This is a genomic window from Bacillus sp. JJ864 (assembly GCF_036963045.1).
In the GTDB taxonomy this organism is placed as follows: Bacteria; Bacillota; Bacilli; order Bacillales; family Bacillaceae_G; genus Bacillus_A; species Bacillus_A pseudomycoides_C.
The window spans coordinates 1-57,671 of the sequence record NZ_JBALLY010000032.1; the positions used below are offsets into that span (position 1 = coordinate 1).

55 protein-coding genes, 4 pseudogenes and 1 riboswitch (1 of these 60 running past the window's edge) are annotated in these 57,671 nt (G+C 35.4%); of the genes and pseudogenes, 13 read left to right on the forward strand and 46 right to left on the reverse strand.

Annotation, left to right across the window (positions count from 1 at the left end; translation table 11 throughout):
* From V7024_RS06265 to V7024_RS06275, 3 genes are all read right to left on the reverse strand, one after another.
* Positions 1–225 (reverse strand): MerR family DNA-binding transcriptional regulator (locus tag V7024_RS06265; protein ID WP_335517134.1); only part of this gene is annotated, 225 nt, incomplete at its 3' end.
* A 339-nt stretch (positions 226–564) separates the two neighbouring features.
* The gene (locus V7024_RS06270) at positions 565–1,416 is read right to left on the reverse strand and encodes an NAD-dependent epimerase/dehydratase family protein (protein ID WP_335517137.1); all 852 of its coding nucleotides are present in this window, start codon (positions 1,414–1,416) and stop codon (positions 565–567) included.
* 153 nt (positions 1,417–1,569) lie between these two features.
* Entirely contained in the window at positions 1,570–2,097 is a 528-nt protein-coding gene (locus V7024_RS06275; RefSeq protein ID WP_335517140.1) for a uridine kinase, read from the reverse strand.
* 585 nt (positions 2,098–2,682) lie between these two features.
* On the opposite strand from V7024_RS06275, the gene V7024_RS06280 reads away from it, so the two are divergent.
* Positions 2,683–2,859, forward strand: a complete 177-nt coding sequence (locus V7024_RS06280) for a DUF3934 family protein (RefSeq protein WP_020060606.1) — start codon at positions 2,683–2,685, stop codon at positions 2,857–2,859.
* A 257-nt stretch (positions 2,860–3,116) separates the two neighbouring features.
* Here V7024_RS06280 and V7024_RS06285 read toward each other — a convergent pair whose 3' ends face one another.
* From V7024_RS06285 to V7024_RS06315, 7 genes are all read right to left on the reverse strand, one after another.
* On the reverse strand, positions 3,117–4,049 hold the full coding sequence (locus V7024_RS06285; protein WP_335517143.1) for a response regulator: 933 nt from the start codon (positions 4,047–4,049) through the stop codon (positions 3,117–3,119).
* 4 nt (positions 4,050–4,053) lie between these two features.
* Positions 4,054–5,358 carry an ATP-binding protein gene (locus V7024_RS06290; protein ID WP_335517146.1) on the reverse strand — a complete coding sequence of 435 codons (1,305 nt, stop codon included), beginning with the start codon at positions 5,356–5,358 and terminating at the stop codon, positions 4,054–4,056.
* 74 nt (positions 5,359–5,432) lie between these two features.
* Positions 5,433–7,166 (reverse strand): oxaloacetate-decarboxylating malate dehydrogenase, encoded by a 1,734-nt coding sequence (gene malS, locus V7024_RS06295; protein WP_335517327.1) that lies wholly within the window; start codon positions 7,164–7,166, stop codon positions 5,433–5,435.
* A gap of 49 nt (positions 7,167–7,215) precedes the next feature.
* Positions 7,216–8,655: an aspartate ammonia-lyase gene (aspA, locus tag V7024_RS06300; RefSeq protein ID WP_335517149.1), complete on the reverse strand. Its 1,440-nt coding sequence runs from the start codon at positions 8,653–8,655 to the stop codon at positions 7,216–7,218.
* A gap of 173 nt (positions 8,656–8,828) precedes the next feature.
* Complete coding sequence (locus V7024_RS06305) at positions 8,829–10,100, reverse strand: cation:dicarboxylate symporter family transporter (RefSeq protein ID WP_335517152.1); 1,272 nt, start codon at positions 10,098–10,100, stop codon at positions 8,829–8,831.
* 206 nt (positions 10,101–10,306) lie between these two features.
* Complete coding sequence (locus V7024_RS06310; RefSeq protein WP_335517154.1) at positions 10,307–10,981, reverse strand: hypothetical protein; 675 nt, start codon at positions 10,979–10,981, stop codon at positions 10,307–10,309.
* A gap of 180 nt (positions 10,982–11,161) precedes the next feature.
* Complete coding sequence (locus V7024_RS06315) at positions 11,162–12,373, reverse strand: phospholipase D-like domain-containing protein (protein ID WP_335517157.1); 1,212 nt, start codon at positions 12,371–12,373, stop codon at positions 11,162–11,164.
* Positions 12,374–12,499: 126 nt separating this feature from the next.
* Here V7024_RS06315 and V7024_RS06320 point away from each other — a divergent pair.
* A pseudogene (locus V7024_RS06320) lies at positions 12,500–12,676 on the forward strand (acetyltransferase); the annotation flags it as partial.
* Between the two features lie 57 nt (positions 12,677–12,733).
* Here the strand turns inward: V7024_RS06320 and V7024_RS06325 are convergent.
* The 10 genes and pseudogenes from V7024_RS06325 to V7024_RS06370 all read right to left on the reverse strand — a co-directional run bounded on the left by V7024_RS06325 (position 12,734) and on the right by V7024_RS06370 (position 22,186).
* Positions 12,734–13,879 (reverse strand): ABC transporter permease, encoded by a 1,146-nt coding sequence (locus tag V7024_RS06325; RefSeq protein ID WP_335517160.1) that lies wholly within the window; start codon positions 13,877–13,879, stop codon positions 12,734–12,736.
* Position 13,880: 1 nt separating this feature from the next.
* Positions 13,881–14,990 (reverse strand): ABC transporter permease, encoded by a 1,110-nt coding sequence (locus tag V7024_RS06330; protein ID WP_335517163.1) that lies wholly within the window; start codon positions 14,988–14,990, stop codon positions 13,881–13,883.
* Between the two features lie 25 nt (positions 14,991–15,015).
* Complete coding sequence (locus V7024_RS06335; RefSeq protein ID WP_335517166.1) at positions 15,016–15,954, reverse strand: ABC transporter ATP-binding protein; 939 nt, start codon at positions 15,952–15,954, stop codon at positions 15,016–15,018.
* 110 nt (positions 15,955–16,064) lie between these two features.
* A pseudogene (locus V7024_RS06340) lies at positions 16,065–16,181 on the reverse strand (sensor histidine kinase); the annotation flags it as partial.
* Positions 16,176–16,337 (reverse strand): annotated as a pseudogene (locus tag V7024_RS06345) (sensor histidine kinase); the annotation flags it as partial. The pseudogenes V7024_RS06340 and V7024_RS06345, both read right to left, overlap by 6 nt.
* 4 nt (positions 16,338–16,341) lie before the next feature.
* Complete coding sequence (locus V7024_RS06350) at positions 16,342–16,977, reverse strand: response regulator transcription factor (RefSeq protein ID WP_335517169.1); 636 nt, start codon at positions 16,975–16,977, stop codon at positions 16,342–16,344.
* Between the two features lie 67 nt (positions 16,978–17,044).
* The gene (locus tag V7024_RS06355; protein WP_335517172.1) at positions 17,045–18,292 is read right to left on the reverse strand and encodes a DUF445 domain-containing protein; all 1,248 of its coding nucleotides are present in this window, start codon (positions 18,290–18,292) and stop codon (positions 17,045–17,047) included.
* A gap of 162 nt (positions 18,293–18,454) precedes the next feature.
* Complete coding sequence (kdpA, locus tag V7024_RS06360; protein ID WP_438824440.1) at positions 18,455–20,161, reverse strand: potassium-transporting ATPase subunit KdpA; 1,707 nt, start codon at positions 20,159–20,161, stop codon at positions 18,455–18,457.
* A gap of 89 nt (positions 20,162–20,250) precedes the next feature.
* Positions 20,251–20,390: riboswitch (cyclic di-AMP (ydaO/yuaA leader) on the reverse strand.
* Positions 20,391–20,502: 112 nt separating this feature from the next.
* Positions 20,503–20,925 carry a DUF3995 domain-containing protein gene (locus V7024_RS06365; RefSeq protein WP_335517178.1) on the reverse strand — a complete coding sequence of 141 codons (423 nt, stop codon included), beginning with the start codon at positions 20,923–20,925 and terminating at the stop codon, positions 20,503–20,505.
* A 91-nt stretch (positions 20,926–21,016) separates the two neighbouring features.
* Positions 21,017–22,186: pseudogene (locus V7024_RS06370) on the reverse strand (MFS transporter).
* 378 nt (positions 22,187–22,564) lie between these two features.
* Between V7024_RS06370 and V7024_RS06375 the strand changes: the two are divergent.
* Positions 22,565–23,107 carry a DUF1697 domain-containing protein gene (locus V7024_RS06375; RefSeq protein WP_335517181.1) on the forward strand — a complete coding sequence of 181 codons (543 nt, stop codon included), beginning with the start codon at positions 22,565–22,567 and terminating at the stop codon, positions 23,105–23,107.
* Between the two features lie 265 nt (positions 23,108–23,372).
* Here the strand turns inward: V7024_RS06375 and V7024_RS06380 are convergent, their stop codons facing one another.
* The 12 genes from V7024_RS06380 to V7024_RS06435 all read right to left on the reverse strand — a co-directional run bounded on the left by V7024_RS06380 (position 23,373) and on the right by V7024_RS06435 (position 36,249).
* On the reverse strand, positions 23,373–24,230 hold the full coding sequence (locus tag V7024_RS06380) for an SMP-30/gluconolactonase/LRE family protein (RefSeq protein ID WP_335517183.1): 858 nt from the start codon (positions 24,228–24,230) through the stop codon (positions 23,373–23,375).
* Between the two features lie 148 nt (positions 24,231–24,378).
* The gene (locus V7024_RS06385) at positions 24,379–25,755 is read right to left on the reverse strand and encodes an MATE family efflux transporter (protein ID WP_335517186.1); all 1,377 of its coding nucleotides are present in this window, start codon (positions 25,753–25,755) and stop codon (positions 24,379–24,381) included.
* Between the two features lie 15 nt (positions 25,756–25,770).
* Positions 25,771–26,127, reverse strand: coding sequence for a GIY-YIG nuclease family protein (locus tag V7024_RS06390; RefSeq protein WP_335517189.1), 357 nt, complete (start codon positions 26,125–26,127; stop codon positions 25,771–25,773).
* Between the two features lie 234 nt (positions 26,128–26,361).
* The gene (locus V7024_RS06395; RefSeq protein ID WP_335517191.1) at positions 26,362–27,126 is read right to left on the reverse strand and encodes a DUF2087 domain-containing protein; all 765 of its coding nucleotides are present in this window, start codon (positions 27,124–27,126) and stop codon (positions 26,362–26,364) included.
* Positions 27,127–27,620: 494 nt separating this feature from the next.
* A complete protein-coding gene (locus tag V7024_RS06400) occupies positions 27,621–28,319 on the reverse strand; it encodes an ABC transporter ATP-binding protein (RefSeq protein ID WP_335517196.1) in 699 nt (232 codons plus the stop codon).
* Positions 28,316–29,128 carry an ABC transporter permease gene (locus V7024_RS06405; RefSeq protein WP_335517199.1) on the reverse strand — a complete coding sequence of 271 codons (813 nt, stop codon included), beginning with the start codon at positions 29,126–29,128 and terminating at the stop codon, positions 28,316–28,318. Before V7024_RS06405 ends, V7024_RS06400 begins: the two co-directional genes overlap by 4 nt.
* A 51-nt stretch (positions 29,129–29,179) precedes the next feature.
* Entirely contained in the window at positions 29,180–29,698 is a 519-nt protein-coding gene (locus V7024_RS06410) for a nitrous oxide reductase accessory protein NosL (RefSeq protein ID WP_335517202.1), read from the reverse strand.
* Positions 29,695–30,972, reverse strand: a complete 1,278-nt coding sequence (locus tag V7024_RS06415; protein WP_335517206.1) for a right-handed parallel beta-helix repeat-containing protein — start codon at positions 30,970–30,972, stop codon at positions 29,695–29,697. Before V7024_RS06415 ends, V7024_RS06410 begins: the two co-directional genes overlap by 4 nt.
* Before the next feature lie 370 nt (positions 30,973–31,342).
* Positions 31,343–32,731, reverse strand: a complete 1,389-nt coding sequence (gene fumC / locus V7024_RS06420; protein WP_335517209.1) for a class II fumarate hydratase — start codon at positions 32,729–32,731, stop codon at positions 31,343–31,345.
* 224 nt (positions 32,732–32,955) lie between these two features.
* A complete protein-coding gene (locus V7024_RS06425) occupies positions 32,956–33,225 on the reverse strand; it encodes a hypothetical protein (protein WP_335517212.1) in 270 nt (89 codons plus the stop codon).
* A 401-nt stretch (positions 33,226–33,626) separates the two neighbouring features.
* Entirely contained in the window at positions 33,627–35,030 is a 1,404-nt protein-coding gene (nhaC, locus tag V7024_RS06430; RefSeq protein WP_335517215.1) for a Na+/H+ antiporter NhaC, read from the reverse strand.
* Between the two features lie 343 nt (positions 35,031–35,373).
* Positions 35,374–36,249, reverse strand: a complete 876-nt coding sequence (locus V7024_RS06435; protein ID WP_335517218.1) for a LysR family transcriptional regulator — start codon at positions 36,247–36,249, stop codon at positions 35,374–35,376.
* A 109-nt stretch (positions 36,250–36,358) separates the two neighbouring features.
* Between V7024_RS06435 and V7024_RS06440 the strand changes: the two genes are divergently transcribed.
* Positions 36,359–36,772, forward strand: coding sequence for a tautomerase family protein (locus V7024_RS06440; RefSeq protein WP_335517221.1), 414 nt, complete (start codon positions 36,359–36,361; stop codon positions 36,770–36,772).
* The gene (locus tag V7024_RS06445) at positions 36,772–37,080 is read left to right on the forward strand and encodes a carboxymuconolactone decarboxylase family protein (RefSeq protein ID WP_335517224.1); all 309 of its coding nucleotides are present in this window, start codon (positions 36,772–36,774) and stop codon (positions 37,078–37,080) included. The genes V7024_RS06440 and V7024_RS06445 overlap by 1 nt, the downstream gene beginning before the upstream one ends.
* Positions 37,081–37,478: 398 nt before the next feature.
* Here the strand turns inward: V7024_RS06445 and V7024_RS06450 are convergent, their stop codons facing one another.
* The 8 genes from V7024_RS06450 to V7024_RS06485 all read right to left on the reverse strand — a co-directional run bounded on the left by V7024_RS06450 (position 37,479) and on the right by V7024_RS06485 (position 46,497).
* Complete coding sequence (locus V7024_RS06450) at positions 37,479–37,982, reverse strand: DinB family protein (RefSeq protein WP_335517227.1); 504 nt, start codon at positions 37,980–37,982, stop codon at positions 37,479–37,481.
* A 248-nt stretch (positions 37,983–38,230) separates the two neighbouring features.
* Positions 38,231–39,052, reverse strand: a complete 822-nt coding sequence (locus V7024_RS06455) for an ABC transporter ATP-binding protein (protein ID WP_335517230.1) — start codon at positions 39,050–39,052, stop codon at positions 38,231–38,233.
* A 33-nt stretch (positions 39,053–39,085) separates the two neighbouring features.
* On the reverse strand, positions 39,086–40,063 hold the full coding sequence (locus V7024_RS06460) for a FecCD family ABC transporter permease (RefSeq protein ID WP_335517233.1): 978 nt from the start codon (positions 40,061–40,063) through the stop codon (positions 39,086–39,088).
* Positions 40,060–41,091 carry a FecCD family ABC transporter permease gene (locus tag V7024_RS06465; RefSeq protein WP_335517236.1) on the reverse strand — a complete coding sequence of 344 codons (1,032 nt, stop codon included), beginning with the start codon at positions 41,089–41,091 and terminating at the stop codon, positions 40,060–40,062. The genes V7024_RS06460 and V7024_RS06465 overlap by 4 nt, the downstream gene beginning before the upstream one ends.
* A gap of 13 nt (positions 41,092–41,104) precedes the next feature.
* On the reverse strand, positions 41,105–42,067 hold the full coding sequence (locus tag V7024_RS06470) for an ABC transporter substrate-binding protein (protein WP_335517239.1): 963 nt from the start codon (positions 42,065–42,067) through the stop codon (positions 41,105–41,107).
* Between the two features lie 150 nt (positions 42,068–42,217).
* Positions 42,218–43,312, reverse strand: coding sequence for an alanine/ornithine racemase family PLP-dependent enzyme (locus V7024_RS06475; RefSeq protein ID WP_335517242.1), 1,095 nt, complete (start codon positions 43,310–43,312; stop codon positions 42,218–42,220).
* Positions 43,313–43,514: 202 nt separating this feature from the next.
* Complete coding sequence (locus V7024_RS06480; protein ID WP_335517245.1) at positions 43,515–45,320, reverse strand: IucA/IucC family protein; 1,806 nt, start codon at positions 45,318–45,320, stop codon at positions 43,515–43,517.
* Positions 45,304–46,497 carry an MFS transporter gene (locus V7024_RS06485; RefSeq protein WP_335517248.1) on the reverse strand — a complete coding sequence of 398 codons (1,194 nt, stop codon included), beginning with the start codon at positions 46,495–46,497 and terminating at the stop codon, positions 45,304–45,306. Before V7024_RS06485 ends, V7024_RS06480 begins: the two co-directional genes overlap by 17 nt.
* A 129-nt stretch (positions 46,498–46,626) precedes the next feature.
* Here V7024_RS06485 and V7024_RS06490 point away from each other — a divergent pair, with 129 nt between their 5' ends.
* Complete coding sequence (locus tag V7024_RS06490) at positions 46,627–48,606, forward strand: IucA/IucC family protein (protein ID WP_335517251.1); 1,980 nt, start codon at positions 46,627–46,629, stop codon at positions 48,604–48,606.
* A 97-nt stretch (positions 48,607–48,703) separates the two neighbouring features.
* The gene (locus V7024_RS06495) at positions 48,704–49,852 is read left to right on the forward strand and encodes a GTP-binding protein (RefSeq protein ID WP_335517254.1); all 1,149 of its coding nucleotides are present in this window, start codon (positions 48,704–48,706) and stop codon (positions 49,850–49,852) included.
* Positions 49,853–50,187: 335 nt separating this feature from the next.
* Here the strand turns inward: V7024_RS06495 and V7024_RS06500 are convergent, their stop codons facing one another.
* Both V7024_RS06500 and V7024_RS06505 read right to left on the reverse strand, forming a co-directional pair.
* Positions 50,188–50,373 carry a Fur-regulated basic protein FbpA gene (locus tag V7024_RS06500; RefSeq protein ID WP_335517257.1) on the reverse strand — a complete coding sequence of 62 codons (186 nt, stop codon included), beginning with the start codon at positions 50,371–50,373 and terminating at the stop codon, positions 50,188–50,190.
* A 265-nt stretch (positions 50,374–50,638) separates the two neighbouring features.
* Positions 50,639–51,400: a hypothetical protein gene (locus V7024_RS06505; RefSeq protein ID WP_335517259.1), complete on the reverse strand. Its 762-nt coding sequence runs from the start codon at positions 51,398–51,400 to the stop codon at positions 50,639–50,641.
* A 151-nt stretch (positions 51,401–51,551) separates the two neighbouring features.
* Between V7024_RS06505 and V7024_RS06510 the strand changes: the two genes are divergently transcribed.
* The 3 genes from V7024_RS06510 to V7024_RS06520 all read left to right on the forward strand — a co-directional run bounded on the left by V7024_RS06510 (position 51,552) and on the right by V7024_RS06520 (position 52,638).
* Positions 51,552–51,959, forward strand: a complete 408-nt coding sequence (locus V7024_RS06510) for a MarR family winged helix-turn-helix transcriptional regulator (RefSeq protein ID WP_438824441.1) — start codon at positions 51,552–51,554, stop codon at positions 51,957–51,959.
* Positions 51,943–52,272 (forward strand): DUF3147 family protein, encoded by a 330-nt coding sequence (locus V7024_RS06515; protein WP_335517262.1) that lies wholly within the window; start codon positions 51,943–51,945, stop codon positions 52,270–52,272. The genes V7024_RS06510 and V7024_RS06515 overlap by 17 nt, the downstream gene beginning before the upstream one ends.
* 102 nt (positions 52,273–52,374) lie before the next feature.
* Positions 52,375–52,638 carry a hypothetical protein gene (locus tag V7024_RS06520; RefSeq protein WP_335517264.1) on the forward strand — a complete coding sequence of 88 codons (264 nt, stop codon included), beginning with the start codon at positions 52,375–52,377 and terminating at the stop codon, positions 52,636–52,638.
* A 41-nt stretch (positions 52,639–52,679) separates the two neighbouring features.
* Here V7024_RS06520 and V7024_RS06525 read toward each other — a convergent pair whose 3' ends face one another.
* The 4 genes from V7024_RS06525 to V7024_RS06540 form a co-directional block, all read right to left on the reverse strand.
* Positions 52,680–53,069 carry a hypothetical protein gene (locus V7024_RS06525; RefSeq protein ID WP_335517266.1) on the reverse strand — a complete coding sequence of 130 codons (390 nt, stop codon included), beginning with the start codon at positions 53,067–53,069 and terminating at the stop codon, positions 52,680–52,682.
* An 89-nt stretch (positions 53,070–53,158) separates the two neighbouring features.
* A complete protein-coding gene (locus V7024_RS06530) occupies positions 53,159–53,731 on the reverse strand; it encodes a histidine phosphatase family protein (RefSeq protein ID WP_335517269.1) in 573 nt (190 codons plus the stop codon).
* Between the two features lie 160 nt (positions 53,732–53,891).
* On the reverse strand, positions 53,892–54,053 hold the full coding sequence (locus tag V7024_RS06535) for a peptidase (RefSeq protein ID WP_090912294.1): 162 nt from the start codon (positions 54,051–54,053) through the stop codon (positions 53,892–53,894).
* A 262-nt stretch (positions 54,054–54,315) separates the two neighbouring features.
* Positions 54,316–55,587, reverse strand: a complete 1,272-nt coding sequence (locus V7024_RS06540; protein WP_335517276.1) for an MFS transporter — start codon at positions 55,585–55,587, stop codon at positions 54,316–54,318.
* A 117-nt stretch (positions 55,588–55,704) separates the two neighbouring features.
* On the opposite strand from V7024_RS06540, the gene V7024_RS06545 reads away from it, so the two are divergent.
* The 3 genes from V7024_RS06545 to V7024_RS06555 all read left to right on the forward strand — a co-directional run.
* The gene (locus V7024_RS06545) at positions 55,705–56,919 is read left to right on the forward strand and encodes a helix-turn-helix domain-containing protein (RefSeq protein WP_335517278.1); all 1,215 of its coding nucleotides are present in this window, start codon (positions 55,705–55,707) and stop codon (positions 56,917–56,919) included.
* 106 nt (positions 56,920–57,025) lie between these two features.
* Positions 57,026–57,205, forward strand: a complete 180-nt coding sequence (locus tag V7024_RS06550; RefSeq protein WP_090912300.1) for an H-type small acid-soluble spore protein — start codon at positions 57,026–57,028, stop codon at positions 57,203–57,205.
* A 169-nt stretch (positions 57,206–57,374) separates the two neighbouring features.
* On the forward strand, positions 57,375–57,671 hold the 5' portion of the coding sequence (locus V7024_RS06555; protein ID WP_335517282.1) for an antibiotic biosynthesis monooxygenase family protein. The gene runs 27 nt beyond the window's last position; 297 of the gene's 324 nt are visible here — the first part of the coding sequence; the start codon lies at positions 57,375–57,377; its stop codon lies off the right edge, out of view.

Consider the following 57,671-nt stretch of genomic DNA (forward strand, 5'->3'; position numbering starts at 1 on the left):
TTTTTTTGTGGAAACACGAGCATAGATAAAAACTTGTTTGTTTACTAATTTTTCTTTATTTGTTTGAATGCCTAAAAAGGCGTCAATTGCATCTATATCATATAATCGATGTCCACTGGGAGTGATGATTGTTTCTAATGATCCTTTGTTAGACCAAGAACGTACCGTTTGTTTGTCTACACCTAACAATTCCGCCGCTTCTTTAATTTTTATCATTCTTCCCATAAAAAACAACTCCCTTTTTGTTATAGAGTATAACAAAAAGAGGGGGGTGTATGTGATAGTTTTTATTATCTTTTATAACTTTTTATAAATTTTTTTGAAACTGTCGGAACCTCCTCGAAGTTAGCTCACCCAAATTTTAACATGATATACAATCACAAATACCCTAGAAAAAATTTTCTAGGGTATACCTATGTAAATTTCTCAAAAAACACTTTTTAAAAATAATCTTTATAAAAAATTACGAACTAAATAAATTTATTTTGATTTTCTAGATAGAAGTCACTGCTATGCATAACTAGACGCTCTCGCCCACCTAACAATTTGTATTTATAATTGATTCTACAAATGATTTTGAAACCCTTTAGACCAAGAAGAATGAATGGGCTCCCACCCATATTCTTTCCGGGCTTTTGTATTGGAAGCGCCGCGCTCACCACGATTACTACCAGCTTGAATAGAAGGCTGAGGTGCACCGATTGCAGAAGCATAAACAGGCAACCAATCACTTCCTGGTGCAGGATGATTATCGACAATGTTGATCAGACCAGTTGACCAATCTAGTGCCATTAGTGCTGCTCTAGCTGCATCTTCTACATGTAGAAAAGAAACTATACCATCCGTTGCTGCTGTTTCTTGTCGCCTTACTTGATTTGCAATCATTCCATCTTTTGCATACCAAGTTCCTGGTCCATAAAGTGTTCCGTAACGAAGAATCACAAATTCCGGCATTTGAGACACCTTTTCTTCTAACGCTATAATACCTTCTATCGTCGTTTTTCGCGGAAACGGAGCAGTAACGTCAAACATGTCCTCTTCTGTAGCAGGCTCCTCTCCAGGCTCATATGCCCACGAAATACTTTGTGCAATCATTCGGCGAACTCCCGCTGATTTTGCAGCATCTACAAGATTTTCTGTTCCCTCAATTCGCATTTTTGCATTATCTACCGAATTCCCTCCGCTTAACGCTGTAAGCTGATGAATCACTACATCCGGCTGACTCTTTTCTAATGCAGAGAATACAGCATTTCGATCAAACGCATCGGCCACCACTGGCTTTGCACCCAGTTTTGTAATTGTGCTTAACTGTGATTCATCACGAATCATTCCGAATACTTCATGACCCTCTTGTACTAACAAAGGAATTAAAAAACGTCCGATTACACCAGTTGCCCCAGCAAGAAAAACTTTCATTTCTATTCCTCCCATATACGTTTCAACTTATTCGTCTAGTTTTTCAGACTGCTATTTTGCTGTTCATATATAAGACAAATTGAGTTTATAAATCGTGACATAGATAGAAAAAAATTTACTGCAATAAAGAATCCTTTATGAATACACTAGATTTTACAACTTATTTACGATTGCTTCTACGATATTTTCAACCGTCATCTCCCCATCAATTACGTAGTCAGCATTAGGTTTCACACTTTTCTCCATCTCTAAGTATGCCTCTCTCCCAGCTTGCAAGTATACCTCACATTCGAAAAGAACCTCATCAATAGTATGTAAAGGATTACGAATAAATCTTCTCGCCATTGCTATATCTAATGGCGTATCAATATAAAATGAAATGTCTATCACATCTTTCATCTCATTATTAAGGTACGAAAATGGATAGTCCAAAATAATGTAATCTACAACTGAATCATTTAATACTGATAGAATATCTGTCATTATGGGACTAACATTCCACTCATTATAATCTGCACCTTTTTCCATCCATGCACAAATGTCACTTGGCCCCTCTAAATTATAATCATCAAAATGAAAAGTCTTGGCATTATTCAGTCTATTAGCTAACTCCTTCGTAACGGTTGTCTTACCGCCGCCAGATACAGCTGAAATAGATATTACTGTTGTTTTTCCCCCCATATTACTCCTCCATGAAATAATAGAATTTTAATCTCTTTCCTATCCCTTTACTCTAAAATAATCTTTTGCTGGAGTCTATAGTTACAAATGGGCGTATATTAAACAGTAAAAAAAAGTAACTACTCAGCCATACACCACTTATTACCTTTCAGCACATAGATTGCTGCCATGACGATACAAATGACAATGCACCTCGCTGCCTTTCTTTGTTACCATACTTTGCACGTGGCAGAAATAGGCACTGACCGCTTCTATGCATGGCCAGTCCCTCCCAGGCCATTTTAAAAAAATGCTTTTCTACCTTTTTTTACAGAGTGACTGAGTAGTTACAATGTATTCAAGATTTAACACCTTTTACATAACACATTACTATCAGCAAAAATTAAAAGATTTCTATTAACGGGATAAACCTGAGAATTTTGCGCATTACTGTCCATGTTATGATATACTATTATATCCTGCTGTTCATTTTTATGAGCAACTGTCGGAAAGGAAAAAGTCATAAACCCAAATTTTATTTTAAAGATTTATTGACTACTGTGGAAACAGATTTGCTATACAATAATAACGGAGTGATTATATTATATGAGTAAAGCTAAAGGTAAAGGCGGAACAGGTAGAGGAACAGGCAGTAAGGGCTGGAACCGATGGAAAGCCAGTGCCAACAAAAAAAAGAGTGCCAAACCTTATACAAGCAAAGGTGTTAAAAAAGCAGGTGGCGCAAAGACAAACAGTAATACAGGTGACAAATCCGAAAGATAGGGACTGCTATTTCCGTTTGATATCTTTCGTGTAAGTGTAAGATAGATGTTGTGTGGGTTTATTTTGCGGAGAAAAGCAAAGATTTAAAACAACAAAACAAGTGGTTACTCATTGTAAAAAGACAACTTTTAAAATTCATTAATACGATAATCTATATTATGAAAAAATGGGCGTTTATCAAACAGTAAAAGTGATATACAAAAAGATGTTTGCCACAAACAAGCAAACATCTTTTTCTTTTACCGTTCTTTCTCCACTTAATCGTCTTCAGTCAAACGCTTTGCTTCAAAATACAACACTTGAATAAATTTCTTCGTATTAATTCGTGTATGACCAGTTGTTGCTAATGATTCGTTTGTTAATTCTGTCATTCGTTTACGCACAATTGTAAAATCAAAAAATTTCGGAGCATAGCTTTCAAATTTCGGATTCGAAAAATCCGTTAAACCAAGAGAAGCTAAGTGATTGAGCGATTGATAAATTGCTCGGCGCACCCTTTGCTCTGATGCTTTTCTCTCTTTATCAATCTCACCTTCCGAAGCCATTTCACCTAACTTTTTGACCGTAATATGTTGAAAAATATCTTTTAATACTGGAAATCCATGTTCAAAGGTTGCCTTCTTTTCATATTGATATAAGTATTCCAGCATACTTAGTAAATCCTTACTTCCGTTCTCCCCAGCAATCCCTAGTTCTGCTAATAAAAAACGGCCAGAATCAGCAAATTTTTTCTCTTCTAGTCCTGATTCTATTCGCCCCTTTGGTTGCTCCCATTGAAATACATTGTTTAATGACTTTTGAATATCTTGAATAGATCGTTCCAAACGAATACGCTCTATCACTTTTCGTACAACGGATACAACTTCAATTTTATTAAGAGGTTTTGTAATATAATATTCAACACCAAGAGAGTAAGCTTCACCTATTAATTGTTTTGATTCTACTTGAGAAATCATAACCACTTTCCCCGAAAATGACGGGAGAATGTGCCGAACCGTTTCAATCCCATCACGAATTGGCATTAATAAGTCAATAAATAATATATCTACTTTTTTAAAATTTAACTGATTTCCTTCTACGAAAGCCCCATCTTCTTCTTCTCCAATTAATTCTCCAAGGTCTTCATCTTCAATAATTTGCGCTAACATAGAACGAAATACTTCATCATCATCTACGATGTAATAAAACATAGACTCATCCTTCCTTAATAAGGCTAGATTCCGGCAGCCGTACAATAAACTTGCAGCCTCTTTCAGCGTCTCTGTCTTGTAGTATAACCTCTCCCTCAAGTCCCGTCACCATCTCTTTTATATAAGATAGGCCGATTCCTGTTGACGGCGTTCCTGATTGATCATATTTTGAAGTAAAACCAGGCTTAAATACTAACTCCTTATATTTCCCTGAAATGCCCGGTCCATCGTCTATTACTTCAAACGTAACAACCGCCCCTTGCTTCTTAACATAAATTGCAATTGTACCAACACGTTCAATCGCTTCTACAGCATTCGCAACTAAATTATTTAAAATCGACAGTACGGTATATACATGGTACTGCGTATGTTCCCCTTCTACTTGTTTAGAAAATACAATTTCTTTCTGTAATAACTGCGCATATTTCTCGTTAATTCTTATAATCATTTCTGCTAGTTCATTTCCATTTACATATTCTGAAAGATTTTTATCTAAAAGAAGTTTAGATAACCCGGCAAAAATTCTTTGATTATCTTTTTTTATTTCGTGTACTTCTCCTGCAATTTTCAGCACATTCTTACTATACACCTCTATATCATTTTCAACGCTTCCTGTCCGTTGTAAATTCCGATATAATTGGTACGCTTCTTGTGTAATCCTTTCTGCATCTTGCAGCGTTTTCTTCAAATGAACAGATTCTACATACAAATTAGAAAGATGCATAAACATTTTTTCATTTTCTTTCCGGACCTGCGCTTCTTTTAATTTTGTCTCATATAAACTCATCATATTTAAAAAACCAAGCGCAAAAAAACTGCGAAAAATAGCAATAATAATAATTTTATTGACTTCTGAAACTGTAATCATCGTGCTTAGCACAAAAATATGATAAAAAGTAAGTTCTGCCATGCTTGAAATAATTTCAATCGTAATGCCAAAACACCCGATTATAAATGGCTTTTGATGAAATCGGTTTACTCTGCACACTGAAAAAAGACTTCCATATACGAAATAATAAAAGAAAACTGGATAACGCATACAAAAGGAGTCTGAGAAATGAAAAGAACTTTGTAACATCCAATCAAGGCCAATTCGAAATGTTACGACAGATACCCCGACAAGTACTCCGGCTATAGCAGCTGGAATTTTTCTTAACAATAATAGTAAAAAGAAGAAAATGGGGGTTCCAAAGCTAACACGAAATGTATCATTAAATGGATGAAAGTTCAGTTCTCCAGCTATCGGAACAATCAAAATTAACATAATTAAAAGTGAAATATCTTTCTTCCACAATTGATGCCAGTTCAAACACGTCACTTCCCATTATTTAATATTAAAACATAATAAGGAAAGCCCGCTTATTATATAAACGGGCTCTATACCTATACTGTTACTTTTTCAACTGCTTTGATTGGACGATAAACAGGTTGCCACATTGCGTCCTTAACAGCCTTCTTGATATCGTTATCACTTAATACCTCACGAGCAACACCTTCAGCAACGGCTGCTTTTGCTACTTCAACAGCAACAATCTCTGAAATATTACGCAGTTCTTCTACTTCTGGCAGAATTGGTGCACCTAGTTGACTTGTATCTACCATACTTGCTACCGCTTCTGCAGATGCTGCAAACATACCATCTGTCATTACACGAGCACGAACAACATTTGTACCAAGACCCAGGCCTGGGAAGATAAGTGCATTGTTAGATTGTCCAATTACATAAGTAACTCCATTATATGTAACTGGTTCGAATGGACTACCAGTTGCAACAAGCGCTCGCCCTTCTGTCCAAGAAATTAAGTCGACTGGCTTCGCTTCTGCAAGAGGTGTTGGATTAGACATTGGTAAAATAATTGGTCGTTCCGCATGTGCTGCCATCTCTTTTACAATTTCTTCTGTAAATGCACCAGCAACTGTTGATGTCCCAATTAAAATAGTTGGTTGTACATGTTTTACAACCTCAGCAAGTCCAATCGTTTCTGTTTGCTTCCATCGTTTGACTTCAGACCTCTCACGTGCATAAGGACGTTGGAAATCAAGAAGATCATCCATATTGTCAGTAAGTAAACCATTACGGTCAATACACCAGAAACGGCGGTTTGCTTCATCCTGTGATAAACCTAAGCGCACCATCGCATCACGTACTTGATCTGCAATTCCAATTCCTGCAGTACCCGCACCAAAAACAACAACGCGATGTTCACATAACGGAACACCAGAAGCTTTCACAGCTGATAACACAGCTGCAAGTGAAACAGCGCCCGTTCCTTGAATATCATCGTTAAATGTACATACGTTATCACGATATTTATCTAAAATTTTGCGTGCATTGCGTGTACTAAAATCTTCCCAGTGCAGCAATGCATTCGGAAACTTGTTACATACAGCTTTTACAAACAAATCAATAAATGTATCATACGCTTCTCCCGTTACACGTGGATGACGATTTCCGATATAAAACGGATTATTTAATAAATCTTCATTGTTTGTACCAACATCTAAAATAACAGGTAATACACGACTTGGATCAATACCAACTGCCGCTGTGTAAACAGCTAGTTTTCCGATAGCAATATTAATACCACCTACGCCCCAGTCTCCAATTCCTAAAATACCTTCACCATCTGTTACAACAACTAAATCAATATTTTCGGCAGTTGCACCAATGTTAGAAAATGCTTCCTCAATACCATTTGGATCATTAACTGATAAATACACACCACGTGGTTTACGATACTCATGACTATATCTTTGAATCGCCACACCAACAGTTGGCGTGTATACAATCGGAAGCATTTCTCGCAAATGATCTGTAAGTATACGATAAAATAATACTTCATTACGATCATGCAGTGCTGTTAAGTATACGTTTTTTAATAAGTCATCTGGTTGTGAACAAAATTGTTCATATGCACGACGTGCTTGTTCATCCAATGTCAATACAGCTGGTGGTAATAATCCTTTCAGCCCTAGTTCTTCTCTTTCTTCTGTTGTGAAAGCGACGCCCTTATTTAAAAGTGGTGTTGCTAATACTTCTCTTCCTCGTAATGTCGTTTCTAAAGTTCCGTCCGAGGAAACTGTAAATTTACTCATAAAATCCCTACCTTTATAGATATATAACATTTCTATATTGTAAACAAAAAAAGGGGAAAGTCCCCTTTTTTTAATTTTTCTTTAAAAGTGATGCTCCAGCAATTCCAGGATGCGTCATTTCAAACGGATCTAATATCAAGTCTAATTCTTCTTGTGATAATACACCATTTTTCAAACAAAGCTCTCTGACAGATTGACCAGTTGCAATTGCTTCTTTTGCAACGCGAGCTGCTGCTTCGTATCCGATATGTGGATTCACAGCTGTAATAATCCCAACGCTTTGCTCAACATACTCTTTCAAGTGCTCTTCATTTGCTTCAATTCCTTTTAAGCAATTATCTGTAAAGGCACGGAAGCCGTTATTCATAATACTGATTGATTGAAGTAAATTAAATACAAGTACTGGTTCCATTACATTCAGCTCTAATTGGCCTGCTTCTGAAGCAAGACAAATTGTATGGTCGTTTCCAATTACTTGGAACGCAATTTGGTTAATCACTTCCGGCATAACAGGGTTTACTTTCCCTGGCATAATAGAAGAACCAGGTTGACGAGCTGGAAGCATAATTTCACCTAACCCAACGCGTGGACCAGATGCCATTAAGCGTAAGTCATTTGCAATTTTTGACATATTCATCATACATACTTTCAATGCAGCTGAAACTTCTGTATATGCATCTGTATTTTGCGTTGCATCTACTAAATCTTCTGCTCCAACAAGAGGCAATTTGCTAATAGCCGCCAAATGTTTTACTACTGCCTCAATGTACTGCGGATCTGCATTTAATCCTGTACCAACAGCTGTCGCTCCCATGTTTACTTCATATAAGTGTTGACGAGATTTCTCAATGCGTTTCATATCGCGTCCAAGCACGCGAGCATATGCTTTAAACTCTTGTCCAAGACGAATTGGTACTGCATCTTGTAAATGCGTACGTCCCATTTTAATGACATGATCAAATTGTTCTGCTTTTAATTCAAAGATATCACGCATATATCCCATTGTTTGTAATAAATCTTCTAACAAGTTTAATGTTGCAATATGAATTGCAGTTGGGAATGCATCATTTGTTGATTGTGCCATATTCACATGGCTATTTGGACTAATATATTGATAGTCGCCTTTTTCCATTCCTAATAATTCAAGAGCACGATTGGCCATCACTTCATTTGCATTCATATTCATTGAAGTTCCAGCTCCGCCTTGAATCGGATCAACGATAAAATGCTCGTGCCATTTCCCCTCAAGAATCTCTTCTGCTGCCTCTGCAATTGCTGTACCTTTTTTTAGTTCTAATCGTCCAACATCTGTATTCGCAAGCGCCGCCGCTTTTTTTACAATCGCAAATGCTTTAATTAATCCTTCATGGATTTTATAACCTGTAATCGGAAAGTTTTCGACCGCACGCATCGTTTGAACACCATAATACGCATGCATTGGTACTTCTTTCTCGCCTAAAAAATCTCTTTCAATTCGCACATCTTTTGTAGCTTCAGTTACTGTTGCCATATGTGTTCACTCCTCACCTTATTTTGCCCCGTATTCACATGTACCCATTCTCCCACCTCAAATTTTACAAGAAATAAAAAATGAAGCGGGAGATATACTATTTGTAATACATTAATTCGTTTCACGAATAATCAGTGAGAGATACATAATCTCTCACTGATTAAACCTTTTATTTATGCTGCTTTTGTTTGATTTACAGTTTCTACATACTGTTTTGCTTTTTCTTGATCAAATTCGCCTTCCCATTTCGACATGACAATCGCTGCTAATGCGTTCCCTAATACATTGACAGACGAGCGAATCATATCTAGAATGCGGTCAATACCAGCAATTAAAGCAATTCCTTCTAATGGAAGTCCCATCGAACCTAATGTTGCCAATACAACAACAAAGGAAGCACCAGGAACACCAGCCATTCCTTTAGACGTTAACATTAAAACAAATAACAATGTAACTTGCTCTGTTAATGACATGTGTATACCGTACATTTGCGCCACAAATAGCGATGCTAACGCTTGATAAATAGCTGATCCAGTTAAGTTAAATGTGTAACCAGTAGGTATTACGAAAGAAGCTACGGCCTTCGGACAACCGAACTCTTCCATTTTTCTCATAATATTTGGTAAAACAGCTTCTGAACTTGCTGTTGTAAAAGAAAGAATCAATTCTTCTTTTAAAACTTTCATTAAAGTGAAAATGTTTACTCCCACCATTTTTGCATTTATACCTAATACCACAATAACAAATAATACAACCGTTACATAAACTGCAACCACTAATTTCCCTAACGGAAGCAGTGTACCCACTCCAAATTTTGCAACCGTAACAGCAATTAGTGCAAATACACCAACCGGAGCAAATTTCATGACTTGATTTGTCACCCAAAACATTGCTTCTAATACACCTTCAAAGAAATTAAAGACTGGCTTTCCTTTTTCTCCGATTGCAGCAACTCCTAAACCGAATAACACTGAGAAGAAAATAATTGGCAATAAGTCCCCTTGTGTAATAGATTCAAACACGTTTTTTGGTACAATATGAACAATTGTTTCTGCAAAACCTTTTTTCTGCGTTGCATCAGCTGTTGCTTTATATGCTGAAATATCACCTTGCTGTAAATGGCTCATATCAACACCCGTTCCTGGATGGAACACATTTGCTGCTACTAAGCCCATTAAAATGGCAATCGTCGTGATAATTTCAAAATAGAGTATAGTTTTTCCGCCTAATTTACCGAGCTTCTTCATGTCGCCCACACCAGCTACCGCTACAATAAGTGCAGATATAACAATTGGAACGACGATCATTTTAATTAAATGAATAAAAATGTCTCCAAGCGGTGAAATATAGGAAATAGCTGTTTTATTCCCAGAAAAGATTGCCCCTACTACAATCCCTAAAATGAGCGCTACAAAAATTTGTGTAGCTAATCCGAATTTTTTCATGTATTTTCATCCCCTTCATGCGAACGCTTTCAATTTGTATGTATAAAAGCTTAATCACATGATAAAGGTGAACCTACAAAATCAGACAAAAACCTACAAGTTTGTCACAAAACTTTCGGATTTTTTTCTTAAAATGTTCATTAATGCTCTTCTTTATTATACAATCGAAATATAAATTGATAAAACATCAGATTATTTCGTATAATCTAAAAAGAAAATTCATTAAATACAACGACTGGCTCTTCTAGATTATTATTCATTACAACTACATTCGCACACCCCTTTGGCGCATGCTCTTCTATGTACATACAACAAGCTGCATGATATCGCTGAATAAACATATCCTCAGCTTTCTCTTTACTTCCAAAAGCTTGAGCTTCTCTTTTGGAACCACGTTCTCTAGTAATCTGAAAATCTGTTTCTACAAATACTTTATAGTCAAATAAATGTTTTAGTTCCTCCTTAAATAAAAAGGTTCCATCTACTATAAATATTGTATCTTCTGAAGCTAATACAGGTTCAGAATGAATATACATATCGGTCTCTAAATCGTGTGATTGTATTTCATAACGCATCGTACCATCAGGTCCTAATGGGATTAATAATCGTTCTGAAATAGCTTTATAATCATGAGCATCTTCATAATATCCCTTCGCTGATTCCTTCCCTTGTGAATATCGAATTGCTCTTGGATTGTGGAAATAATCGATACTCGTTCGAATTACTTTTCTTCCTTGACTTTGAATTTCTTTCGCCAATTCATTTGCAAATGTTGTTTTCCCTGGAGCTGTAATCCCACTAACACCCACTCTTGCAGGATGATTTAATTTAAGCGCACATATATGCTCCGCGATTTCACGAATAACTGTTTGACGTTTCACTTCAATTCCCCCTTATGGAATCTAACCACATACTCCCTTATGTTAATGGAAAATAATTCTTCCTGCCATTTTAGTTTATCATTCAATGCGTATGTTGTAAAAATATGTATTCGTTTCTTTAATGGTATTATAAATAAGAAAAAATGCAGCACCACGCCGCATTTTCTCTCTTTCATCTTTCTATAAATAATAATTAAACATGCCTACGATCTTTTCTTTGCACTTCACCCAAAAGGATAAATTGTTTAAAAATGATATCGTCATTTCTTTTGAATCTTGAATATCTTGCGCTAATGCTTGATTTACTTGTTGCAGAAGAGGACCACCCTTTATATAGAAATTCATCTCATCATTAATATAAAAGCTGCGTGGAGTAAAATTTGCGGTTCCGATCACAATTGTTTCATTGTCAAACACCATAGCTTTTCCATGAAACATCCCTTTCTTATATCCATATACAGAAATACCATTCTCGACCGCTTGGCGAATATAAGGATATGCAGCCTCTTTTATAAAAGGAACATCCGGTTTGTAAGACCACAGTATTTTAATGGAAATACCGCGTTTCCTTGCTTGAATTAAAGCATTCATAAGTTTTTCATCTTTTGGTATAAAATATGGAGTGGCAATCACAATAGATTGTTTTGCCTGCTTTATTAATTCGATATACTTTTGGATCATATCATGACCATTATAACTAGATAGTGTATATAACGTTTTCCCTGGGACACTCTGCTTAGAAGTACTTATTATTGCTTCAGAAGTATCTCGTCTCCAGTCTAATGCAAACTGTTCTTCTAAATCTTGCACCCCTTCTCCTGTTATTCGTATATGATAATCTCGCCAATATCCAAATTTCTTGTCTTTTCCTAAATATTCATCTCCTATGTTAAAACCACCACTGTATCCTATTTTTCCATCAATTGTTGTAATTCGGCGGTGATTCCGATGGTGTAGCGAATAAAATGAGAATGGCAATTCAGGTTTTCTACTATATGTAAAATGAACACCACTTGCTTGTAATTCATTTTTCATTTTTCTTTTGAAAGACAAATCATTAATCCGATCGACTGAAAGATATACTTGTACACCTTCTTTCGCTTTTTCTTTCAACAGCTGCACAAAAGTATGGCTGCTTTTATCATCTGAAAGGATGAAGAAATAACTAAAAATTGAATGTTTCGCCTCTTTTATATCAGAAAATAGCTGCTGATACAAAGATTGCCCATCAACATATAATTGCAAATCACTATAGTGAGGTTCATATTCTTTCGTTTGATTCTTTTTCGCTTCTATTTTTCTTCCTAGTGTTACATCAACATGCATCGAAACAAGCAGAAAAACTAATATAGCAATAATAATAGAAATAATCCGAAGTATTTTTTTCACCATTTCGTTTTCCTTCCGTACAAAATAATTTGTCTCTACATAGTATTTCAACAGAAGTTGCTTTTAATGCTCGTTTACAGAACGTTTCATTTTCTTTTTACCATTATTTCTTCATACAAGGAGGAACATATGAAGAATCTTAAAGTGAAAATACCCATCGTCTTTATTCCCGGTCTTTTTGGTTCGATGAGTAATAGTATTATTCCTGGTACAGGTGATTGGAGTTTTGGAATCTCAGCATTTGTATACGAGCCTTTCATAATGCGGTTTTATATAAAAGCATATCAATACTACAAAAGATACTTTAATGAACCCATACACAAAAGGGGTACAGCATTCAACTGTACCCCTTTTATATCCTTATTAAATAAAATTTCGAGCATCGTTATTACGACCAAATTTATAAATAGCAATTAAGAAGAAGGAAATTGCAAAGGCGAATAAGATTAAAATGTTTAAATATAAATCTGCGAACTGCGTTCCTTGTTGTAATTTCGTGATTGTATCTAACAACCAACGCTGTGGAAGAAATTCAGCTATTTTTTGCACTGTTGCTGGCATAATTTCAAACGGAAAGAAGCATCCCGCAAGCAAACATGTAGGTGTAATAATGATGTTTTGCATTGCGTTTGCAGAAGTTGAATTTTTCGCAAAAGATACAATTGCTAACGATAAACCAATTGCGATTAAGCCAAATAACATCAATACTCCAATCATAACAATTAACGGCATATTTGGGTCAATATGAAATACTTTCGTCATAAATAATACTGTTACAACTATTTGTACGATTGAAATTAGCATATTAACAGCTACATTAGATAAGATATACTTCCTTCCATCTATTGGTGTTGATAATAATCTAAAATACGTTCTGTTCTCTTTTTCTTTCAAAATGAGTTCTGAAAAGTTCATCGCTGAAAATAGCATAAACATCATGAGATAACCAACTGTTTGATTCGTCATATCTTTATTTTTCGAAGTATCCTTAAGCGTATGAGCTGTTAACTTGAATGAATTTTTTTGATAGCTTGCATACATCTTGTCAAACTTACTTTGATCATCTTGTGCTACTTTACTCATTGCCGTTATATTATCAATATAATTATACAAATAAGATTTGATAAAACCTGTGATTTGCGCACCTTTAATGGAGGAGATTTCAATGTGACTCGGCTTGCCATCTCGAACACTTTGCGAAAAACCTGAATCTAACGTAATTACTGCATCAAGTTTTTTCGAGGCAAGGTTCTCTTCTATTTCTGATGATTGAATTTTACTTACTTTTACATGGTCTAATCCCTCTATAAATTTCACCGTATCACTTGCTATATAATGATTTTCATGATTTACAATCCCAATACGTAATGTCCCCTGTCCTACATTTCCATAAATCATAAATGAAATTAATGCTCCTGCTATTGGCAATCCAATAATAATAAGTAGCCCTTTTTTATTTTTCAAAAGTACAGATAATGTTTTTTGTATGAGCCATAAAATATCTTTCATATTATAGCCCCTCCCGTCTGCGTAATGCGATAATCGCAATCAATAAAAACAATGCTGAAATTCCAAGATTTAAAGAAATTACCAGAAATGCTGCCCCTAAATCATTTGCATAAATTATTTTCATAATCGCTGTATTTGCCCATGTTAATGGCGACATATTTGTAACCATATTTTCTTCGACTACAAAATATGCTCCGCCAAAAAAAGAAGCTAACTGTACAACAACCATAATAACTGCTCTAGCTGCCTCACCTGTTTTCATAATATATCCCATTCCTAACCCAAAGCTAATCGCAAGTAATACTTCTGTCAGTAGAATAAGAAACACTACGCCAAGATGTTCACCCCAATTTGCCTGATACACAAACATACTAAAGAAAATAACAAGCAGTAGACAAAGTCCATTTGTGACAAGACTACCAAATACTTTTCCAATGAAAATTTCCGCTTTACTAACAGGCGCGGCGATTAAACGATCTCCTGTTTTTCGCAATCGCTCTCCGCGAATCAGAAAACTCGCCCCCATCGCTCCGTACAGGGCAATCATTGTCGTCATTACAACCGCATAATAATCCATAGAACTTGGTTTTTTAGCAGCTTGTAAAGATGTCTCTTTTATATAATCATCATGATTTCCGCTTGAAATAACTGTACTCACTTTCCCTGGATCTACTTTCGCGACTTCTACTGCTACGTTGTACTTATCGATAAATGTAGTAAGCATCCCCTCAACAATACTTCCTTCAATGCTATTTCGATCACTCTCATATAATTTCACGCCATCTTGATTCATTTCTACATAGCCAGCATATTTATTTTGTTTCACTTCTTCTTTTCCATCTACATCCGTAGAAACTTTTTTAAAATGAATTCCCGATTTACTTGTTTCTTTTATAAATGCTTCAAATGACTGCGAGAACTTACTATCCGCTTCATCTTTATATAATACTTGTATATTTTTAATAGAAAGATTGTCACTATTAAATGCATTTGTTAAAGCTGTTCCTAAAATGAGCATAAGCACAACTGGGAATGCTAACATAAAAACTAATGTTCTTATATCTCGAAACTCTCTTTTAATTTGCGTGATAGCAATATTGAAGATGTTCAAGCGGTGAACCTCCTTTTTCTATTTACTATTGATCTTGTAATTTTCTTCCCGTCAATGTCAAAAACACTGTTTCAAGGTTTGGTGCCTGTTCTTCTAATGATCGTATTTCTACATCGTGACTAATAAAATATTGAATGATTTTATTTAAATTGTTCACTCCTGTATCGGAATTCACTTTAATTATGTTTTCTTCTATTTGAACCGCCTTAACCCCGCTAATTTCTTTAAGTTGGTTCACATTCATATTTTCAAGCGATTTCACTTCAATCCAAATATCTTTCGTATCAGTAATGATCGCTGTTAACTGTTCTTTCGTTCCTTCTGCAATAATCTTTCCATGATCAACAATCGCAATTTTCGTGCAGATTTCCTCCACTTCTTCCATATAGTGACTTGTATAAATGATTGTGCTCCCCATTTCATTTAACTTTCGAACAGACTGGAGAATGTAGTTTCTTGACTGCGGATCAATCCCTACTGTCGGCTCATCCATAATAATTAACTTCGGCTGATGCGCAATCGCACAAGCGATGTTAAGTCTTCGCTTCATTCCACCAGAGAAATTTTTTGGGTAGCTTTTATGTTTATCACTAAGTCCTACAAATTGAAGAGCTTCTTCTACTCTCGCTTTCAATTCCGCCCCTCGTAAACCATATAATCCTGCAAAAAACTTTACATTTTCATAGGCTGTTAACTCTTCGTAAATTGCTATATCTTGCGGGACAATACCGATATTCATTTTTGCAAAACGATTATGCTTTTTTATATTTTTCCCTAGTATACAAATCTCGCCTTCGTTACTTCGTAATAACCCAGCAACCATATTAATTGTTGTACTTTTACCAGCACCATTTGAGCCTAAAAAACCAAATATTTCTCCTTGTTTAATAGCTAAAGACATATTATCTACTGCGATGAAATCACCAAATTTTTTCGTTAAGTTTTTTATTTCTAATGCGTTCATCATTTCACCCCTGTTTCAGTTTCTCTGCTCTTATTATAAGAAAAAAGAATGAACCTGCTCAGTGCATAAGTTCATTCTTTTCATATGAGATCATTCATCTCACTTATTCTTTATTGCATCGGTAATAACATTGTCACGGAAAAACCATTTGTACCATCAACAATAATCGTCCCGTTAATAGAAGCTGTCCGTTCTTCCATACCGCTAATGCCGAGCCCTTTTTTCACTGCATCTTTTTTGAAAATATAAATCGCAACATTTACACAAAAATATAGAAGCAAAGCAAATACAATCCATGGTAAATTCGTCACACTAGAATGGACATAACTGAACACGATGTATAAGAAAACGATCAGCTTACTAATAATCATCCAAAATTCCATGTTTTTAATCCACGGTTCCCTTTAAATAGTAAATTGCAATTTGCGTACGATGCTCGAGTCCCGTTTTATTAAGAATTGACGTAATATAGTTCGCAATCGTTCCTTCTGATATAAAAAGCTGTTTTGAAATCTCTTTATTCGAAAAGCCTTTCGCAATAAGAGCGATAATACTAAGCTCTCTTTCTGTGAAAAGACTCGTATCTATTTTCGACTCTTCTTTATTTTCTTGTAAGTTTAATTTAATTTTATCAAGGACTACATCTTGCATCACAGTTTGTCCGTAATAGACACTTTTTAGCGCATCTCGAATACGCTCTGGATCATTATTTTTTAATAAATAACCTTTTGCCCCATTTTTCACTGCATCTAAAATGTATTCGTCATCATCAAATGTCGTTAAAATGAGCGGCTTTGTTTTTGTTTGTTCACAAATTAACTTCGTTGCTTCCACGCCGTTCATATTCGGCATACGCACATCTAAAAGCGCAATATCTACATCATATTTTTTGCAATACTCTAGAGCCTCTTGTCCGTCATTTACTGTTTCTAACACTTCAAATTCTTCGTATGTACTTAAAATAATCTTCATGCCTTCTCTAATAAATGAGTTATCATCAGCGATTATCACTTTTATTTTCATGGTTGTTAGCAAGTACTCCCTTACTAACATTCACATCCTTCCCCCATATAACTTTTCTTCTCACTCATTATATAATTGCTTTTAAACCTTCCAAAACTAACCCAATCATAAAGCCACAAACAGCACCATTTACACGAATCCACTGCAAATCTTTCCCTACATTATTTTCAATCATTTCAATTAGTGTCTGATCATCTAGCTTATCAAGATTTTCTTGTACAAGCTTTCCTATTTTAGAATGATTGTTTTCGACAAAGGTTACAATTTGCTTTTGCAACCAATCTTCCATTTTTTGAATCGTTACGGGATCTTCTTTTACTTTATTCATTTGCGTTATTAAAAATGAAAGAAGATATTTATCTGTAAACTCTTCTTTTTTAATAAAAGCAACTGCTCTTTCCTGTACTTGTTCCAACAATTCTGTTATTTTTTCACTAGCTTCCCAATTTGCAATCAAACTTTCCTTCCAATTCTCTAATTCCTGTAATACTGCTTCATTTTCCTTTACATGAATAAGTTCTTGCCGAATCTTCTTTAATATAAGTTGTCTTGTGCTATTATCGTGATTTTGTAAACTACTAATATTACTAATCACAAACTTCTGCAAAATGTTTCCGATCTTTTCTTCATCGACAATATTCATAAAGGATTTAAGCGTAAACTGTAAAAATCCATCTACTTTTATATTTTCCATCGCTTTCATGCCTAAACTTCCAAGCTGATAACGTGCTTCGTCTTGAGCTGTCCACTCTTTTGCTTTCACTAACATATAATCAAGTGTTTTTTCATCATATTCTTGTACAACTAATTGATCAATAAGGACTTGCAGTATATTTTCTGTGTTAATCGTATGCAAATACGTTTTTAATTCTTTTTCAATTACAGTAGCTAATTTTTCAGTATTAATTTGAAGGATTGCTTTTTCAGCAATTGTAACAATCCCTTTTTTCACGCTATCCGATTGTAACTCTCTTTCTGCAATTTGTAATACTACTTGTGCTAACTGCATCTCTTTTACTTTATTTGTTATACTTTCTTTCGTCAGCCAATCATTTTCCAGTGTGGAAACAAGTCCTTTCGTAATTCGTTTCCGATTTTTTGGTAGCAACGCTGTATGCGGAATTGGGATTCCCATCGGATGACGAAACAGTGCCGTAACTGCAAACCAATCGGCAAGCCCGCCTACTAAACCAGCTTCAAATCCACCTTGTATAATTCCACCTGCTACTGTTCCTTGAAACGGGAGTGTTGCGGCAAACCCCACTCCCATTACTCCAAGTGAAATTCCCGCTATATATTTTGATTGTAATGACATTCCATTTGCACATCCTTCTTTATGTAGAGTAAACTTTTCAATCTATAAAGCAATTACATTCTTCAACAAAAGCATATATCTATACTATAATGAATGCCATTAGAAACAACAAAGAATTCATTATAAAAACGAGAGGCTGACGCGCCCCTCGTCTTTATAATTTTATGATATTGTTAAAAATTCGGCAATTGGTCCAAGCACAAGCACCGGTAAAAATGTTAAAGCACCTACGATGAATATCGTACCAAGTAAAATCCCGCCAAACAAACGACTGTCGGTATGGAACGTACCAATCGTTTCAGGTACAATTTTTTTCTTTTTGAGTCCAACTGCAGCAGCAAGCATCGTAATGATACTAAAATAACGGCCAATATACATAACGAGACCTGTTGAAATATTCCAAAACGGTGTATTATCATTTAATCCTTCAAATCCGGAGCCATTATTCACAGCAGACGATGTATATTCGTATATAACTTGTGTTAAACCGTGAAAACCAGGATTCGAAATGCTATCTGTTCCGAAATGTGTTGAAAAGGCAATTGCTGCAGCGCCAAGAATAAGTAATGGCTGAGACACAATGGTAATAGCGATTAATTTCATTTCTTTTCCTTCTAATTTTTTATTAAGAAACTCTGGCGTACGTCCTACCATTAATCCAGCCAAAAATACGGCAATCATTGCATACATGATCACGTTCATGAATCCAACTCCAATCCCGCCAAATACAGTTCCTAAAAGCATATTTACGAGCGGGACCATTCCTCCAATTGGTGTTAACGTATCATGTGTAGTATTCACGCCCCCTGTCCCCGAAGCGCTTGTAACAGTTGCATATAAAGCAGAAGATATAACGCCAAGACGCATTTCTTTCCCTTCCATATTTCCTTGTGAACTTTCTATACCAATTTGATTTAATAGCGGATTTCCTTTCAATTCAGATAAGGCAAGTGTAGAAAACCCAACGATAAACAAAATAAGCATCGATACAAAAAACATTCTTCCTTGTTTCCGATTTCCAACCATTCGTCCGTATACAAACGGAAATGCCATTGGAATTAACATTTGCAGCATCATTTGCAGCACATTACTAATCATATTTGGGTTTTCAAAAGGATGTGCGGAAACTGTTCCAAAGAAACCGCCGCCATTATCTCCAAGTTCTTTAATAGCTAGTAAAGACGCTACTGGCCCGCGGGGAATTACCTGTTCCGTCCCTTCTAACGTTTTTGCGATAATTGTAGAATCTAACGTCTGCGGTGTTCCTAGTGCTAGAAAAATGAGCGAAGCTACAAATGAAATTGGTAACAATACCCTTATAATAGATTGAGCAAAATCAACAAAGAAGTTCCCAATTTTTTTACCTGCTAGCACACGAATAAACGTAATCCCAATCGCCATTGAAGTTGCAGGTGCTGCAAACATCATAAACGTTATCCCAGCCATTTGAGAGAAATAAGATAAATTACTTTCGCCCCCATAATGTTGTAGATTCGCGTTTGTCATAAACGTAATGGCTGTATGAAACGCTAACGTCGGCTCCATTCCCGGAAAATGATTTGGATTTAACGGTAACATCCCCTGTAACCGAAATATAGAATACACAACAAGAATAAAAAATAGATTCGTAATAATTAAACAAAACAAATAGCGCTTCCAGCTTTGACTATAGCCTTTAATGTCCGCTACTTTAAACAAAATTTTTTCTAGCGGACCAAATACCTTTTGAAATGGTCCCTTTTGCTGAAAAACATTGTATATGTAATCCCCCATCGGTTTTGCGACAACTACAAACAGACAAATTGTAATTAGACTTGTAAGCCAACTCACTCTTTTCCTCTCCTCTGTTATCTCTATATTTTTCTCCATTAAATATAGAGATAAGTTTAATTGTAAATTTTTACCATAGAGAGAATAAAAGAAAACACTAGGCCGCACCTAGTGTTTTTTACACACAAGTCCCCCCTCTCAAAACGCTGACGAGGTTAGCTGTCGGATTCGGACCTTGAGAGTAGCCCTACCTAAAAAGGATTCACCCCGAGTGACAAAGCACAAAATTGGTTCCCCCGCTCCTAAGTGGATTAAGCGATATTCGGCTGTAAAATTTTCCATTTGTCTGTTAATATACTCTTCTAAACTCTTATTGTAAAGAGAGAAAATACAAAAAAGAAAACTTCCCTTAACGAAAGTTTTCCTTCCACATACTACTCTCAATAAACCGCCACTACAAAAATAAAAGCGATATACAAACAAAGTGGACTGTATAACCACGTATCATACACCGAAAATTTTGTTCCCTTTACTTTTTTAAAGAATCCAACGTACTTCATATCACCAACTGCACGTAATAAGAAAACCCCAACTAAAACCATACATCCCCATTTTGTATAACGACTCGGATTCCAGAAATCCAAGTATCCACTTTGCGCTAATAGAATCATAGCAAAACATAGAATGGCAAGTGCCACTGCAAAAGTTCCTATTTTCCGCGGAACAAAAGCATATTCGTCGCTGTCCTTTTTCATCGGAAGAACAACCTTGCTTCCCCAAGACCCGCCACATCCCCAGTACATATGAATAAGGCTGATGAACACGAGTATGCTCGCACCTAAAATGATGAAAAATGATGCCATTGTATTCCCTCCTACTTGTACTTATGAAAAAATTTTTTCTCTTACTTTTCTATAGCCTATATAAGGAAACTATATAATGAAGAACTTTTCCTCATAACTTACGGATAGGACTAAAAAGTGCAATCATAACTTCCATAACCTTTGCAGCTGCTGCCAATGCAAATACTGCAACTGGATTATAAGCAGAAATGATCCCACCTACTAAAGCACCCAATGGCATAGCTAGACGAGTAAGTACTCGTGAGAAGCCAAGAACCCTTCCTTGCATATCGGTAGGCACTGTTTCTTGCCGGATTGATGCTACGATCGTGTTCCAAGCTATATTACAGATCATTGCAACGCCAAAAGCAATACCAGGTGCTAGCCAATATTTGCTCCAGATTGCATAAGTTAAGCCGATAGTACCTATACCTAGAAGAACAGGGATAAGAATTCCGCGTCGAATGTACCTTTCAAGTGGGACTGCAATCATGCTCCCTAAAAGTCCTCCAACTCCAATTAAAGTATAATTATAACCGCTTTGTTCAGCAGTTAAATGTAATGTTGAAAGCAAGTAATACATAAATACTCCTAGTACAGCACTGGCACCAAAATTACCAACCATAGCTTGTAGGGATAAAGCAAGGTTTAGCCGATTATTCGTCAGCCATTTCAGTCCTTCTTTCATATCTCTTGTTATGCCTTGTAATACATTACCTTCTCTAACGATGGCCTTATTTCCTCCTAATTCAGGTAAGAGTAATACTACAATTAAAGTAGCGGAAAAGGAGAAGACATTTAACCAAAGCGCGTTAAATCCTCCTATTATGACGATTGTCATTCCTGCCAATGTTGGACCTGCTAAACTAGCAATCTGATTAACCATTTGATATGCCGAATTCGCTTTTGTTAACTTTTGACCTGCAATATACGGAATTGCTGTAACAGTAGCTACATCAAATAACATGGATAAGACAGCTAAAATAAAAGAAATAACGTATAGATGCCAGAGTTGGAGAACCTCCAAAAAATGGAGAATTGGAACTAGTCCTACCAAGAACATACTTCCTAAATCAGCTATCCACATTAACCTTCGTCGATTACAGCGGTCTACCATTACGCCAACGATAGGACCAAATAAAACAATAGGTAATACACTAGTAGCAAAAAGCGAACTCATAACTATTGCAGAACCAGTCAACTCATAAGCAATTCAAGGAAGCGCAAACGTATAAAGAGCGTCACCGAGCCGAGAAATTAGTATACTAGAAACAAAAACCATATAAGAACTAGGTAAATGTGTGACTCTTGCTAACCACTTTTCACTAGTTCCATTCGAGGGCAACGATGAGTTGAACTTTCTTTCTTTTTTAAGGGTCAATCTTAGTCCTCCTTTCTGTATATAAATGTTATAACTTATTTAAATATCGCTATTCAGACAGGAATCACAAAATATTTCCGAATCTTACAAATTCTATTCTTAGTTTAACATAATTTTGAGTGAATCCCCTTACTCCAAAGATAGTGTAGCTAGACAGCATATGATAAGAAAATTTTGGAATATAAAACTACTATTTTTTTTGCGAAAAAAGGAGTCCTTCCCTAAATCAACGAATTTGTTAATTACAACCTAAAACAAAAAATGACTGAAGGTGACTGGATGGTAATTTATATCGCATTATTACGAGGTATTAACGTAAGTGGACACAATAAAATTAAGATGGCTGAATTGAGACATACCCTGGAAACGATGGGCCTTAGCCAGGTTCAAACGTATATTCAAACTGGCAATGTCCTTTTCAAATCGGAGGAGGATCCAGAATCGCTACGCCTCCGAATCGAGGATGGAATCAGAACCAATTTTGGCATTTCAATCACCGTTGTCTTAAGAACAGCCGAGGAACTGGAGCGGATCATTGCAGATTGCCCATATGCAGATGTCCCTCTAGCTAAAGGAGAAAGCATTCACGTTTCCGTATTGACAGAAGCACCGCCGCAGAAGGTGGTTGATTTATTGGTAAGCAGTGAACGTAATAACGATGAATACCATATCCACGGACGTGAAATTTACTTCTTGTTCCGTCAAAGCATCTTGGATTCCAAGCTGGCAAAAAATATGCAAAAACTTGGAAATACGGCAACAACGCGTAACTGGAATACGATCAACAAAGTATCCGCGTTAGTAAAAGCAATGCAAGTTTGACGTAAATAAACATGTTCGAATTTTATGGTCAGAACCCTATAGGTAAGCTATAGGGTCTAAATTATTTTTTAACATATAATCCGCAGCCATGCAGTCAAAACATAACTTGTACTCGTTTTCTCCCTTTGTTTTAAACCTCACATGTGGCAGAAAAAGGCCCTGACCGCTTCTATGTACGGCCAGATGCTCTCGTCTCCCCTAAAATGAAACTGGTTTTTATGTCAGTTTCTCAACTTGTATTTATATCAGAAGCTGCACTTCTAAATTAGTAAACTTCCCCATTAAATCGATATGTAGGACATCCTTTTATATTCGTTTTTATTCGAAAGACTCCACCAGCACTTGCATCTGTAGTATGCATTTTGGCTGTTGTAATGTATAACTCATTTAAGTCACTTCCGCCAAATGTACAAGATGTTACATATAAAGCAGGAATAGGAATACTTAGCAAATGTTCTCCATTCATAGGATTCCAGCTTGATACTTTAGAACCTCCCCAATGGGCAATCCACAACATTCCTTCTTCATCAATTGTCATTCCATCAGGAAATCCTTCTTCTTTTCGCATGACAACCACATCTCGTGAATTTTCAATATGACCTGTGCAACTATCATAATCAAAACGAACCACTTTTCTTGTCGGCGTATCTATAAAATACATATACTTATGGTCTGGTGACCAAGCTAAACCATTAGAAGTACTTACATGTTCTACTTTCTTCTTTACAGTTAAATCGGTATCTAAACAGTAAAGAGCGCCCTTTCCATCAATGCCAACAGCGTCTGTAGTACCAGCCCAAAAACGCCCTGCCGGATCATATTTTCCATCATTAAAACGATTTTCTTGTAAATGACTTTCAGGGTCACAAATAGCTTGCAGTTCTTCCGTATCCGAATTTAAGAAATAAAAGCCATTCTCTAAAGCAAGAATCATTTCACCAGATTCACTCGGAACCACTGATCCTAGACAGATTTCCTTATCTTCATTTGTAATTGGATTATAGATATGAACCTTCTTCTCCAATATATCAACCCAATACAATAACTGCTTTTCACTATCCCAGCAAGGCCCTTCTCCAAGAGTAGCCTTCGCATCAATGACTAGTTCTAATTCACTTAACAAATTAACCCCTCCTTATTAAAGAATATTCTGTCTTTTAATGATAACATGTAATAGTTTCGAATTAATGACATATATTCTTTACCTTGAACCATAATAATCCCCTTCAAATCACTTATCTGAAGGGAATTCCTTATCTACGTAATAAACTTTAGCTTATAAGACGCGTAATTCGCTTCTTCTTCCATGACAACCTGTAATATCCGTATTGTAAAAGTAAACTCACAATAAACGCAGCTGGATACCCAACCCATATTCCTTTTATTCCAAGACTCGTATGATACGAAAGGAAATAAGCTACCGGAACTTCTACAAGCCAAATCGATATAACCGCAAAAATAGTCGGCCACAATACAGTTCCGCTCGCTCGCATTGTTGCACCAATAATTTGCGCATGACCGAAAATTAAGTAACTCCATAACGTAATCATAATGAGACTATGTGCAATATCAATCGTATTCTGACTCGTTAAAAAGAGCGCTAAAATTTGTTTTGAAAACAAATAAATAAAAGAGATTAATATTCCTCCAATTACATAGTTCATAACAAGTCCTGCCCTGATTACTTTTTGCAGACGATCAAATTGATTTGCTCCAATGGACTGCGCTGCAAATATGGAAACGGTAATCCCAAGACTCACTGCTGGCATCTGTACATAACTTGCCACTTGGTTCACGACTCCATATGCTGCAGTTGCATCTGATCCAAAGCGATTTACAAAGGAAATAACGGCAATCTCTGATAATGAAACAAGTATCATATTAATACTTGCTGGAATGCCAAGACGTAATAATAATTTTAATAACTCCCAATCCATGCGAAGATACTTTCGAACTGTTGCATCAAATTGCAATGGATGTTTCGTTTTCCTTAAATAAACTAACAAAATAATAAATGTAACAATTGTTGATATAACAGAAGCATATGCTGCGCCGTACACACCAAGTTTCGGCAGACCAAGCCAACCAAAAATAAGAATAGGTAAGAATGCCATATTTAGTCCTGTACTAACAATTAAAAAATAAAATGGTGTTTTAGAGTCCCCTGTCCCGCGCATAAATGTTGTATAAGCAAAATACAAAAATAGCACTGGCATGGAAATAAATAAAATTCGTGCATAGTGAACGCTTATTTCAATGATATTTTCCGGCGTACCAACAAGTAGCATAATATCCATTGCAAACATACTACCCACTACCGCTAAAATCGCTCCAAGTACAAACGTAAATGTCAACGTTGTACCGACGATGGCCTTTAAACGTTCTTCATTACGAGCCCCAAAAGCCTGCCCAATTAAAATCGAACTACCAGACCCAATCCCAATTACAAATGAAATAAGTAGAAAAAACAACGGAAAGAAAGCTGATATAGCAGCTAAGTCATTAATACCAAGCCAACGTCCTACCACTACCATACCAAACAACTGTCCAAGCGACTGTAATACATTACTTAATAGTAAAGGAATGAGAAACATAGCCATAGAACGCCATATTGGTTTACTTTCTGTTCCTTCTTCAGTTATTTTCATGTTTCATAACCCCTTTTATCGAGAAATGTCGCGATTATATCCTTGCTCTCCATATGGCAGCAATTTCTCTAACCACTTCTCTTCTAATTTTTTCAATTCTTCTTTTTCGTTAAAATATCTAGTATCTTTCTTTTTCAACACTTCTAATATTTCAAACTCAAAAGCATCTGCCCCGTATTCCTTCCAATCATCTTGCAATGCCTTATTCGTATGAGAACCCATATTAAGTAAAAGTCGTCTTCCACTCATCGTTTTGAAATTCCTTGTACTCTCTACATACACTTTTTCGTTCTTTGTATTTCGAATACAATAAATCCCTCCTTCTATTTCGGTTTCTTTATACAGTTGTTTTAATTCTTCTCTTCTATCCAATTTCCTTTCTCCTTTCACTTTATCTATATATATCTATTTTAATTTTTCGCCATCTAAGTCACTGCTGTGCAGAATTCAACATGAAAGCTACTTGCTTGCTCCTTTTGTTTTAACCTGGCATGTGGTAGGAAAAGGCCCTGACCGCTTCTATGCATGGCCAGATGCTCTCGCCCATCTAAAGAGAAATAGGGTTTTTATATCGATTTTTAAATTTGTATTTCTCTACATTGTTCTTTATAACTTCACCCAGTACTGACTTCCATCAGATGTTCTGTCAAGGAAACCATATTCAATTAAATACCTTCTTAACGTGACATAATCAGGAAATACATGTTCTAAAATCTCATTAACTTCTTTTTCTGTATATTTTTGATTGCTATCAAACTTTTTCACTAAATGTTTCAAAATAATGAGCTTTCGCTTTTGTTTTTTCGGAAATTTAGAGAGAGGGCCGTCTAATCCTTCTGTAAAGTGCAATTTTAAAACCTCTTCATTCTCCGCTTCGGTAATGTTATACCGCTGATCAACCATCGTAGCTGTACGATGAATCGGGAGAAATTTAGGTTGAGTCGTCGCCTTTTCTTCTGACAACTCCATAAGCGCTAGAAACACTTTAGCTTGTTTCATCTTCTCCCTTAATGTAAAACGATGATTCCGAATTGTTGAAGTGCTTCCACCGTCCATTTCCTGTACAATCTCTTTATCGTTTAAACCCATATGAAAGAACTGAACCATCTTCTTCTGCAAATCTGTTAAACCTGTTAACTTCTTATCTAACCCTAATATATAGTCAAACATAGAAATATGTTCGTTTGCGATATGAAGCTGTGTAAACTTCTCTGCTTCATAAAAAACGTTTTCTTCTTGATAAATAATACCTTTCACAAATTTTTCTCCGCAGGCTAAACAAATGTACTCTTCAGTGTCTTTCTCAAATATATATCCTTTTTTCAATTCCTCTACTGTGGCATTCCAAAACCATTCTGAAATATCATTCATGCTAAACAATCCCCTAAAAAGTTTATTTTAAAAACAAACAAATTATGATTCCGTTTATTTTTATTTATAATATCATAATAAAAATAAACATTTCAACATATTGTTTCCCTATTTTCAAACAAAATCAAATATCGTTTATACTTCACGGATTTTAGAAGAGAATTTCATTTCCCTGCAATAAAACAAAATTTTTATCAACAGGGAATCCCTGCCCATCGGTAGTGAAACAAACAAATGCAAATTTTTTTACAAATACATATGAAAAATAAAATAGCAAATAGGACTAGCTACCAGTCTAGTCCTATTTGTTATTAGCTTTATTAAATTTTTCTTTTTTCTCGATTAACTTAAGGAAAATGAAACCAACTATTGTAGCTAGGAAGACGAGGAGTAATTGAAGAGATAGTCTAAATGAAATGATTGATTGAAGCTGTCTAGAGTTAACACTGCAACGCATGTCCTTATTTCACCAAAAAGATTTTATGCTTTTGGTTTCATCCCTGCCGATGCAATTGTAATAGGTGCAGTATTTTCTCCTCTTTACTCCCTTTATGTTCAATACGCTTTGTCACAACCCCATCTTGCATAAATAATATACAATCTCCTATCTCCGCTGCCACGTCCATCATATGTGTGGAAAAAATAATAATTGTCCCATTTTTCTTGATGTCTTGTAAAACCTCAACGAATGCATTGACCCAAAATGGATCCAAACCATTTGTCGGTTCATCTAATAATAATAGTTTCGGTTTCCCTAACAACGCTTGTCCAAATACTAAGCGTTGCCGCATTCCCTTTGATAAATGTTTTACAAGTTCATTCCTCTTTTCAATCAGACCGATCTTTTCTAAAATCTCTTGTATTTGCTTTTGACTTACCTTTCGTAACACACCATAAAAAGAAAGAAATTCATGCACAGTCATCATTTCCTGTGCATGGAAGTCATCTGGCATATATCCAATTTGCGACACGTATGCATTCCTGTTTTCATGGAGGGCGATACCATTTAAGACGATCGTGCCTTCTGTCGGTTTTGAAATACCTGCCAATATATGAAGAAGTGTACTTTTTCCTGCACCGTTCCCGCCGCATAGCACGAGGCACGTTCCTCCGTCTACTTGAAGTGAAAAGTGAGAAAGTGCTTGTTTTGTCTTATATTCTTTTGAAACCTCACTAACTTGTAAAAGTGTCATTGCATTTTTCTCCTTTCTAGCTTCCATGCAGAGAGAGTAAACCCAAAAGCCATATAGATCAGTGTATATAAAATAAGAACTCCCCACGCCGCCTCAGATTGTAAGAAAGTAATGAGAGAATCGTATGCTTGTCCAAATATCGCACCGCCGCCTAATTGAACAACAAATACGATACGAAGCAATTCAGCAGGATTAATAAGCAAAGCTATTTTTAGAAGCACAGCAATCATCGGATACGGAACAAGGCTAAGAACAGCGATAAGCGCAGTAGGCCAAATCATAATGAGGAAAAACCAAACTCCGACAGAGATTGTTAGCGCCTGCCATCTTGTTACAACAAAAGAACCGATCACGACACCGATTATTAGAAAAAAAAGCATTAATACTATTGAAAATACATAAAGAGCCAGCACCCATTTCATAGATAATGCACTTCCACTAATAAGGCCGATTATAAGACTTATACCATAACTAAGTGTAAAAATAATGAGCTGCGCTGTAAATTGTCCGAATGCTTTTCCCATAACGTAAGCAACACTAGAAATGGGATACGTACTTAATAACCGCCACTGTCCGTTTTCCATTTCATTCGCAACAGAAAAAGAACTGATAATAAGCATAAATAACGGTATAATATACAGCACTAAATTCGCCATTGTACCTGTCATATTTGTGTATCCTGTTATAGTAGGCGTATTTCGCTCTAGTAAAAATAGTAAAGACAGAACGCTCGTCCAAAGGATTACAAATGTATAAGATGAACGTTGTCTTATCGTGATCCGCCACTCAGATTGCCAAATGTGCCACATAGTATCCCTCTTTCCACAAAAAAGGACAACCGGAGCGGTTGTCCTTTTTTATTAATGAGAATGATTCATATCCTTTTTCTTTGCATTCTCTTCTTTTATTTTCATCATCATATCCATGTTTTTGTTCCATTCATGCTTTTCTAAATCTTTTGCTACTAACACTTCACCTTTATTTTTAGAAACAAAGCTGTCCGCGTCTTTTTTATCTTTGAAAGAAATCACATTATAAGCCATCGGTGTTTTAATCTCTTTGTCATAAACATAAGTCGCTTTCTCTACTTCAACCCACTCTTTTGTATTGTAATCACGTACAAATTTTGCTTGCAACTTTTCATTCTTGTTTTTATTCATCCATTTGTACATACAACCTAGATCATCAAATTTCAATGATTTACCATTTTCAAGAATTACTTCTGTTCCGAATTGATCGTTCGTCACAAGCATATTACAATTGGCACATTTATCATTTTTCTCGTCAATTGCTACTGGCTTAACTTCCTTTTTCCCGCAACCAACTACTGTTAATAAAAGAGCTGCAACTATTGTAATAAATAAACCTTTCCATTTCATCTTCTTTTCCTCCCAATTTTAAATAAAGTGATACTTACCGCTAACATACTTACACTAATCATTCCGATTTGCATCTTAAATGAAGATTTGTATTCTTCTTTGTTTTCTCCCATTCCCATCATAGGTTCGGTATCTGTTAAAACTTGATTTTCAGGACTTTTCAACAATGTTTGGAGTACAATCATACCAGGCGCTTGGAAAAACAGCTGATATTCAGGAACTTCATTCGTTAGTGTTAGAAAAAATGGATCTGCACTGTATGGTATGCTGCTAAAGCCATTTCCCTTTGTATCTAATTTCAAAGGTGCGTCCCAATAATTATGTATAATTTTGTTCTCTGTACTGTTTATCGCTTGAGACTCATTTACATTCCCAATAAAGACATTGTCAGACACATGATTTTCATTGGCATTTTTAAATTGCATGCCAATAAAATTCTCGGTTACTTCATTATCTGAAATTCGGTTGTTATTCGCATTCTCCACATACATCCCAACACGGTTATAGGAAATTCGATTACCAATCGTTTCCGTGTTTTCTGCATCATACAGCAACAAGCCCTGTGCATTGACATTACGATTATTGAAAGTTAACTCGTTCCTTTCAATTTTTGTGTCTTTTGTTCCCATCACCATGGCACCTGTAATATTGTTGTGAGACTTGTTATTCTGTACGGTTATATGATTAGAAAACATAATATGTATGCCATAACGAGAATTTCCGATAGCATTACGAGATATTCGATTAAAATGACTATTTTCTATATAAATACCATCTCTTACTTTATCAATCTCGATCCCTTGAATCACATTGTTATTTGATTCCCATAAGTCAATTCCGTTTCCTTTAGAATTCCCTTTAATCAAACCACCTTCAACAACCGTACCACTTGTCTCATTAAATTTAATCCCGAACTGCTTTGTGTAGATTTGAAGATTTTTCAACCGATGATTCTTACCAGTAACATGAATAGCTTCCGTGTCCGCCTTACTACTGCATTGTTCTACCTTTATATGCTTCAAGGTGACAGATTGTCCTTTTACCGTAATAACGGGTTCTTTACGACAAGAACGAACCGTAACTTCTCCCGTCCCTTCCAAAGTAACAGGCTTTGAAAGAACGATTGCTTCATTATAGTTACCACTCGGTATTTTTACGATTCCATATTCAGGAGCAGCGTCAATTTGAGATTGTAACGTATCCTGTGCATAAGTATGGAATGAACAACTAAAAAAAATGATACAAAAGAGAAAAAAAACTCGAGTTATTTTCATATAGCAATCTCCTCAAATATCAGTCGACCTACATGAAGGATAACAAACAATTGTGTGGAATTTGTGAAGTAATTTTGTATTTTTTGACAAAAAAAGATATTTTTAAATATAAATCCATTTTACGTTTTCAACATATAAGTCACTTGTATAAAGAACAAAACATATCCTGCACTCACTTGCTCCTTTTGTTTTAAGCCTGGCATGTGGCAGGAATAGGCACTGACCGCATCTAGGCATGGCCAGATACTCTCGCTCATCTCAAAAGAAAGAGGTTTTTGTGTCAGTTTTTCACTTTGTATTTATACATGATTCCTCTATAGACTAAAAAAATAGGATCCTCACTTGAGAATCCTATCTTTTATATAATCTTTCATTCCTTCGGCTCAATCATTTGCTTCGGATCTACAATTTCATCAAATTGTTCCTCTGTTAATAACCCTGATTGCAGTGCTACTTCTTTTAATGTTAATCCCTCTTTATGTGCATGCTTGGCAATCTTTGCTGAATTTTCATAACCAATATGCGGATTTAATGCTGTTACAAGCATTAACGAGTTATTTAAGTGTTGCCCAATCATTTCCTCATTCGCTTCAATACCGACTGCACATTTATCGTTAAATGAAACAATTGCATCTGCTAATAATCGAGCAGATTGTAAGAAATTATAAGCAACGACCGGCTTAAAGACGTTTAATTCAAAGTTTCCTTGACTTGCCGCAAAGCCAATCGTTGCATCATTTCCCATAACTTGCGCTGCGACCATCGTTATAGCTTCACTTTGCGTTGGATTTACTTTTCCTGGCATAATAGAGCTTCCTGGTTCGTTTGCTGGAATCGTAATTTCCCCAAGGCCACTGCGCGGTCCACTTGCAAGCCAACGGACATCATTTGCAATTTTCATTACATCAGCTGCTAACGCTTTTAACGCCCCGTGCGTATAAACAACTTCATCATGACTTGTTAACGCATGAAATTTATTTGGCGCTGATACAAATTGTTTTCCTGTAAAATTACTAATTTCTTCGGCAACCATATCACCGAATTTTGGATGGGCATTAATCCCTGTTCCTACCGCAGTACCACCAATTGCAAGTTCTTTCATATATATACTGCTTTCTCTAATCATCCGCTCTGTCTTTTCAAGCATGCGATGCCAGCCGCTCACCTCTTGTCCTAACGTTAACGGCGTTGCATCCTGTAAATGAGTACGACCAATTTTAATAATATGAGAGAACTCGTTTACTTTTTCTTGCAACGTGTCTTTTAATTTTGCTACTGCTGGTAATACTTGTTCTTCTACAGCTATCACACACGCAATATGAAGTGCTGTTGGAAATGTATCATTTGAGCTTTGAGACATATTCACATCATCGTTCGGATGAATATGTAGATCAAGCCCTTTTTCTCGTAAAATTTGATTTCCACGGTTGGCGATTACTTCATTCACATTCATATTAGACTGTGTACCACTTCCTGTCTGCCAAACAACGAGCGGAAAATGATCATCCCATTTTCCTGATAAAATTTCATCAACCGCCTCCACAATTACATTAGCCTTTTCTTCTGCTAACTTCCCTAACTTTTGATTACTAATCGCTGCACTTTTCTTTAAAATTACAAATGCCCGAACAATTTCAAGCGGCATACGCTCTGTTCCAATTGAAAAGTTCTCCTTACTACGCTGCGTTTGTGCTGCCCATAATTTATCAGCCGGAACTTTCATTTCTCCTAATGTATCTCTTTCAATTCTGTACTTCATGTTTTCATCCCCCTTAAAATACTTTCTTTTTTATTGTATCAAAAACACCCTCAAATGATAAATATTCTCAATAAAGACGAGAGAAATTTATAAATTTATTTTTTCTACTATGTTTTGTTAAAGATCATTAATGATTTTAATAATATAAAAGGACTTTCACACTTGGAAAGTCCTTTTATATTTATTGGTACCCAACCAATAACAAATACTTTAATTTAAACAGATTACAATTTCTCTTTTGCTAATACTTCTTCTAATTCTGCTTGAAACTCCTTCGTTTTTTCCATGTTTCTCAAGATTTTCTCAATATCCCTTTGACCAACAAAGTTTCTTACAGAATCGTTCATTGAGATTAATGCACCATATTTTTCGAGGATTTTTTTATACCAGTTCTCTTTTCTTAACAACTTAAATTTTTTATTAATCGTTCTATTTTTTTTAGATGGCAATGATATTAAGATTCCTTCAAGCAAACTACCAAGTAATTCTACCATTTACTATTTACCTCTACTCTTTTAATTCTTTTAAACATCCTTTATATCTTTTGTTTCCTAGTCAAAATTTGCACACCCGAATTATCTTCTCTCTCTATACGATTTTTTCTTAAAACCTCTAAAATCATCTGTATAGAATAACCTTGTTGTTTCAACATCGTAATTAAATCGAGTTCAGAAAAAATCACAAGAAAATTTCATAATATTACTTTTTTCCACTTAAAAACATTCGAATTAACTTTCACTACTTTAGCACTTTTTCTTCAGGTCATCACAATAAATATAACATAAATTGGATATTACATCTATAAAACATTATAAGACACTAGATAGATATTGAAAAATTACCTATTTAATTAAAAAATCATCCCCGCTATAAGCGAAAGGATGATTTTTTCATACTATGATACTTGCTTTTCTTTCTCTATATCATCTACATACCAAATAAATTTACCTGTATATCCATAAATAACGGCGAGCGCTAATGATACAAAGCTCATCCACATAAACGGAAGGTAAGATAACGTCGAAACGCCTAGAATACCCGCCATAAAAATACCGTTATCAGACCATGGAACCATCCCTGATGTGAGCGTTCCACCGACTTCTGAGTTACGAGCTAAAATGCGGCGATCTAATTTTAATTTATCATAGCTTTCTTCCATAATTTTTGGCGTTAAAATTAACGATACATACATGGCACAGCCAAATACGTTTGCTAAAAATGCAACAATTAAAGTCGAAAGTGTTACATTACCTGCAGATGTTAATTTTTTCTCAAACTTCGAAACAATAACTTTCAAAACGCCAAGCTTTTCTAGTAAACCACCAAAACCAAGTCCGAAAATAATAACAGCAACTGAACCGAGCATTCCTTCAATTCCGCCGCGATTTAATAATTTATCGATGAAATCGATACCGGAATCAATAGAAAACCCTTTGTAAGCTGTGCCAATCGCTTCTCCAAAAGGCATTCCTTGGAATAACGCTGCCCAGATGGCACCAAGAAGAGCCCCCATTGCAATTGTAGGCATAGATGGACGTTTCATCGCTAAAAGTATAATTACCATGACCGCTGGAACGAGCATCCAGATATGAATATCAAAATGCTTTAGTAAAGATGCCTTTAGAAAATCTACTTTTTCTAAATCTACATTCTTCCCGCCATATACCCAGCCTGCAACTGTAAACATAATACCCGTAATAATATAAGCTGGAACATCTAAATACAACATTGCACGAACGTGCGCAATAACATCTACTTTCGCCATAGAAGCTGCAAGTACGGTGCTATCAGATAATGGTGATAATTTATCTCCGAAATACGCACCAGACAGAACTGCACCAGCTACAAGAGGAAGTGGTAATCCAAGTCCTTCCCCAATTGCCATCATTGCAATACCAGCTGTACCTACCGTCCCCCAAGAAGTACCTGTTGCAATAGATGTAATAGAACAAATAATTAAAGTTGCTAATAAAAAAATACTTGGGTGAATAAATTCTAAACCATAATAAATAAGTGTTGGTACAACACCGCCAGCAATCCACGTTCCGATAAGGGAACCAACCGCTACTAAGATTAAAATCGCTTCAAGCCCATTCGAAATTCCTTTTGTAATGGCATCTTGTAAGTCTTGATAACGAAACCCAAGTCTTAACCCAAGCGCAATGACAAGAAACCATGAAATAAATAACGCAAGCTGAATCGGTAAATCGAAAATTGTCTGAAACGAAAAGACAACAGATAAAAACAATAGCAAAAGAATGATGATCTCGATCATCGATGGTAATCTTACACTTTTCAAATTTCTTCTCTCCTTGTAAAGCAATAACATGATGCATGTCGTTTAGTTATTTTTACATAAACATAACTAGATAAAACATAAATATTCATATTATTCCGATTTGTTTTTTTAGTATAATAAATGTACGACCTTTTTATTGTAAAAGTACAGCCTGTATTTCGCAATGCTAATTTGAAAAAATACATTAATTATTCTTATCTCATTAATATTCAATCCGATTCATCAAAAAAGAAACCATTTTAAAGTTGATAGAAATAGCTTCTTTTTATATTCTCAACTTTTAAAGGTTTGTATGGTGTATTTAATCAAATCAACCTAGATAATAAGTAATCGAAAACGTTATTTATAACAACATCGATTCAATCAATTTCATTAGTTGCTGTTTTGTTTGGCTTAAATAGTTTCTTTTTTTAGAAGAAATTAATAATCCTATAGGCATTTTAGGATCGAATCCCTTAACCTTAAATGATATTAAATTTTGTTTTAAAATACTTCCTTTAGGGATTATGCCTATCGCATCCCCAAAAACCATTTGTGGAATAAGGTGTAGCGCACTACAATTGTAGACTCTTTTAAAAGATAAATTGTTCTTTGATAAAAAAGCATTCACAGATTGATAATAATCACAACTATTTTCTCCAATCAAAATGGGGTAATTAATAATATCAGATATTTCAACTGATTCTTTTGATAATACTGGATGATTTGGATTACTTACTATAAATTCGATTTGTTCTTTGCATAGTGGAGTGAAGTTCACATTAGAAATATTTTTGTTGTTTCCGCAAACAGCAAAATCAATCTTATTTTGATCAATCATTTCTGATAAAAGTGCTGTATTTCCCACGACAAAATCACAATGTATGTATGGCTTCTCATTGTCTAAATATCTTAATATAAATGGAATTACTTTTTCTGCAACTGATTCTAATAAACCAATTCTTAAATTCCCCTTCTCTTCATTACTTATTCGCTGCGCTTGAGATACTGAATAATCCCAATGCATCAATAAATTATCTACTTCCTCAGCAAATAATATACCTTCATCTGTTAATCGAGCATCCCATCCTCGTTCAAATAGAAGAAAACCGAGCTCATTTTCTAGTTTTTTTATATGTGTTGTTACCGTTGACTGAGCATAATTTAATTTTTTAGCTGCGAGTGAAAAAGTTCCTTCCTCAATAATTTTTTTAAATGTATTTAACTCTTTTATTTCCATTTTCACACCTAATCTCTATCGAATTTATTGATAATAATGTTATTTATTTTCAATTATACAAATCAAAATTACAGAAGTAAAATAACGTTATAAGAAAGGGAGTGAATATATGCCGCTTGTTACTGTTTATTATCCAGAAGGGCAATTAAATAAAGAAGAGTTAAAAAAGGTAAGCAATAGTATTCATCATTCATTAATTGAAGATTTTAAAATTCCCAATAATGATTACTTTCACATGTTTTTACCTTACCCATCTAATCAATTTTTTTACGATTCTTATTATCTCTTAGAAGGGGAGCAAAAGAGAACAGATAAAATGATATATGTTTCTATTACATGTGCCCCAGGAAGAACATTACATCAGAAAAGAAATTTGTATCAATCAATCTCGGAAGCTTTTTATAATCGTTTAAACATCCCTACAACTAATATTTTTATTACATTAAACGAGACATCTGCTGAAAACTGGTCATTTGGTCAAGGAATAATACAAATGGTTAATATGAAGGAGGAAAAAGAATAATGAATGATCGTATCGACTCCAACATACCAAAAAGAATGAGAGAGATTGCTCCCGATTTTGTTGATTACGGTGAAAACATATTATTTGAAAAAGTATGGAGAGATCCGACATTGACATCAAAAGAAAGAAGTTTAATTACACTTTCTGCCCTAATTAGTATTGGCAATACTGAACAGCTACCATTTCATTTACAATTAGCTAAAAAGAATGGAATAAACGAAAAAGAAATTATTGCTTTGATAACACATATGGCTTTTTATGTTGGATGGCCCAAAGCAACTACAGCGCTAAATAAACTACTAAGTTAAAAATAACAGTATAGTATTTCTTAAAGCATCTAGTTAACAACAAAAGAAAAAATCAACTTTTCCACGAAACCAAAAATCTATATATATCCAAATTAAAAAACCCGACATAAAAACCTCTTTCTTTTTAGGAGAGGACAAGAGCATCTGGCCGTGCATAGAAGCGGTCAGGGCCTTTTCCTGCCACGGACGAGGTTTCAAACAAAGGGAGCAAGCGAGTACAGGTCATGTTGTAGTCTGCATAGCAGCGATTTATATGTCGAGAAATCAAAATGGATTTATATACATTCAAATATAAAAGCCATTTTGACTAAGCTTTTTCAAAATGGCTTCTTTTTATTTTGTCGTACAATCCCGTTTTGAGGAACACTTTTAATCAAGCCTGATTTTAAGCTACACCCTTATTTTATAAATAGGCTGTTTTCCTTTAGGAATTGTATTATTTGTCTTTGGTGATAGTTATCGTGGTCTGTAAATTCCTTAACAATATATATAAGTGAATACGGTGTTCCAGTATGTGGACAATGAGTTACACCGTTTGCAGTTAATGGCTTTTTTAACGTTTCGATTGATAGCTTGTTAAGTTCTCTTACAAGTAATTCCCTTGTACCTTTTGCTTCTTCAAGAAGTTTTGATTGTGATATGCCTGATTTTGCGTAGTTTGATGCCTTTTTATTATGTGTATCAAAATCTGGAAACTCCATTCCTTTTTCATTTTGTACAGATGGAAGGACTTCTGTTAATAGATGATTATCCCACTTCATAATATGTGCTATTATCTCACTTACAGACCATTTACCATCAGCTATCGGTTTAAACCATAATGTTTCATCGATTTCTTTTAAAGTGATTAGCCAAGATGAATAATAATTAAAATAACTAATTATATTTTTTTCCTCACTCAACTTGATCCCTCTTTTCTAAATTAAGTTAATATAATTATAACATAAAATTCAAATTAATCAAACATATGTTCCCATTCTTGTATTATGTTGCAAAAACAAAAACCCTTGAGAAAACAGCCTAAAAATAAAATGAAATAACTTTATTATTTCATTTCTCTCTCATTCTTGAGAAGCGATCTCACTGCCCGCAAAGAACGAGATAAAATTCCCATAAAAAAACTGCTGAGAATCTTTTCTCAACAGTTTTTTTACCCAACAATTCTTTCTTCGAGCTTTTCTTTTTTCTCTGAAAGTAACGCATACGGTGTACACATATATGTCATGGCAACTGGATCATATACAACACGCGCTTTCACACCAAACACTGTTTCAAACAATTCATCATTTAAAATATCACTTGGTGCTCCTTCCATTACTTTATCTCCATCTTTAATCGCAACAATATGATGCGCATATTTTGCGGCATGATTTAAATCATGTACAACCATAACAACCGTTCGATTTTCTTCTTCATTTAACTTTTTCAATAACTCTAATACTTCTAACTGGTGGGCCATATCTAAATACGTTGTCGGTTCATCTAATAATAATAACTCCGTATCTTGCGCAAGTGCCATCGCAATCCAAACGCGTTGCCGCTGTCCACCTGACAGTTCGTCTAATGTACGATCTGTAAATTGATTCATTCCCGTTACTTCAAGCGCCCAGTTTACCATTTCATGGTCTTTCTCTGTTCGCTTTCCAAGTAGACGTTGGTGCGGATATCGACCATGCCAAACGAGACCTTCTACCGTTAATCCTTCAGGTGCCGTCGGTGACTGTGGTAAAATTGCCAATTTCTTTGATACTTCTTTTGTTGGCATCGTATGAATTGCTTTACCATCTAAATATACGTGACCCTTAGTTGGTTGCAGCAGCCGTGCTAAGGATTTTAAAATTGTTGATTTCCCGCATCCATTTCGGCCAACTAATGCCGTAATTTTCCCTTCTGGAATATATAAATCAAGATGATTAATAATGGTTTGATTTCCGTACGTAAGCTCTAACTGTTCCGTATGTAAACTTGTCATCTTGTTCACCCCTTATTTGTTATTTATAGGAGACTATGTTCTTTTTCTAATCACGAGTAAATATATAAAATACGGTGCGCCAATAAGAGCCGTTATAATACCAGCTGGTATTTCAATTGGCGGAATAATAATTCTTCCCACCATATCTGCACTCGTAACAAGTAATGCACCAAATAACGCTGAAACTGGCAAAAACAATCTACTATCTGATCCAACAAGTAAACGCGCCGCATGTGGGATAACGAGGCCTACAAAACTAATTGTCCCTGCTACTGCTACTGAACTTGCAGCTAAAGCAACAGCTACGCCAATCAGCACAAGACGAACAACATTAATACGCATACCTAAACCTTTTACTGTTTCTTCATTTAATAATAACAGATTCATTTGCTTATAACTTGCAAATGTAATGACCGCTCCAATTATCGTCCATGGCCATAACATATCAACATGTTCCCAAGATCTTGCATATAAACTTCCCTTTAGCCATACAAGAGCTTGTGAGGAATCGACTGCAAATTTCACAATAATAAATGTAATAAGCGCCTGTAAACCTGTAGAAATAGCAACGCCGCATAGTGCAAGACGTTCTGGCTTTACTCCTCCTTTTTGATACGATAATACATACACAAGCAAGCTCGCAATCATTGCCCCGACAAATGCAGCCACCGGGAGCATAATTGCCGGCACACTCGGAAACATAAGGAGCATAATAACAGCTGCTAATCCTCCACCAGCAGAAACCCCAATAATATCAGGTGCTGCAAGTGGATTTCGTGTAACACTTTGTAAAATGGATCCTGATAATGCCATGTTAATCCCAACTAAAATTGCGATGATAAGACGTGGTAAACGGTATTTTAATACAACACCTTCTCCTGTCATCAATCCTTCTATAATCTCAGCAAGTGGAGTCGGTACAGCTCCAAGCCGTAAACTTAGCAGAGAAAGTACAATTAGTAATATAAAACCTACTATTATAACAATTGTAAATCGACCAAGCTTCTTCATTTAACAGCACCTCGCTTCCTTCTCATTAAATAAATGAAAAATGGTGTACCTAAAAGTGCTGTAATAACGCCAACAGGTGTATCTGCTGGATAAGACACCCATTGCGCCGCAAAATCTGCTATGACAAGAAGATTAGCACCGAGCAATGCAGAAAATGGTAAAATAATTCGATAATCTTGACCAACTAGTTTTCTTGCAATATGCGGAACTATAAGTCCTATAAAACCAATCGGTCCAGCTACCGCAACTGCACTACCGACTAGAATAACAATTAAAAACGCAAATACCCTTCGAATCCAAAGAACATTTACACCAAGTCCACGCGCTGTCTCCTCACCAAGAGATAAAATATTCAATTGATTTGCTAGAAAAAAAACAAGAATCATAACCGGAACTGCCGATACTAACATCATTTTTATATCGAGCCAGTTTGCCCCTGATAACTTTCCGGCCATCCAATATAAAATCTCTGTTAGTTGTGTTTCATATAACAAAATCGCCCCTGTCGTTAATGATCCAAGGAATAGACTCATCGCAATGCCAGCAAGCACAAGACGTGAAGGTGTATATTCACCGCGAAATGCTAATGAATAAATCACACTTCCACCTGCAGCTGCCCCTAGAAATGCTGCTAGTAAAATAACAAAACTCGTATCCTTCTCTCCAAAAAGTAAAAGGGCAATGACAACAAAACAAGAGGCTCCTTGATTTATTCCCATATTTTCTGGATCAGATAACGGATTTCGCGTAATCCCTTGTAATAGACACCCGGCAACAGCTAATGCCGCGCCAAGTAAAGCTCCTAGCACGACACGCGGTACACGTACTTGCCATACTGTATAGTAAATTAAATTTTTTGTATCCGTTGCAAATACTTCTGATATGTTATGAAATGATAATCCTTTTACACGAAATAATGCGGAGAGAGCTCCAACCATTATTAATAGTAGAAAAAAGAAAATAAATTGCAAAGTAGAAGAAGCATACGGGTGTAACGCCCGTCTGCTTCTAGTTTGTGTATGATACAAAGTCTCCAACTCCTTATTTAGAAGACTGACCTGTTAATGCTGGAAGTGCCTCATCTAAAATTTTATCCGCTGCAATTGGCCCGCGCCCACGTGCCCAAAGATTACGATCAACATCAATTACATGTTTTTCTTTCACTGCTTTTAAGTTATTGTATAGTGGATTATTTTTAAATTTCTCTACATTTTCTCCATATAAGAAGATATAGTCAGGATTGATTTCATTTAGACGTTCCATTGTAATTTTTGCAATTTCTGCTTTACCTTCAGTTTTTTCTTTTTTACCTTCATATGCGTACTTCACACCAACATTTGTCATTAACGAACCGATAAATGAATCTTTAATCCATACCGAAAACTCATCATCAAAGGCACCAATTACAAGTACTGATGGATTTCCTTTTACTTTCTCTTTTGCTTTTGAAATTTTATCTTGTAAGTCTGTACGAATCTTTTTCGCTTGCTCTTCTTTTCCAACTGCTTTCGCAATGGTATCCATATTTTTCATTACTTCTTCGTAACTGTTATCATCGAATGCAATTGTTGGAGCAATGTCTTTTAATTCTTTTTGAATCATATTGTGGCGATCTTTACTTGCAATAATTAAATCTGGTTTCACAGATGAAATAACTTCTAAGTTTGGTGCTTTTCGCTCCCCAACATCTTTGACTTTCGGTGCTTTATCCTGTAAATATTCTGGCATTTTCGTTTTCCCTACTCCAGCATTCGCAACTGGTGTAACGCCTAAATCTACTAATGTATCAATAAATGAAAAGTCAAGAGTTACAATGTTTTTGGGTGTCTCTTTTAACTCTGTTTCTCCCCACTCATGTTTAATTTTCACTGCCCCTGCTTGATTTTTCGCTTCCGCTTTATCTTCTTTTTTAGCTGTTTCTTTTGCTCCTCCACTGCAGCCAGCAAGCGCTCCCACCGCTAATGTCATCGCTACAAGTAAAGTACTCATTTTTTTCTTGTTCATTATGTAGTCCCCCATACAAGCAATATTGATAATCATTTTCAATTAATATGATAGCATAATTTTAGAAATTGTCTATCATTTTTCCAAAAAAAATATTTTTTTGGAAATGATTCATGGGCAGTAAGTAGCCCCGCTAATGGAAGCTTCACTTTATAAAATAAGCGCTTTTTGCAGCACCTCATCATACACATATTGTTTTCGTACAAGCGAAGACACCATACCGCTTTGCAATGCACTATACGCTGGAACAAATGTTATTTTATCCCCTATGCGATGTGGTGTACTATCCGTTATATCAACAATTAAATGATCACTACTTCCACCAAGAATTTCAATATTCTTATCAGAAGCTCTTAAACCGTTAATATCAAGGTCCTGTCTTCCTATTGCAACAATTGCTCGTAGTCGCTCTCCTTTATCTTCAAAAGACGGAACTTGGCCAAACGCATCTCTTCCAATGACTCCTCTTGGCATAGACGGCTTTCTTTTTATTTCAATGATTTCTGCTTCAATTGAAAATACATCTTGGTACATAAAGGGGATATTTTTTCCATATGCTGTTTCTTTTCCTAGGAAAATGGCTTCTCCAATCCGTAAAGAATTGACACGTCCAATATGTTTTTTTTGCATAATAAGTGGTAGCGAACTTGAATTCCCTCCTGAGATAAATCGGAGCTTTGTCCCTATTGTTTTCTCTACTAACTTTGCTAATTGTGTTAACTCTTGCAAAGTACTCTCAGTTGGAATCACACCACTAAAGCAAGTGAAATTTGCTCCAATACCATCGAGTGCAATTCCGGGTATATTCGATACTCTTTGTGCTGCTTCTACCACTTGATATGGCATCATTCCTTCACGAAGATCACCTAAATCAACCATTAAAATGACTCGATGTACTTTTCCATATGTTCTCGCTGCTCTTCCTAATGCTTCTATAATACTTAGTTCAGAATTCAAACTAATATCCGCACAAAGCACCGCTTCTTCTACTTCCGACAAAGCTGGCGTACGAATTAATAATAGCTCAGCTTCTTTTCCGACAATAGAACGAATGTGCTTAAGATGCTGTAATCTAGAATCAGCAAATCTTGTATACTTTGCCTCTTGAAGCGTTTCAATGACCTCTTTCGCAGCGCCGACCCCTTTTGTCACTGGAAAACATATCATATTTGAGCGCTCACATAATTGCTTCATCATCATAGCATTATGCTTCAATTTTGAAAGGTTTACTTTCATAATAGGCATCCTGTTCATTCCTCCTACTACATAAATACATTTTCAGTTTTCAACATATACGTCGCTTTTATATAGAACAAAACATGACCGCTACTTGCTGTTTTAATCCTTGCATGTGGCAGGAAAAGGCACTGACCGCTTCTCTGCACGGCCAGATGCTCTCGTCCCCCCTAAAAAGAAAGGTTTTTTTATATCAGTTTTCAATTTGTATTTATATACAAAGCGGATTGTGAAACTTTGTATACAAATAAGATTTCGCTTGATCTTGTATTCTCATTGAGAACAATGCTTTTGTTTCAATTTGATCTGCGAATATGGCTGCTTTTTGTTCTTCTGTTGCATCTACCATATACTCTTTCACAATCGCAGCGACAATTCTCCATAATTCTTTTTCCTGTACGTCGTCTATCGCACGAGCTAACGTAAATAACACATCTCCAAAGTGGTTTTGCAATACGGAATGAATAAACTTGTTATAAACTTCATTTCTATCATCTGTAAATACAACTGCTTCTTTCAGATTCGCAATATCTACTACCTTCGTTAATGTCTTCTTATGAATTCGCACGCCTCCTAAATCTCGCACAAAAATTCGTTGGATTGCTCCGCCCTTTGTAACAATAATAGAGTTTTGCATATGCCCTTCTAGTGCAATTCCATATTGTAAAACAAGCTGTAGTAAAGGAATCATAACTTTCTCAGTATAATGAGCAACATAATGAAATACCTCTTTTTTACCAATCGTTTCAGTTTCAAAATATGTGCGCATCATATCTACAATAACTGGTTCATCTTCTCTTAATGGATTACTTGCTGTTAAACTAGCTCCAACCCATAGTAATTCTCCTTCTTGCTTATATACATGTGGGCTTTCTCGTAAAATAAATGCGAGATTCCGTCCTAAATGAACATCATCATTTTTCGTAAAAGTAGCCCCAACTCGTTCACGAACAACAACTACTGACTGTGCTAACTCTTTCTCATTTGCGTAAATCGTATCAAACAACGAAGAAAGAACAGGTCCGTTTACAGTTATTTCTGGTGATACCGTTCTGACCGCACTCGTAGCTTGCGCGCGTACCGGAAGCTTGACATGATACGGCAATTCTAGTAGATTCATCGTTCGAAATGAAAGCGTCGCCCGGGACGAAAGTTGATACGGAATGGGAATGATGCGCCCTTCCGCTAAATCCTTCTCATACTCTTTCGTTAACACATGTTCATATTGCCATGGATGAACAAGAAATGGATAATAATCCTCCATTTGTTTTCTTTGATTTATTAGTGTTTCATATGCTGTTTCATATAAATCTAGCAGAGCTGTATATAATATTGTTTTTTCAAAACGCTCTCCTGTAACTGTTATTACATCTTTATGAACAAGTAATACATATAACGGAACAACTTGTTCAAATTCAGGTGCATAGCGCTTTACTTCTTCTTTCGATAAACCAAGTTTCGTTTTTGTTGAAGGGTGCAGTGGATGTCCTTCAATTACTAATGACTCTGTATATAATAGTTCATCAAACGACGTACATCTTTTTAACTCTTCGAAGAATTGATATAGATTATTTGGTTTGTATTTCGCATAAAACATCATGTTTGTTTCAAGCTGTTGTTTTACCCATTCTTGTTTTTGTTCCCAAGCTTCATAAGCCAGTTCTAAGTTCTCAACACTGTTCTGTAATTCACTTTGCAGAGCATCTGAAACATGGAGCTGAAAGAATGGTGCTACCTCTTCAAAAAACGCTTGTAATGAATCAATCCATCTAACATGCCCTCTTACTTTAAAGCGAAGTGGGAAAGAAAATTCATATCGTTCAAATGCCCCTTCTTGTTGCACCTCTAGTAATACTTCCGCCTCGTTCATACAATCTATAATTTCAATACCATGCTCATGCTTTAGCACAGCACAACTTTCTAATAAATTTTTTTCACGAATTAACGCATTACAAAAACGATTTAAAATACGATATTCTGCTTGTACTCGATTGGATTGTTTACTTTGAATGGACAAAACTCTTCACCTTCCTATTTTGTTTTTTCACTTTTATGTATTGCAATACAAATGGGATCATACATAAAATCCCCATCATCACAAATGTTTCAGTAATCCCTATATATTCAATTGCGTAACTTACTACAATCGAACCGAGCGGAATCATTCCTCGGTCCATTAATACAACACTAAGCATGAGACCTCGTTCTTCTTCACGAACATTGTTTTGAAAATAAACACGATTACTAGAGCGTAACAACTGTCCAAAAAGACCGATAGAGAATAATAGTATAAAAAACATAAATGTATTACTAATAATTAGGAGCGCTATACTAATGGAAAACAAAGATAGACTCATGTAATAAATCTTAATTTCTGAAATATACTCTAATATTCTAGGAAGAATAATTGTTGCTATAATCGCACCAACTGCTGCCGCAGACATCGCAATGCCGAATACTTCCGCTTTTCCGGTAAATTGATGAGAAACAAGTACAGGCAATACAGATGTATACGAAAAGCCAAAAGCCATTGTAATCATTGATGTAATAAAAATATTTCTTCCCATATGATCATTGGAAAAGTATTGAACAATTTGTTCCCAGCTTGCTTTCTTCTTTTCTTTTCGTTTTTTCATCGTTCGATCTTTCATCGGTAATACGAGAATGAATGCAATAAGTGAACAAATTGCCTGCATCATAAATGTCAGCTCAATATGTCCTCCTGCAATTAAAAATCCAGCTACAGCTGGACCTGTCGAGCGGCAAACATTCATTACAAATGAATTCATAGATATCAATTTACTAATTTGATGGTTCGTATCAATATCAGAAAGCATCGTATTTCGATTTGGTGTTTCTAATGCACTAATTACTCCTCTCACAAAGGAGAAAAGAAGAAAAATAGAAAAAGAAGGAGTAATAAACACAACATAAATAGCAAGTGCTGTTGTAACCACTAGCCCCCAAAAAGAATAAGACTTCATTAACTTAATACGCGGATACAAATCACAAAGCTTCCCTGCATATACACTAAATAACGCAATAGGAATCAGCCTTACAAAGTTAATCCATCCTAAATACGTGGCACTATGATACAGGTCATAGACGTACCAATTGATTGCAGTCATTCCAAGCCAATTCCCCATAAATAAGAAAAATGAACTACTAAAAAATAGTTTGCGAATAAAAACCACCCCGGAATTTTTTGTTGCATTTTTACATGCGCCCTTTATAATTGATAGTGATTATCATTATCTCTGTAAAATAATATAAATTATTCTTCTTTATCTGTAAAGACAGAAAACTTGAGAAAGGTGGTTTCTATGCAACTCAATAAAATTCAAACATTAGAATTAGAGGAACAAAACTTGCTTTCTTTTTTACAACAACATCACGCACCACTACATGAAACCTATCAACAAATGATTCAAAAAGGACGAGCTGGTATACTTGAACGATTACTCTCTTCCTTCATTCGTGAAAATATATGTAACATGACAGAGGCCGGGATTTTGCTTCGCAAACATAAAGGGGTATTTGTTTCATTTTCAGAACAGTGCTGCCCAGACTTTTTACTAGATTATATAAATACTCATACACAGCAGTTTAACGAGTTTTCAATGGTACAAGGACTATATTTCAAGAAGCAAAACGCATACCTGCTTATACCTATTCGGCACATATATGCTTTTGAACGACCAGTTATAAGCGGACCGTATATTCTCGTATCACCATCTAATGAAAAAGAAATTACACATCCGAATGAAGTATTGACATTACTAATGCAAGAAGATTGGCAAGGACCTCCTTCCTATTTTCATATGTTTGAAGACGATGTTACAAATAGCGCTGCTAATTTAGCTCTTGCTTATACATTTCATAAACAAACTGAGAATACTTCAACGCTACAAGCTGCTTCTCAGGCACGCGATTCCTATGCCTTTTTTGAACAGCTTGTTATTGAAGGGCACCCTTGTCATCCTGGTGCCAAAATGAGAAAGGGTTTGAGTCCAGAAGAAACATTGGCATATTCAGCAGAGTTTAAAAATACCGTTCCACTCTGCTTTGTAGCTGTACACCAAAATTACATAAGCTCAGCTTTTATGGAAGAACAAAATTGGAATGCGGTATTATTCTCTTTTGAACCTGCACTTCAAGTAGAAGCAGAACTGAAACTTGGTGATAAGATAAACGACTATATACTATTACCAATTCATCCATGGCAAGCTACTCATACATTACGTGAAATTTACAGTGAAGAACTTGAAAAACAAATGATTATTTTATTGGATTATAGAGCAACATATTTAGCGGGTATGTCGTTTCGTACGATCTTTCCTGCACAATACGATACGATTAAACCGCATTATAAACTAACAACAAATATTCATTTAACTGGGGAAGTACGAACATTATCAGAACAAACGATTCATAACGGACCAATTATGAGCAACATTTTAAAACAAGTTGTTACGCAAGATAAAATGATTGACGATACTCGTTTTGTTCCTATTATGGAGCGGGCTGGTGCTCATTTTCTTCATCCAAATGACGTAGACGATGAATTCCAAACATTACGGAGTGAAAATCTTGCTTGCGTCATTCGTGATAATATCCATGCTTATGTGAATCAAGATGAATGGGCTATTGTCGGATCTGCCCTTGTCGCTTCCGTACACGGTACAAATAAACCAGTCATAGTAGAACTAATTAAACTATATAAAGATAACCATAACCTACCATTACACGATGCAATTGTTATGTTTATTGAGAAATATGTAACAAATGCCCTTACCGGTTTTATTCCGCTCATGGTGAAATACGGCATTGGTTTAGAAGGTCACCTGCAAAATACAGTCCCTGTCTTTAAAAAAGATGGTACACCGGATCGATTACTCGTGCGTGATTGGGAAGGTATTCGTGTTCATCGTAACCGTTTACAAAATGCAGGATTTGATCTAAACATGTTTCATCATAAATCAAGAATTTTAGTAGATGATGAAAAAAGTATGCGTAATAAAGTATTTTACTCTGTCATGCAAAATCACTTTGGCGAATTATTTTTGCATATAAGTCAGTTCTATGGATTAGATGAACAGCTGCTATGGAATAGCGTAAAACAAGTCTTACACAATATTTTTGTAGATTTACAAGAAGATGCTAACTACAAAGAGTGTGCAATATCTGACCATGCTGTCTTTTTTGCAGATAAAGTAGATTATAAAGCTTTAACTCTTATGCGTATGATGGGAGAAGCTCACGCTTATTTTTATGTAAAAGTTAAAAATCCATTAGGTGATTGAAATAGAAACAAATTCTTTCGACTTCTGTATAAACGAACAAAAAGAAAGAGCGTATTTTGAAAAAAATTTAATCAAAACACGCTCTTAAAATATTCTAATGTATCACTTTTTTATAAAAAAGTTTAATCATATACTTACAAATCGTGATGGATTGAAAGTTGCCGTCATTGTAAATGACATGAGCAAAGTTAACATTGATGCTGCACTTGTCAAACAAAGTGGATTTTCAAGAACAGAAGAAAAACTTATTGAAATTCAAAATGGATGTATTTGCTGTACATTACGTGAAGATTTAATTATAGAAGTGAACCGTCTCGTAGAATCTGGAGATATTGATTACATCGTTATCGAATCTTCAGGTATTAGTGAACCGATTCCAGTTGCCCAAACTTTCACATATATGGACGAAGAATTAGCAATCAACTTATCAAATACATGTCGTTTAGATACGATGGTTACTGTCGTAGATGCGAATCGCTTTTGGGATGATTATGCCTCTGGTGAAAGTTTATTAGATCGCCAAGAAGCAATTGATGAAACAGATACACGCGAAGTGATTGATTTACTCATCGACCAAATTGAATTTGCAAATGTAATTATTTTAAACAAAACCGATATGCTGGAGCAGGATGATATTACAGAACTTCACAAACTATTACAAAAGTTAAATCCAGAAGCTCATATTATTGAAGCAACTTATTCACAAGTACCACTACAAGCTATTTTAAATACAAATCTATTTGACTACGAAAAAGCAAGTCAATCAGCTGGGTGGATAAAAGAATTAAATAGTGAGCACACACCAGAGACAGACGAGTATAATATTTCATCATTTGTATACCGCCGAAAACGCCCGTTCCACCCGGAAAGGTTGATGAAGTGGCTTGAAAACTGGCCACTTGAAGTTGTCAGAGCAAAAGGTTTCTTTTGGCTTGCTTCTCGCAATAATATCATCGGACTTCTCTCTCAAGCTGGTTCATCGATTATCATTCAAGGAGCTGGTGAATGGGTTGCAGCTACTTCAATAGAAGAACAAAAACAACTTATTGCAGAAGACCCTGACATTTTAAAACGATGGGATGACATATACGGGGATCGAATTACAGAATTAGTCTTTATCGGTATTGACATGAATAAACAAGAAATAGAACAATCTTTAGATCAATGCCTATTAATGGAACTAGAAATGTGTCAACCTTGGGATCGACTACATGATCCTATCCCTCCCTTCACGACTGTCTCATAAAGTGAAACTTTAATCAGTGGGGGTTTTCTTCATCCTCCACTGATTATTAGCCCCCACCAATCGGGCTTTTACGGGATAAACAAATTCCCCTTTCTCTGCATAACGCTGAGAAAGGGGAATTCATAAATAAAGCTTTCTTCATCTCCTGCTAGTAGTTAAATGTCTCCATCATCTAGAATTCTTCTAAAGAAGAGAATACTGCGTAAACTATATATTCATTTTAATTTTTCAACATATAAGTTGCTGCTATGCAAAATAAACCAGGACCTAACCGTTTCTATGCGCGGCCAGATGCTCTCGTCCCCCTATAAAGAAAGAGGTTTTATGTCGGTTTTTTAACTTGTATATATAGAGGTTTGAACTCCTTCATATTTTAAAAGATCCTCATATTCTTTTTCCAATTCATCTAAAGTTAATTCATACAACTGCTTATTTAATACTTTATATATTCCTACATCAATTAACTTCTCAATCAATTGTTTCTTCCTTTTCTCTACTGCATAACGAAGCACATAACTCATTCTTTTTCCAAACTCCTTTCGACAATATACTGCACGAACGTTTTGTGGCCACATTATATATATGTATGATGGTAAATAAAAAAGATTCATATTTTATTTTGAGCACAAGATATCATTAATAATCTAAGCTTTTATCGTAAAAAAGCGCAGAAGATTATATTCTCTTCTGCGCTTTATATATTACATATTACTTCTATTCTTTTATCCCGCTATTCGCGGGCAGTAAGACCCCCACTGATGGAAGTTTCACTTTATCAAATTTGCTTTAATCATTCTCAATTGGACAATTTACATCCACGGTCCAACCTATAATCGCAGCACTATTGGGTTCTTTACAAACATTCATCTTTTCTAGTATAGATTCAACATTAAGCAACGATTGGTTTAAGAACTGATCATCTTTAAAAATTCGTTCGCCACATGCAATGATTTCATCTGTTACTACCACAAGGTGATTGGTTCCTTTCTGTAATTCACGAACACCAGATGTAAAACAAGGCGTTGCTGCTGCAAAAATATTTCGTCTACCAATTCGCTCATAAAACTGTTGTTCATTTAAACGGCCCTGTTTGCATTGTTGTGACTCTGGTTGAAATAAATAAAGGAAGCACTCCCCTACTGACAACCAATACACAAACTGGTCTTTCCGAAGACAAATTAGACAATCTGTTTGTCCTGACATCTTCTCACTTTTTTCAATAAATGTTTCATCTGTAAATAGCGATAATAAATACATATGCGTATGATGAAAAACTAAATGATTTGGATATGAAAACAGTTGTAGTAATTTCTCTTTTCTTTCACAAATTATATCTATAATAAGCTTTGCTCTTTCAATTGTATACTCTGCATCAAAAATCATTGTAAATTCCCATGTTCCTTGTGGATCACACCAAGCAAGTACAGCTTCTTCATTTGTATTCCCGCCATATAATCCGATAGAAAGAGGACCGAGCTTTTCAACATGAATTTCATTTAAATGCGTTCTCTCATTACCAATCCATTTAAAGGTATGTACAGCTTTCATCCCCATCCCTCGTTTCATTGTGATTATAAGATAAGCTTATATTATCTACTAAAAAAAAGATACTTTTTCAATGAAAAATTTTACAAATAAGACTATATATCTTTACAAACAATTATATCGTATTATACGATATAAAAAAGGAGTTGTAATTATGCTTATAAATAAACATTGGGAAACGATTTATTTTTACCTCCGTCATGAATATGAAGAAAATTTAACTCACCAAGCCATTCGTATTTTACAAATGATTTCTCGACAAGAAGCACAAACCATTAGTACGATCGCAGCAAAACTGCAACTCTCACATAACACAACTTCTGAGCATATTAAACGATTAATTCAAAAAGAGTTTGTTATAAAAGAACGTAGTCGGCAAGATGAACGAGTTGTAATTGTAAAGCTAACAGAAAAAGGACAGCAAGCATTAGCTTCACACACACTGCTCGATGAGGCAAAACTAAAACAAATCGAACAGAAATTATCTGAAGAAGAAAAAAAGCTAATTCAATCTGCATTCGAATTATTAGCGAAGGAGGCATACGATGTCTTTTCTCACTAAAGTGATCGTTTCTGCACTTATTATTGGCGGAGTTACTGAGCTTGCCAAACACTTTAGTACACTTGGCGGCTTCATTGCCGCACTTCCGTTAATTAGTTTGCTCAGCTTATTTTGGATTTCTGTTGAGGGAGGTTCTCGCGAAAAATTAAGTGATTTTGCACTTGGCGTGTTATACGGGTTTCCTGCATCAGCCTTACTATTATTCATTGTATATTTAGGGCTTCGCAATTCATTTTCACTTGGCACCTCTATTCTATTCGGTATAGGAGTTTGGGGAATATTATTAGCGTGTCAGAGATTTTTTCAAACTTAAGGGGGCGTTATTTGATTACTATTGCTAACTTTCCCAATCTCTCCAGCCCTTTATAAAGCCGTTTCCTCGGAAATCATACATTGGAAAGATTGTGCTCAAAAGATGAAGAATATGCAACTATCCCCTAACATACCATTAATAGTTATTGGAAGAGATGCTCACCATTCTATCCAACAAGCCATGCAAGATGGTATTCCGTATGAAGAAGCAGTAGCCTTAGAAACTGTTTGGCAAGAACTGATTCATGAACAAGCTACACTTTCAAAACAAAGCCGACTTGTTGTTGCTTCTAAATCGGGACACTCCATTGAGATAGATCGACCTGATATTATGATAGAAGAAATAAAAAAGCTACATAACTTGTAAAAAGAAGAGGAAAGCAATATGTCACTGCTTTCCTCTTCTTTTTATTCAAAGTCTTCTTCTACCTCTTCTACATCATAAAACAAGTTCCCAGTGCTTACATGAATAGGGCCGTTTGCGACATCAACACGTAATACCCACGCCCATGGCACAGATAATCTTTCATGTAATGCACGCCAGAAAGCCATTGCTTTTCTTTCGTACTCCTCAAATTCTTCAAGCATCTCTTTGTAGGAGGCACCGTCTAATTGAATATTCGCTTCCATTAAACGTGAAAAGGCATAATGTTTTAGTTCTAGTTCTGCAGCAATTTCCATTTCCTCAGGTGTTGCCATACCAATAATCGTTCCGTCAGGTGGTAAAATCTCATACACATTGTGAACTTCTACAACTTCTCCTGGCATGGATGAAAATCGATTGTTTTTCTCGAACATATGAACAGCCTCCTTTTTTTAAAAGCTTTTGTATTCCAGCCATTTATTTCTATAAACGCTGTATCATCTCCTGCTCTTTTCGTCAATCTTCATACATTCTTTACAAAGTAATCTTTCCAAAGCTGATGCACTTGAATAAGCTGATTGTCTACAAATGTCAGTTTATATATATCAGGCATATGTAACCCCTTCCAAAATGAAAAATCATATTTGGAATCGAAATAATTCATGATAAGGGCCATAATATTTCCATGTGTTCCGATAACAATATTTTTCCCTTTATATTTCTCCAAGATTTTCATTATACAAGAAACTCCGCGCTCCTGAGCAATAACGTTCGACTCTCCACCTTCTAAATGAAACGAGGGATCTTCCCATACTTTTATAATAGCTTGCTCAAAATCTTGAACAGGCTGCAAACTTAATAAACGCTCTCTTATATCTTCCTCAAATTCAATCGATAATTGGAAATGTTCGGCAACCCCTTCTACTGTTTGAATAGCTCTCTTAAATGGACTTGCAATGACAACATCTATCGGTTCATTTTTCAATACTTCTGTCACTCTTTCTGCGTCTTTCCAACCTTTCTCAGATAACGGTCTTTCCCTTTCATCAGGTGTATATGTAGAATGCGCGTGCCGTACAAAATAAATAGTAGTCATTCCCTTATCCCCTTTTACTGTATTTATCTATGTTTAATAGTAAAGTAATATCATACTTTACTTAGCAAAAAACATGATGTTTTATTGAAACACCATGCTTTTTTGTTTACATAATAAAATTATAAGGTTAAAAACATTACGGATTATAGATTTTACGAAATTATTTCCCGTGATGTAACATGAAATCACTTACTTCTTCTTCAATATGGTCTAACTTTGCATTCCCTTCTTTCCATTTATGAATATAACGTGTTACGCCTATAATGAAAGAAACAAAAAGAGAAGAAAGAATAACTCCATATACAGCACTAACCGTACTCATTCCGACACTTCCTTGTAATTGGATTATGATACTAGTATACTCCTTTTTTTCTCCAAATGTAGGAAGTTCATATTTTTGTAACAATGACTGTTCATTTTTATGACATATAGATTATGGTTATGCAGAAAAAAAGAACCTGCACTTACTTTCTCCTTTTGTTTTACCTTGCATGTGACAGGAAAGAGAACTGACCGCTTCTATGCATGGCCAGATGCTCTCGTCCACCAAAAAAAATAGTTTATATCGTTTTTTAAACTTCGATTTATATAGATACTCCCTCTTGCTGCTTAAAATCTTTCCATTGCTTCGTTCCAAAAAACACAACAACAAACAGTCCTAACGTAGATATTAAAATTACATTGTATGCCGGTATATAATCTAAAAGTACACCATACAAAAGAGTTCCAAGTGGAACAATTGCTGTTGCGATCGTTTCAATTAATCCAAATACACGTCCTAAATATTCTGGTGCCGTCGTTTTTTGAACGAATACTTGCAATGGAACGTTAATCGTGATGATATTCACTCCAAATAGGATCATAAGGGTAATGTAATATATAAAAATCATTGTTTTAGATAACGGAAAAAACATCGGAAATACAATACAAAGCAATAATCCTGCTAACATGAAAAGATTCCTGCGAATTGTCCGGAACTTATTTGTTGCTTCCGCTCGAACAGATAAAATAATAGAAGCAATTAGCATCCCAACTGCAAACATTCCTTCAATGACTCCAAATTGCTGAGAGGAAAGTGATAATTTTTGAACGATAATATATGGTAGTGAAACGTTAACTGCACAAAAAAAGAAATTCAGCCAAAATGAAAGTTTTACCATCGAAAAGATGTCACTTTGCTCTTTCACATATACAAAACCTTCTTTTATGCTCGTTAAAAAATGTTTCTTCTCTTCTTTTTTGTCGACTTTATACAAATCAAAGACCATAAATACTTCTACCATCGCCGCAAGAGCAAATGTAATACCATTTAGTAAGAAAAAGAATTTTATAGAAAATAATCCGTATACAAGGCCGCCAATAACCGGTCCTAAAATGGTTGCAAGCGATGTAGCTGTTTGATTTAATGAATTTGCTTTTTGAATACGTGTTGGATCAACTAGAGATGGAATTGAAGATGTTAATGCAATAGAGAAAAAACTTGCACATATTGATAACAGTGCTGCGGAGACATAGATGAAGATCAATGAAAGTCCAAATGAAGTTGAAAGTAAAAACATGGTGAACATAATAAAAGCACTTAATATATCTGCTCCAACAGCAAGCTTCTTTCGATTAATTCGGTCTGCTGCTGCCCCGGCAATTGGTCCGAAAATCAAACGTGGAACGGATCCACAAACAAGTGTAATCGCAAATCCCATTCCAGATCCTGTCGTTTTTAAAACGTATAACCCCATTGCGAACGTATAAATATTTGCTCCAAGCATTGATGATAATTTTCCAATCATCATCAAAACAATATTTCGCGTCGCCATTTTCAATCGTGTATCATCTTGATTTTCTAATACACCCTCCATACAATCACTCTCCCCTTAAAAGTTAAATTGTGTTAAACTTATTATATAATCAATTTTCAGAATTTGGCAATATAAAAGTTTAATTATATTTAACTTTTATGTAAAAGGAGGAGTTCCATGACTACTCTCGGAGAAAAAATTCGGACATTACGAAAAGAAAAAAAACTTACCCAATCTGAACTTGCTGGGACAGAACTAACAAAAAGCATGCTCAGTCAAATTGAAAATGGTAAGGCAACTCCTTCTATGAAAACGTTGCATTATCTTGCTGACAAACTCGGCTGCGATGCGAGCTTTTTGTTAGAAGAAGACTCGATTGAACTCGCTTCTCTTGTACAAAAGATGGAACAATATATAAAAGATATGCGCTTTAAAGATGTCTATGAAATCCTCCATCCTATTGTGCATGATGTACTACCGTCTACATTAAACGTTGCACGTTTATATAAACAATATGCAAAAGTAGCAACTTATATGGGAAACTCCGATGTACATACGTATATCGAAAAAACAATTATCATTTTTGAAAAATACGCTTTATATCGGGAAAGTACAGAAACAAAGCTAATATCCTACTACTCATTGTTTCGACACAAACAATATAATGAGTGCTTACAATTAATTCATTCTATTCGTGACGAATATAAAGAAAAACATTTAGAAATGGATTTAATCATGCAAATTGAGCTTTTTTGGTATGAAGCTATTATTTTATTAGCACTTGGGAATTATGAGGAATGTAAAGCTATCCTTTTACAAACACTTAATTTTTCTAAAGAAAATCAAGTGTACTATAGAATGGATGAGTTTTACCGTATTTTATCTTTTCAAGCTATATTTGTTAAAGATACAGAAGGATATTTACACAATTTAGAGAAAGCAAAGCAATTTGCCACCTTTACAGAAAATACGTTGTCATTAAGCACTCTTCATTTATTAGAAGGTTATTTTCATAATACGATCACGAAACAATATGAAGTAGCACTTTCTCATGTTGAAACATATGGAAAAGAGCTTATCACACAGCTAGAGTCCGAAAAAAACGGCTTTTATTATCTTGAAAAAGGAAAAGCATTATATGGTTTAGAGCGGTATCACGAAGCATTACATGAGTTGGATCAAGTAACATTTCCTGATTATACGCATCATCCAATAGACCAAGCATTACTGACTACAGCAGGCTCTTTTCGTGCACTATGCTATATGCACCTAGAAGATAAAGAACAAGCACTGTATGAAGCACAACAAGCACACAATACTATGCAAGATTACCATGCTCCGGTGTTCTCTTCTTTCACTAAAGAAACATTACAAATGATTCAAAAACTTTAAACTCTCTACCAATTGGTATATTATTCCTTGTTCTTAGGGAAAATAATAGTACAAGAAAACTTCCATCTTGATGATTTACCAATCGGATATAGAGAGGAGTTTGAAAATGAACATTCAAAGAGCGAAAGAAATTTCAGAGTCAATGGAACAAACAAACGTAACATTTCAAGGCATGTCTGTTATGATTCAACATGTCGATGAAACAAATGAAACTGCACGCATATACGAGGCAACAAATCCAAATCGTGAACTTACCGTTCCCATTAACAGCTTAGAGGAAATATAAGAAGCCAATAAACACATAAGCGAGAAGACCCTCATATATTTTTCTCTTTACTGTTTAATATTACATTCATTACGGTAAATGAAATTAATAATTCTCCTGAGTAAAATGACACACTATTCAGATTTCGTGATAAACTTAAAAGAAAACTGAATAGTAAGGAGGCAACATAATGAATAAAGCGCCATACTATGCCGTCATCTTCACTTCCCAGCTATCATCTGAAACTGACGATTACGAAATCATTGCTGATGAAATGGTAAAGCTAGCCGCTAGGCAACCTGGTTTTATCGATGTTGAAAGCGTCCGTAATGAAACTGGATTTGGTATCACTATTTCATACTGGGAATCGCTTGAAGCAATCAATCAGTGGAAAGAACACGCTGCCCATACCGTTGCTAGAAAAAGAGGTAGAGAACAATGGTATGAACAATTTCATACAAGAATTTGTCTTGTTGAAAGAGAGTAT

Coding starts and splice junctions, on each gene's coding strand:
- V7024_RS06270 (WP_335517137.1), bottom strand. CDS start 1,416: ATGAAAGTTTTTCTTGCTGGGGCAACTGGTGTAATCGGACGTTTTTTA.
- V7024_RS06275 (WP_335517140.1), bottom strand. CDS start 2,097: ATGGGGGGAAAAACAACAGTAATATCTATTTCAGCTGTATCTGGCGGC.
- V7024_RS06280 (WP_020060606.1), top strand. CDS start 2,683: ATGAGTAAAGCTAAAGGTAAAGGCGGAACAGGTAGAGGAACAGGCAGT.
- V7024_RS06285 (WP_335517143.1), bottom strand. CDS start 4,049: ATGTTTTATTACATCGTAGATGATGATGAAGTATTTCGTTCTATGTTA.
- aspA (WP_335517149.1), bottom strand. CDS start 8,655: ATGGCAACAGTAACTGAAGCTACAAAAGATGTGCGAATTGAAAGAGAT.
- V7024_RS06305 (WP_335517152.1), bottom strand. CDS start 10,100: ATGAAAAAATTCGGATTAGCTACACAAATTTTTGTAGCGCTCATTTTA.
- V7024_RS06315 (WP_335517157.1), bottom strand. CDS start 12,373: ATGGTGAAAAAAATACTTCGGATTATTTCTATTATTATTGCTATATTA.
- V7024_RS06325 (WP_335517160.1), bottom strand. CDS start 13,879: ATGAAAGATATTTTATGGCTCATACAAAAAACATTATCTGTACTTTTG.
- V7024_RS06335 (WP_335517166.1), bottom strand. CDS start 15,954: ATGAACGCATTAGAAATAAAAAACTTAACGAAAAAATTTGGTGATTTC.
- V7024_RS06350 (WP_335517169.1), bottom strand. CDS start 16,977: ATGAAAATAAAAGTGATAATCGCTGATGATAACTCATTTATTAGAGAA.
- V7024_RS06355 (WP_335517172.1), bottom strand. CDS start 18,292: ATGTCATTACAATCAAAATATATAGCGGGAATTTCACTTGGAGTAATG.
- kdpA (WP_438824440.1), bottom strand. CDS start 20,161: ATGGAGAAAAATATAGAGATAACAGAGGAGAGGAAAAGAGTGAGTTGG.
- V7024_RS06365 (WP_335517178.1), bottom strand. CDS start 20,925: ATGGCATCATTTTTCATCATTTTAGGTGCGAGCATACTCGTGTTCATC.
- V7024_RS06375 (WP_335517181.1), top strand. CDS start 22,565: ATGGTAATTTATATCGCATTATTACGAGGTATTAACGTAAGTGGACAC.
- V7024_RS06385 (WP_335517186.1), bottom strand. CDS start 25,755: ATGAAAATAACTGAAGAAGGAACAGAAAGTAAACCAATATGGCGTTCT.
- V7024_RS06395 (WP_335517191.1), bottom strand. CDS start 27,126: ATGAATGATATTTCAGAATGGTTTTGGAATGCCACAGTAGAGGAATTG.
- V7024_RS06400 (WP_335517196.1), bottom strand. CDS start 28,319: ATGACACTTTTACAAGTTAGTGAGGTTTCAAAAGAATATAAGACAAAA.
- V7024_RS06405 (WP_335517199.1), bottom strand. CDS start 29,128: ATGTGGCACATTTGGCAATCTGAGTGGCGGATCACGATAAGACAACGT.
- V7024_RS06410 (WP_335517202.1), bottom strand. CDS start 29,698: ATGAAATGGAAAGGTTTATTTATTACAATAGTTGCAGCTCTTTTATTA.
- V7024_RS06415 (WP_335517206.1), bottom strand. CDS start 30,972: ATGAAAATAACTCGAGTTTTTTTTCTCTTTTGTATCATTTTTTTTAGT.
- fumC (WP_335517209.1), bottom strand. CDS start 32,731: ATGAAGTACAGAATTGAAAGAGATACATTAGGAGAAATGAAAGTTCCG.
- V7024_RS06425 (WP_335517212.1), bottom strand. CDS start 33,225: ATGGTAGAATTACTTGGTAGTTTGCTTGAAGGAATCTTAATATCATTG.
- V7024_RS06435 (WP_335517218.1), bottom strand. CDS start 36,249: ATGGAAATAAAAGAGTTAAATACATTTAAAAAAATTATTGAGGAAGGA.
- V7024_RS06440 (WP_335517221.1), top strand. CDS start 36,359: ATGCCGCTTGTTACTGTTTATTATCCAGAAGGGCAATTAAATAAAGAA.
- V7024_RS06445 (WP_335517224.1), top strand. CDS start 36,772: ATGAATGATCGTATCGACTCCAACATACCAAAAAGAATGAGAGAGATT.
- V7024_RS06455 (WP_335517230.1), bottom strand. CDS start 39,052: ATGACAAGTTTACATACGGAACAGTTAGAGCTTACGTACGGAAATCAA.
- V7024_RS06460 (WP_335517233.1), bottom strand. CDS start 40,063: ATGAAGAAGCTTGGTCGATTTACAATTGTTATAATAGTAGGTTTTATA.
- V7024_RS06470 (WP_335517239.1), bottom strand. CDS start 42,067: ATGAACAAGAAAAAAATGAGTACTTTACTTGTAGCGATGACATTAGCG.
- V7024_RS06475 (WP_335517242.1), bottom strand. CDS start 43,312: ATGCCTATTATGAAAGTAAACCTTTCAAAATTGAAGCATAATGCTATG.
- V7024_RS06490 (WP_335517251.1), top strand. CDS start 46,627: ATGCAACTCAATAAAATTCAAACATTAGAATTAGAGGAACAAAACTTG.
- V7024_RS06495 (WP_335517254.1), top strand. CDS start 48,704: ATGTATCACTTTTTTATAAAAAAGTTTAATCATATACTTACAAATCGT.
- V7024_RS06500 (WP_335517257.1), bottom strand. CDS start 50,373: ATGAGTTATGTGCTTCGTTATGCAGTAGAGAAAAGGAAGAAACAATTG.
- V7024_RS06505 (WP_335517259.1), bottom strand. CDS start 51,400: ATGAAAGCTGTACATACCTTTAAATGGATTGGTAATGAGAGAACGCAT.
- V7024_RS06510 (WP_438824441.1), top strand. CDS start 51,552: ATGCTTATAAATAAACATTGGGAAACGATTTATTTTTACCTCCGTCAT.
- V7024_RS06515 (WP_335517262.1), top strand. CDS start 51,943: ATGTCTTTTCTCACTAAAGTGATCGTTTCTGCACTTATTATTGGCGGA.
- V7024_RS06520 (WP_335517264.1), top strand. CDS start 52,375: ATGAAGAATATGCAACTATCCCCTAACATACCATTAATAGTTATTGGA.
- V7024_RS06525 (WP_335517266.1), bottom strand. CDS start 53,069: ATGTTCGAGAAAAACAATCGATTTTCATCCATGCCAGGAGAAGTTGTA.
- V7024_RS06530 (WP_335517269.1), bottom strand. CDS start 53,731: ATGACTACTATTTATTTTGTACGGCACGCGCATTCTACATATACACCT.
- V7024_RS06535 (WP_090912294.1), bottom strand. CDS start 54,053: ATGAGTACGGTTAGTGCTGTATATGGAGTTATTCTTTCTTCTCTTTTT.
- V7024_RS06540 (WP_335517276.1), bottom strand. CDS start 55,587: ATGGAGGGTGTATTAGAAAATCAAGATGATACACGATTGAAAATGGCG.
- V7024_RS06545 (WP_335517278.1), top strand. CDS start 55,705: ATGACTACTCTCGGAGAAAAAATTCGGACATTACGAAAAGAAAAAAAA.
- V7024_RS06550 (WP_090912300.1), top strand. CDS start 57,026: ATGAACATTCAAAGAGCGAAAGAAATTTCAGAGTCAATGGAACAAACA.